Source organism: Agrococcus sp. KRD186, from assembly GCF_017168255.1.
Lineage (GTDB): Bacteria > Actinomycetota > Actinomycetes > Actinomycetales > Microbacteriaceae > Agrococcus.
Genome location: NZ_JABFAP010000001.1, coordinates 2,494,341 through 2,550,264, shown reverse-complemented (window position 1 = coordinate 2,550,264; position 55,924 = coordinate 2,494,341). Strand labels below are relative to the sequence as shown.

56 protein-coding genes (2 of these 56 only partly in view) are annotated in these 55,924 nt (G+C 69.9%); 34 read left to right on the top strand and 22 right to left on the bottom strand.

The window, feature by feature from the left end; translation table 11 throughout:
• The 3 genes from J1M46_RS12515 to J1M46_RS12505 all read right to left on the bottom strand — a co-directional run.
• Positions 1-1,255 carry the 5' portion of an AAA family ATPase gene (locus J1M46_RS12515; RefSeq protein WP_342384375.1) on the bottom strand. It extends 272 nt beyond the left edge of the window, so the window shows 1,255 of its 1,527 coding nt (coding positions 1-1,255); it begins with the start codon at positions 1,253-1,255; its stop codon lies off the left edge, out of view.
• Positions 1,256-1,257: 2 nt separating this feature from the next.
• Entirely contained in the window at positions 1,258-3,990 is a 2,733-nt protein-coding gene (locus J1M46_RS12510) for a hypothetical protein (RefSeq protein ID WP_206448101.1), read from the bottom strand.
• Positions 3,991-4,138: 148 nt separating this feature from the next.
• Entirely contained in the window at positions 4,139-5,968 is a 1,830-nt protein-coding gene (locus J1M46_RS12505) for a DNA/RNA helicase domain-containing protein (RefSeq protein WP_206448100.1), read from the bottom strand.
• A gap of 366 nt (positions 5,969-6,334) precedes the next feature.
• Here J1M46_RS12505 and J1M46_RS12500 point away from each other — a divergent pair, with 366 nt between their 5' ends.
• From J1M46_RS12500 to J1M46_RS12490, 3 genes are read left to right on the top strand one after another with little or no spacing between them, the layout of a single operon-like run.
• Entirely contained in the window at positions 6,335-7,537 is a 1,203-nt protein-coding gene (locus tag J1M46_RS12500; RefSeq protein ID WP_206448099.1) for a DUF6361 family protein, read from the top strand.
• On the top strand, positions 7,530-9,323 hold the full coding sequence (locus J1M46_RS12495) for a phospholipase D family protein (protein WP_206448098.1): 1,794 nt from the start codon (positions 7,530-7,532) through the stop codon (positions 9,321-9,323). The genes J1M46_RS12500 and J1M46_RS12495 overlap by 8 nt, the downstream gene beginning before the upstream one ends.
• Complete coding sequence (locus J1M46_RS12490; RefSeq protein ID WP_206448097.1) at positions 9,320-12,436, top strand: helicase-related protein; 3,117 nt, start codon at positions 9,320-9,322, stop codon at positions 12,434-12,436. The genes J1M46_RS12495 and J1M46_RS12490 overlap by 4 nt, the downstream gene beginning before the upstream one ends.
• 47 nt (positions 12,437-12,483) lie before the next feature.
• Here J1M46_RS12490 and J1M46_RS12485 read toward each other — a convergent pair whose 3' ends face one another.
• The gene (locus tag J1M46_RS12485; RefSeq protein ID WP_241249665.1) at positions 12,484-13,374 is read right to left on the bottom strand and encodes a DUF429 domain-containing protein; all 891 of its coding nucleotides are present in this window, start codon (positions 13,372-13,374) and stop codon (positions 12,484-12,486) included.
• Between the two features lie 174 nt (positions 13,375-13,548).
• Here J1M46_RS12485 and J1M46_RS12480 point away from each other — a divergent pair, with 174 nt between their 5' ends.
• Positions 13,549-14,718: a TM2 domain-containing protein gene (locus J1M46_RS12480; protein WP_206448096.1), complete on the top strand. Its 1,170-nt coding sequence runs from the start codon at positions 13,549-13,551 to the stop codon at positions 14,716-14,718.
• 50 nt (positions 14,719-14,768) lie between these two features.
• Here J1M46_RS12480 and J1M46_RS12475 read toward each other — a convergent pair whose 3' ends face one another.
• Positions 14,769-15,218, bottom strand: coding sequence for a YbhB/YbcL family Raf kinase inhibitor-like protein (locus J1M46_RS12475; RefSeq protein WP_206448095.1), 450 nt, complete (start codon positions 15,216-15,218; stop codon positions 14,769-14,771).
• Positions 15,219-15,415: 197 nt separating this feature from the next.
• Here J1M46_RS12475 and J1M46_RS12470 point away from each other — a divergent pair, with 197 nt between their 5' ends.
• From J1M46_RS12470 to J1M46_RS12440, 7 genes are all read left to right on the top strand, one after another.
• The gene (locus J1M46_RS12470) at positions 15,416-15,934 is read left to right on the top strand and encodes a DUF1877 family protein (protein ID WP_206448094.1); all 519 of its coding nucleotides are present in this window, start codon (positions 15,416-15,418) and stop codon (positions 15,932-15,934) included.
• A 90-nt stretch (positions 15,935-16,024) separates the two neighbouring features.
• Complete coding sequence (locus J1M46_RS12465; RefSeq protein WP_206448093.1) at positions 16,025-16,222, top strand: type II toxin-antitoxin system VapB family antitoxin; 198 nt, start codon at positions 16,025-16,027, stop codon at positions 16,220-16,222.
• Positions 16,219-16,599: a PIN domain-containing protein gene (locus J1M46_RS12460; protein ID WP_206448092.1), complete on the top strand. Its 381-nt coding sequence runs from the start codon at positions 16,219-16,221 to the stop codon at positions 16,597-16,599. Before J1M46_RS12465 ends, J1M46_RS12460 begins: the two co-directional genes overlap by 4 nt.
• Before the next feature lie 89 nt (positions 16,600-16,688).
• Complete coding sequence (locus J1M46_RS12455; protein ID WP_206448091.1) at positions 16,689-17,888, top strand: cytochrome P450; 1,200 nt, start codon at positions 16,689-16,691, stop codon at positions 17,886-17,888.
• Positions 17,797-19,116 (top strand): hypothetical protein, encoded by a 1,320-nt coding sequence (locus J1M46_RS12450; protein WP_206448090.1) that lies wholly within the window; start codon positions 17,797-17,799, stop codon positions 19,114-19,116. The genes J1M46_RS12455 and J1M46_RS12450 overlap by 92 nt, the downstream gene beginning before the upstream one ends.
• Positions 19,104-19,931, top strand: coding sequence for a GSU2403 family nucleotidyltransferase fold protein (locus J1M46_RS12445; protein ID WP_206448089.1), 828 nt, complete (start codon positions 19,104-19,106; stop codon positions 19,929-19,931). The genes J1M46_RS12450 and J1M46_RS12445 overlap by 13 nt, the downstream gene beginning before the upstream one ends.
• A gap of 74 nt (positions 19,932-20,005) precedes the next feature.
• Entirely contained in the window at positions 20,006-20,281 is a 276-nt protein-coding gene (locus J1M46_RS12440; protein WP_206448088.1) for a hypothetical protein, read from the top strand.
• A gap of 356 nt (positions 20,282-20,637) precedes the next feature.
• On the opposite strand, the gene J1M46_RS15500 is transcribed toward J1M46_RS12440, so the two are convergent.
• Entirely contained in the window at positions 20,638-20,874 is a 237-nt protein-coding gene (locus tag J1M46_RS15500) for a hypothetical protein (RefSeq protein WP_241249757.1), read from the bottom strand.
• Here J1M46_RS15500 and J1M46_RS12435 point away from each other — a divergent pair.
• A complete protein-coding gene (locus J1M46_RS12435) occupies positions 20,767-21,702 on the top strand; it encodes a Fic family protein (RefSeq protein WP_241249663.1) in 936 nt (311 codons plus the stop codon). The genes J1M46_RS15500 and J1M46_RS12435 overlap by 108 nt on opposite strands.
• A gap of 6 nt (positions 21,703-21,708) precedes the next feature.
• Here the strand turns inward: J1M46_RS12435 and J1M46_RS12430 are convergent, their stop codons facing one another.
• Complete coding sequence (locus J1M46_RS12430) at positions 21,709-22,311, bottom strand: hypothetical protein (protein ID WP_206448086.1); 603 nt, start codon at positions 22,309-22,311, stop codon at positions 21,709-21,711.
• Between the two features lie 130 nt (positions 22,312-22,441).
• Between J1M46_RS12430 and J1M46_RS12425 the strand changes: the two genes are divergently transcribed.
• The 4 genes from J1M46_RS12425 to J1M46_RS12410 all read left to right on the top strand — a co-directional run bounded on the left by J1M46_RS12425 (position 22,442) and on the right by J1M46_RS12410 (position 26,912).
• Positions 22,442-23,023, top strand: coding sequence for a hypothetical protein (locus tag J1M46_RS12425; RefSeq protein ID WP_241249116.1), 582 nt, complete (start codon positions 22,442-22,444; stop codon positions 23,021-23,023).
• Between the two features lie 89 nt (positions 23,024-23,112).
• Positions 23,113-24,504, top strand: coding sequence for an SIR2 family protein (locus J1M46_RS12420; protein ID WP_206448085.1), 1,392 nt, complete (start codon positions 23,113-23,115; stop codon positions 24,502-24,504).
• A 297-nt stretch (positions 24,505-24,801) separates the two neighbouring features.
• The gene (locus J1M46_RS12415; protein WP_206448084.1) at positions 24,802-26,247 is read left to right on the top strand and encodes a phytoene desaturase family protein; all 1,446 of its coding nucleotides are present in this window, start codon (positions 24,802-24,804) and stop codon (positions 26,245-26,247) included.
• 278 nt (positions 26,248-26,525) lie between these two features.
• Positions 26,526-26,912, top strand: coding sequence for a hypothetical protein (locus J1M46_RS12410; protein ID WP_206448083.1), 387 nt, complete (start codon positions 26,526-26,528; stop codon positions 26,910-26,912).
• A gap of 82 nt (positions 26,913-26,994) precedes the next feature.
• On the opposite strand, the gene J1M46_RS12405 is transcribed toward J1M46_RS12410, so the two are convergent.
• Positions 26,995-27,942, bottom strand: a complete 948-nt coding sequence (locus J1M46_RS12405; RefSeq protein WP_241249115.1) for an EamA family transporter — start codon at positions 27,940-27,942, stop codon at positions 26,995-26,997.
• Positions 27,943-28,010: 68 nt separating this feature from the next.
• Between J1M46_RS12405 and J1M46_RS12400 the strand changes: the two genes are divergently transcribed.
• The 4 genes from J1M46_RS12400 (at position 28,011) to J1M46_RS12385 (ending at position 31,301) form a co-directional block, all read left to right on the top strand.
• Positions 28,011-28,883 (top strand): LysR family transcriptional regulator, encoded by an 873-nt coding sequence (locus tag J1M46_RS12400; protein ID WP_206448082.1) that lies wholly within the window; start codon positions 28,011-28,013, stop codon positions 28,881-28,883.
• Between the two features lie 107 nt (positions 28,884-28,990).
• On the top strand, positions 28,991-29,251 hold the full coding sequence (locus tag J1M46_RS12395; RefSeq protein WP_206448081.1) for a hypothetical protein: 261 nt from the start codon (positions 28,991-28,993) through the stop codon (positions 29,249-29,251).
• Positions 29,248-29,625: a PIN domain-containing protein gene (locus J1M46_RS12390; RefSeq protein WP_206448080.1), complete on the top strand. Its 378-nt coding sequence runs from the start codon at positions 29,248-29,250 to the stop codon at positions 29,623-29,625. The genes J1M46_RS12395 and J1M46_RS12390 overlap by 4 nt, the downstream gene beginning before the upstream one ends.
• Positions 29,626-29,678: 53 nt before the next feature.
• Entirely contained in the window at positions 29,679-31,301 is a 1,623-nt protein-coding gene (locus tag J1M46_RS12385; protein ID WP_206448079.1) for a lipase maturation factor family protein, read from the top strand.
• A 128-nt stretch (positions 31,302-31,429) separates the two neighbouring features.
• On the opposite strand, the gene J1M46_RS12380 is transcribed toward J1M46_RS12385, so the two are convergent.
• Positions 31,430-32,704: an FUSC family protein gene (locus J1M46_RS12380; protein WP_206448078.1), complete on the bottom strand. Its 1,275-nt coding sequence runs from the start codon at positions 32,702-32,704 to the stop codon at positions 31,430-31,432.
• Between the two features lie 102 nt (positions 32,705-32,806).
• On the opposite strand from J1M46_RS12380, the gene J1M46_RS12375 reads away from it, so the two are divergent.
• Positions 32,807-33,700 (top strand): serine hydrolase, encoded by an 894-nt coding sequence (locus J1M46_RS12375; protein ID WP_206448077.1) that lies wholly within the window; start codon positions 32,807-32,809, stop codon positions 33,698-33,700.
• Between the two features lie 26 nt (positions 33,701-33,726).
• On the top strand, positions 33,727-34,371 hold the full coding sequence (locus J1M46_RS12370) for a hypothetical protein (protein WP_206448076.1): 645 nt from the start codon (positions 33,727-33,729) through the stop codon (positions 34,369-34,371).
• A 55-nt stretch (positions 34,372-34,426) separates the two neighbouring features.
• On the opposite strand, the gene J1M46_RS12365 is transcribed toward J1M46_RS12370, so the two are convergent.
• Positions 34,427-34,618 (bottom strand): hypothetical protein, encoded by a 192-nt coding sequence (locus tag J1M46_RS12365; RefSeq protein WP_206448075.1) that lies wholly within the window; start codon positions 34,616-34,618, stop codon positions 34,427-34,429.
• A gap of 555 nt (positions 34,619-35,173) precedes the next feature.
• On the opposite strand from J1M46_RS12365, the gene J1M46_RS12360 reads away from it, so the two are divergent.
• The 5 genes from J1M46_RS12360 to J1M46_RS12340 all read left to right on the top strand — a co-directional run bounded on the left by J1M46_RS12360 (position 35,174) and on the right by J1M46_RS12340 (position 38,570).
• The gene (locus J1M46_RS12360) at positions 35,174-35,665 is read left to right on the top strand and encodes a hypothetical protein (protein ID WP_206448074.1); all 492 of its coding nucleotides are present in this window, start codon (positions 35,174-35,176) and stop codon (positions 35,663-35,665) included.
• 50 nt (positions 35,666-35,715) lie between these two features.
• On the top strand, positions 35,716-36,501 hold the full coding sequence (locus tag J1M46_RS12355; protein ID WP_206448073.1) for a hypothetical protein: 786 nt from the start codon (positions 35,716-35,718) through the stop codon (positions 36,499-36,501).
• 114 nt (positions 36,502-36,615) lie between these two features.
• The gene (locus J1M46_RS12350) at positions 36,616-37,593 is read left to right on the top strand and encodes a Gfo/Idh/MocA family protein (protein ID WP_206448072.1); all 978 of its coding nucleotides are present in this window, start codon (positions 36,616-36,618) and stop codon (positions 37,591-37,593) included.
• Positions 37,594-37,680: 87 nt separating this feature from the next.
• Positions 37,681-38,343, top strand: coding sequence for a hypothetical protein (locus tag J1M46_RS12345; RefSeq protein WP_206448071.1), 663 nt, complete (start codon positions 37,681-37,683; stop codon positions 38,341-38,343).
• Positions 38,343-38,570 carry a helix-turn-helix domain-containing protein gene (locus J1M46_RS12340; protein ID WP_206448070.1) on the top strand — a complete coding sequence of 76 codons (228 nt, stop codon included), beginning with the start codon at positions 38,343-38,345 and terminating at the stop codon, positions 38,568-38,570. The genes J1M46_RS12345 and J1M46_RS12340 overlap by 1 nt, the downstream gene beginning before the upstream one ends.
• 56 nt (positions 38,571-38,626) lie before the next feature.
• Here the strand turns inward: J1M46_RS12340 and J1M46_RS12335 are convergent, their stop codons facing one another.
• Positions 38,627-38,908, bottom strand: coding sequence for a DUF2277 domain-containing protein (locus J1M46_RS12335; RefSeq protein WP_206448069.1), 282 nt, complete (start codon positions 38,906-38,908; stop codon positions 38,627-38,629).
• Between the two features lie 188 nt (positions 38,909-39,096).
• On the opposite strand from J1M46_RS12335, the gene J1M46_RS12330 reads away from it, so the two are divergent.
• Positions 39,097-40,887, top strand: a complete 1,791-nt coding sequence (locus tag J1M46_RS12330) for an HNH endonuclease signature motif containing protein (protein WP_206448068.1) — start codon at positions 39,097-39,099, stop codon at positions 40,885-40,887.
• A gap of 93 nt (positions 40,888-40,980) precedes the next feature.
• Here the strand turns inward: J1M46_RS12330 and J1M46_RS12325 are convergent, their stop codons facing one another.
• The 3 genes from J1M46_RS12325 to J1M46_RS12315 are packed head-to-tail and all read right to left on the bottom strand — an operon-like array spanning position 40,981 to position 44,434.
• Entirely contained in the window at positions 40,981-41,826 is an 846-nt protein-coding gene (locus J1M46_RS12325) for a transglutaminase N-terminal domain-containing protein (protein ID WP_206448067.1), read from the bottom strand.
• Positions 41,823-42,752: an alpha-E domain-containing protein gene (locus J1M46_RS12320; RefSeq protein ID WP_206448721.1), complete on the bottom strand. Its 930-nt coding sequence runs from the start codon at positions 42,750-42,752 to the stop codon at positions 41,823-41,825. The genes J1M46_RS12325 and J1M46_RS12320 overlap by 4 nt, the downstream gene beginning before the upstream one ends.
• Positions 42,752-44,434: a circularly permuted type 2 ATP-grasp protein gene (locus J1M46_RS12315; protein ID WP_206448066.1), complete on the bottom strand. Its 1,683-nt coding sequence runs from the start codon at positions 44,432-44,434 to the stop codon at positions 42,752-42,754. Before J1M46_RS12315 ends, J1M46_RS12320 begins: the two co-directional genes overlap by 1 nt.
• Positions 44,435-44,643: 209 nt before the next feature.
• Between J1M46_RS12315 and J1M46_RS12310 the strand changes: the two genes are divergently transcribed.
• Positions 44,644-45,186: an adenine phosphoribosyltransferase gene (locus J1M46_RS12310; RefSeq protein ID WP_206448065.1), complete on the top strand. Its 543-nt coding sequence runs from the start codon at positions 44,644-44,646 to the stop codon at positions 45,184-45,186.
• A 92-nt stretch (positions 45,187-45,278) separates the two neighbouring features.
• Here the strand turns inward: J1M46_RS12310 and J1M46_RS12305 are convergent, their stop codons facing one another.
• Complete coding sequence (locus J1M46_RS12305) at positions 45,279-45,767, bottom strand: MerR family transcriptional regulator (protein WP_206448064.1); 489 nt, start codon at positions 45,765-45,767, stop codon at positions 45,279-45,281.
• Positions 45,768-45,849: 82 nt separating this feature from the next.
• On the opposite strand from J1M46_RS12305, the gene J1M46_RS12300 reads away from it, so the two are divergent.
• Positions 45,850-46,815 (top strand): NAD(P)/FAD-dependent oxidoreductase, encoded by a 966-nt coding sequence (locus tag J1M46_RS12300; protein WP_206448063.1) that lies wholly within the window; start codon positions 45,850-45,852, stop codon positions 46,813-46,815.
• A 119-nt stretch (positions 46,816-46,934) separates the two neighbouring features.
• Positions 46,935-47,690, top strand: a complete 756-nt coding sequence (locus tag J1M46_RS12295) for an SDR family NAD(P)-dependent oxidoreductase (RefSeq protein WP_206448062.1) — start codon at positions 46,935-46,937, stop codon at positions 47,688-47,690.
• Positions 47,691-47,796: 106 nt separating this feature from the next.
• Here the strand turns inward: J1M46_RS12295 and J1M46_RS12290 are convergent, their stop codons facing one another.
• Together J1M46_RS12290 and relB are read right to left on the bottom strand one after the other, a co-directional pair.
• A complete protein-coding gene (locus J1M46_RS12290) occupies positions 47,797-48,060 on the bottom strand; it encodes a type II toxin-antitoxin system RelE/ParE family toxin (protein WP_206448061.1) in 264 nt (87 codons plus the stop codon).
• A complete protein-coding gene (relB, locus tag J1M46_RS12285; RefSeq protein WP_206448060.1) occupies positions 48,057-48,278 on the bottom strand; it encodes a type II toxin-antitoxin system RelB family antitoxin in 222 nt (73 codons plus the stop codon). The genes J1M46_RS12290 and relB overlap by 4 nt, the downstream gene beginning before the upstream one ends.
• A 95-nt stretch (positions 48,279-48,373) precedes the next feature.
• Here relB and J1M46_RS12280 point away from each other — a divergent pair, with 95 nt between their 5' ends.
• Positions 48,374-49,339, top strand: coding sequence for a ribokinase (locus J1M46_RS12280; protein ID WP_206448059.1), 966 nt, complete (start codon positions 48,374-48,376; stop codon positions 49,337-49,339).
• Here the strand turns inward: J1M46_RS12280 and J1M46_RS12275 are convergent.
• Positions 49,336-50,979: a stealth family protein gene (locus J1M46_RS12275; protein WP_342384374.1), complete on the bottom strand. Its 1,644-nt coding sequence runs from the start codon at positions 50,977-50,979 to the stop codon at positions 49,336-49,338. The two genes, J1M46_RS12280 and J1M46_RS12275, sit on opposite strands and share 4 nt — an antisense overlap.
• Positions 50,980-51,212: 233 nt before the next feature.
• Between J1M46_RS12275 and J1M46_RS12270 the strand changes: the two genes are divergently transcribed.
• Positions 51,213-52,118 (top strand): metallophosphoesterase, encoded by a 906-nt coding sequence (locus J1M46_RS12270; protein ID WP_206448057.1) that lies wholly within the window; start codon positions 51,213-51,215, stop codon positions 52,116-52,118.
• 69 nt (positions 52,119-52,187) lie between these two features.
• Here J1M46_RS12270 and J1M46_RS12265 read toward each other — a convergent pair whose 3' ends face one another.
• Both J1M46_RS12265 and J1M46_RS12260 read right to left on the bottom strand, forming a co-directional pair.
• The gene (locus J1M46_RS12265) at positions 52,188-53,027 is read right to left on the bottom strand and encodes a hypothetical protein (RefSeq protein WP_206448056.1); all 840 of its coding nucleotides are present in this window, start codon (positions 53,025-53,027) and stop codon (positions 52,188-52,190) included.
• 80 nt (positions 53,028-53,107) lie between these two features.
• Positions 53,108-53,554, bottom strand: coding sequence for an SRPBCC family protein (locus J1M46_RS12260; RefSeq protein WP_206448055.1), 447 nt, complete (start codon positions 53,552-53,554; stop codon positions 53,108-53,110).
• A gap of 81 nt (positions 53,555-53,635) precedes the next feature.
• Here J1M46_RS12260 and J1M46_RS12255 point away from each other — a divergent pair, with 81 nt between their 5' ends.
• Positions 53,636-54,091: a VOC family protein gene (locus J1M46_RS12255; protein WP_206448054.1), complete on the top strand. Its 456-nt coding sequence runs from the start codon at positions 53,636-53,638 to the stop codon at positions 54,089-54,091.
• 162 nt (positions 54,092-54,253) lie between these two features.
• Here the strand turns inward: J1M46_RS12255 and rocD are convergent, their stop codons facing one another.
• Positions 54,254-55,576 (bottom strand): ornithine--oxo-acid transaminase, encoded by a 1,323-nt coding sequence (gene rocD / locus J1M46_RS12250; protein WP_241249114.1) that lies wholly within the window; start codon positions 55,574-55,576, stop codon positions 54,254-54,256.
• Positions 55,573-55,924, bottom strand: partial view of a dimethylargininase gene (ddaH, locus tag J1M46_RS12245; protein WP_206448053.1) — the final stretch only. Its footprint extends 476 nt past the window's final position; 352 of the gene's 828 nt are visible here — the last part of the coding sequence; its start codon lies beyond the right edge, outside the window — the gene reads right to left on this strand; it ends in the stop codon at positions 55,573-55,575. Before ddaH ends, rocD begins: the two co-directional genes overlap by 4 nt.

The window sequence follows — 55,924 nt, the reverse complement described above, 5'->3', positions numbered from 1 at the left end:
CGTTCGTCTGCCCCTGCCAGGAGTCGACGGTCGAGGCGACGATGTCGCGGTCGGTCAGCTCGTACTTCTGCTGCAGACGTTCGACCACCTCGATCGCGTCGTCGACGGACTGGTTGCGCGTTGCGAGGATCGCGACGATCGGGTCGCTCTGCTCGCCTCCCGGCGCCGTCGTGTGCCACGCTCCGGTCGGCCGACCGGGGACATCCGCTTCGTACTCAGCCGAAACCAGCGACGCTCCTGCCGCGAAGAACTCGTCGAGCAGTCCCTCGACGAACTGCATCAGCGGAAGGTCGATGTCGGCTGCCTCAGCCTCTGGCAGCCCGTCGACCTCAAGCAACGTCGGTACGCCTGAGCCGACTTGCCTCCACACCTCCGCGGCCCCCTCGGCCATGCCAGCGATGTTGATCGAGCGATCGCCCGGAGCCGCGACGCAGTGCAGCGACGACCACTCGGGGTAGAAGGCTCGCCAGAGTGCCAGATGCCCCGCGGCCGGCCGCCACACGGCAGGCAACTCACGCGCCCAGGTGCGCGGGTCATCTTCGTAGTCGGTCGGCCAGGCCCGGTATGGGTTGTAGCCGGGATCGCCGCGCCACGGGTTGTCACCGACCTCGAGCGGCGGCAATTGACCCACGTCGCCCACGCCCACCCACAGCGGGGCATGCCGCGTGACCTTGTCGAAGAGATGATGAGCGATCTGCCACGCCTCGTCGACGAACAGCACATCGAACGGCGCCATACCGTTGGCGCCCGGCCCGAGGTGGTTGCTCAGACGCTTGAGCTCGCCGATGCCGCCCAGCCGGTGCACCGTGCCGATGACGACCTTGACTTCGAGCGGCAGGTCTTTCGTCGACGTCACCACCGTCGCGACATCAAGCACCTCGGGTGGCATCTCCGCGAACGCAGCCTTGCTTGCCAGGATCGCGACTTCACTCTTGCCCAACGCAGTGCCGAGCGACATTGCGAGCGGCCGCACCTGCTTGTTTGTGAACGCCGTGATCGCCACCCGTCGCCCGTGGGAATGCTGCACGGCTTCTGCGACCAGACGCTTGAGCGCAAACGACTTTCCGGCACCGGCTGCGGCCTTCAGCAGGATGCGCTCCAGCGGTGACGCGCCAGACAGCATCTCCGCCAACTCTGCGCTCGCCTCTTGGGCGACGGCGGTGTTGAGCTCGGCCGCAGCCTCGTGGTACTCCTCACCAAGCGCGGCCCGCTGCGGTGGCCAGAAGGGGCCGGTCTCGGTCTGCTCCTCGCGCACGCTCACTCCAGGTCGTCGATCGTCTGGTCATCCGGCACCGGCACGGCGACGGCCGCAAACGCGTCGCCGACAGGCGAGCCCGCCGCCGACACCTCGAACGAGTCACCGTCGCGCACAGGCGGCCACGTGTTGGGATTCAGCTGACCCCTCGCACGACGCTCGGCGAGCTGGTCGGCGAACTCGGCCTCGCGGCTCTCGTGCGAGCGACAGCACCACTGATGCGATGCAGGATCGTCTCCGAAGGACTCAGGAACGCAGTCGGCCTTCGGGGCAGACGTGTCGTCTGCCTTCGGCTTCGGGATCGACAGCTGCTTGATGCCCTTGAGCTCTGAGAACCAGGAGAAGTCGGCAACGACGACCTCGTCGCCCACCTCGACCATCGGGGCATGGAATGGCTCCCAGAGCAGCAGCTTCGGTCGTTCCTCGTCGATCAGCGCAAGCGGCCCGATCGAAAGACCGTCGATGCTAAACGAGCCCTTCTTGGAGGTGTCCACGGCGACGTCTGACTCTTCAGCGCAGGGCTCGCCATTGATCGCCACCGCCACGATCCGCGACCCGTCACCGATGCGACGAGAGTCGATCTCGAGCACGAGTGGAAACACCCGCACCACCCTTGCGAACGCGACATGCCTGTTGCCTGCGTCGGCTGCGAGGTCGCGCGCTGCAAGCGGGTTGGACAGCGCCAGCAGCTGGGACGCGCATGCGCCGTCGCTCTCGGTCATCGGCACGAGCGCATTGCGCCACGGCCGGTACGTGCGGCCGAAGCGGACAAGATCGGACGCGTGGAGCGTCAGCCGACGGCGCCAGACCTGCTGCGCATCCGACTCGATCGCCCGGTAGGCCGGCCGCAGGTTCGACGACGGCACACGGTCGAGCACGTCGAGTGCCCGCTCGAGCACCGCCGCCTTGTACTGCAGTTCTTCGGTCACCAGCCGCGCGTAGCCCTCGGGGTCGGTCACCGGGACGTCGCTCGGCTTGCGACGCCGACCAACGAGTGCCTCGTGGATCGCGTCGGACGCGTCGCTCGTCAGACGCGCGCCGGGTGTGTGCTTCGCGGCTTCGATCGCGTCGGCGAACGCCCGGTGCTCGAGCGGAGCGGCCTCGTGCGACTCGGCCCAGCCGACGAGATAGTCGAGGCGATAGGCATCGGCGGCGGGACCGCCCGCGACGACGTGACGAGCCAGCACGTCGCGAACGTCGATGATCGGGCAGCGCAGCTGGAATGCGCGAGACCGATCGTCTTCGAGCAGCAGTGCGATCGCGGTGCGCTCGACCTCCTTGATCCCCGGGGGGATCACCGCTGGCTCGCCATCGTAGGTGAGGGCAGGGCGCCCCTCCTCCTTGTCGCGCAGCCAGCGCAGGCGACTCAGTTCCACGCCTGCGAGGTTGTCGGCGATCGACACGAGCAGGTCGGCAGTGGCGCCGTCCGGCACGACCAAGTGCACTGCATGCGGGACACCACCGCCTGCAGCCTGGCGCTGGTCGCGCATCGCGCGGGTCAGCGCATCTCCGAGCAGGCGCATGACACGGCGGCGGGTGTCAGAAGACTGCGGGTCATCGAATGTCGTGAACGCCCACGCCCCACGACCATCCGCCGTGACGCGCTGGACGCCGATCCCGTGCATGCCCAGCGCGGCAGCATCCGACTTCGCGACCACGACGTTCACGCTGCCCGGAGCACCGGCCTGATCGACACGGCGCTGACCCGTCCACTCTGCAACGCCACTCAGCGTCGCGCGAATGTTCGCGGCAGTGGACGCCGGCACCCGCCCCACCTCGGTCACGCCGTCGACCAGTCCGAGCGCGTGGCGACGTGTTGCACGGGCGACGCCGAGCTCGATGAGCAGATCGGAGGGCTCGACCGATCGACGAAGTTCCGCGCGACAGTAGGAGAACAGTGTGCAGGTCTTGCACGCAGACGGGTCGAACGTCGCCTCGAGGTGCTGCACGATCGACGTCACCGGCTGATCCGGCAGATAGACCGACTGTTCGGCCTCTCGCCGCCGCTCGGCGATGCGCAGCGCCACCTCTTCCTGGTAGTCGAAGAGGTCCTCCACAATCGGCGCTGGCTGGAGGAACGCATTCCGGGGCACCGCGAGCACGCCCTTGCGATGCACAGCCATTCCGGTAGGAAGCTTCGACCAGGCAGCAGCCGATGCCGCACCGATCGCGACCTGCAGGAAGCCCTTCAGCAATCGTGCATCGTCGATTCGCGACCTCACACGCTCGTAATCCTTCGCATCGCCCATGACGAGCCAAGACGCGCGCTGTGCCTCCACAGCCGGCGCGACGACCGCGAAGTCGGGCTTCACATCTGTGGCGCGCGTGTCTTCGAAGCCGACGAATGGCACGGCGAGCTGGAAGATCAGCGTGGCGACTCCGCGCTCGACTGCACGCGCATGTGCTGCTTCGAGAGCCTGAGCCGTCGCAGCGACGCCCGCATGCGCATCGACCGTGACGACTTCCTCAGGCCGCGCAAGGCCGAGCGCACCGATCGTTCGAGTCGCTACCTCTCCCGCGAAGCTCTCATTGCGCACGAGCCGCTCGAACACCATCGCGCGCATCCATCGTGCCTGTGGGATCGCGCCCGAGCTGTCGGCGAAACCGACTGCCTTGGCGAGGTTGCGGCGGGTCATGCCGGTGATCAGCGGATCCGTGCCTCGGAACCGCGCGCACGCTGCATGCGACGACGCCGCGACAGCGCTGGAACCACCACCGACGACCTCAAGTGCCATGACGCACCTCGACTTAGCCCAGCCCACGCGCACCGATGCGCAGCCGCACTCCTGGGGAAAGTGTGACTATCACTCAGCGTAACCGCGGCGAGTGACACGCACCGTTGCCCCACAGGATCGGCGCGTCAGCCTGGCCGCTTCCGACCGTTCACGCCTCGACGGGCTGCTCGAACAGCTGCTGAGTCTCCGCATCAGTGGAGAACAGCGTCGCACCCCGCATGCCCCGGGTCAGCAGCACCTTGTAGGTGTTGCGCACCGCCCGGTCGAACTGCGCTGGGGACCCGCGCTTGACCTGGCTGTCGTGACTTCTCGCCGGCTGTGCGACCCAGCGGTCGGTGCGCCAGACGAGGTCCTCTCCAAAGATCACGCCCGCGTAGTCGTACTCGAAGCCCTGAGCCGTGTAGACGCATCCGACTTGCCCGAATCCGCGAGGATCGCTCGCCCAGAAGGGTGTGCCCGGGGCATCGCCGTGGCTGGTGTCCTTCTTGTTGTTCCAGGGCCTCGACCAGTCACCGATCACGACGTCGGACGGCAACGTGCCGTCGGCCTGCGGGTCACCCCACGGCCAGCTGTACCCGGCCGCGATGCGGGCACCGAAGCCCTCGACGAGCTTCGCGCGCAACGAATCCTCGATCGCGCTCGGAGCGGCCGCTACCCGCAGGTCGAAGCGATCATCGCCCTGCCAAGCGACGGGCCCGCCGGGCTCGAGACCGAGCAGGCGAAGCACCCAGTGCTCGTAAGCCCGGCTGCCGCCAGCGCGGAACTGGCCGTCGAGCTCTACGACGCGATGGCCAATGCCGGCACTCGCTGCTGCCGCCTTGATGTCGGCGACCGTTCCCAGCTCACCGGGGCGCACCACCTGGTGCTCGTCAAGCAGGAAGACGGGCACGCGTGCAGCGTCGATCAGTTCTGCGACCTGCGCCCGTCCCGTGCGCTTCGCAGCCGGCGTATAACGGTTGCTGGAGTTCTCCCGAATCCGGTGCGCCTCGTCAGCGATCAGCACGTCGAGCCCGTTCTTCTCGGCATCGATGAAGTCGTTGAAGAACTTGAACAGCTTCTGCACGCGCGGAGCCCTGGCACCGGCGACCTTGCGGAGCGTCTTCGTGACCGCGGCCGAGCCAGTCGCATGCACGACGCTCCGGCCCTGACGCGCAAGCTCTCCCATAAGGGCGAGTGCGATGACGCTCTTGCCGGATCCGGGGCCGCCGGTGACGATGATCGCTTCCTTCGCGTTCGCCGTACGGGCGCGCTCGACTGCCCGGAGCACCAGTGAGTAGGCGAGACGCTGCTCGTCCAGGAGCACGAACTGCTCCTGTCGCTGCACCTCTTCGGCAGCCACCGCGAGCAATTGACGACTGGGTCTGATCGCCGAGCCGAGCAGCGCGTCCGCAGTCTCCGCCCCCGGCGCGGGCGCGAGCGTGCTCTTCAGGAAGTCGATGAACTCACCCCGCCTCTGAGCCGTGAACATGCGAACGTCGCTCGCTGGCTGCAGGTTCCAGAGATCACGAATACTGTCGTCGTCCGCGTTGTGGAGGTAGGCGACGCCAGTGAGGTCGATGTGCTGATGCTCCAAGACAGCGGTGAAGTCCCTCAGGTACTCGCAGTAGCCGTGCACCTGGGCGAGCGGATGCAGACGCTCACCCATGCCGTCGAGCACGCAGGCATCGTCGGCCGAATCGAGCATTCGCGCCTTGGACCATTGCTTGAGCTCGACGACGAGCACCTGTGGCTTCGCAGACCTCGGGTGCACGCCGCAGAGAATGACGTCGGCACGCTTGCTGGTCAACGGCGGTCGATGCTCGAGCAGCACCTCCACGTCGCCCAGACCTGCGTCGACGAGGTCTCCGGTCAGCACGTCGAGACTGCTCGCCCACGACCCACGCTCGCCAGCGCTCGGTCTGTGGCCGACCTCGTGGAAGAACGACTTCGCCATCTCGTCCACCAGCGTGCCAGCCTCGATGCGGGCGCGCAGGTGCACAGCTGATCCGCGGTAGAGCGGCACGACAGAACCCCTGGAAGCACGAGTACTTCCCGTGCGGGTGGAGGCTTGTCAGGTGACGCGCCTGTCGGGCCGGACGGATGTACTTCGAGCGTATAGGCCGACGAGGACGGGCTGCGGAAGGTCGGCCTGTCTAAGAAGCGGCCCGTGGGTCCGCAGATCGTGGTCGGGCTACTAGTCGACGCCGCCGGTAAGGGCGCCATCACCTGCTCCCCAGGTCGGAACCGCACTCAATCGACATTCCCTCACCGATGCGAACCGCGTGCGTCCTTCCGGACGCGAGCAATCCACACCTTACGCTGGCTGCATGTCCAGCACCGATGCAGGTCGCCATGCAGGGTCCCCGTGGCCTCACTGATCGCATGGCTCGACAGCTCGGCCGACGAACAGCGACGGATGCGCGAGATCGTCGCACTGTTCGGCGCCTCTGAGGGGCGCGACGAGTTGGGCCTCGGACAGATTCGCGATGCCGTGTCGGACGCGCTCTTCCCGGGCACATCGACGCTGCACACCCGCGCACGGTATGCGCTCTTTGTTCCATGGTGCTTCGAACTTGCAGCTGGTGCCAGAGACCCGAAGCGTCGACTTGACGAGCTCGAGCGAGGTCTCATCGGCGCGCTCGGCCGGTCCCGAGACGCCGACGGCCTCATGGGCGCCACCGTCGGCCGCGCGCTGAAGAACCTGCCGTCGACCGTCTACTGGGGCGCGCTCGAGCGCTGGGGGATCCTGTCCCACGCTGCGAGCCGCACCGAGGCGCTGGAGCTGTCGCGCCCGCAGCGGGTGGTCGTCCACGAGGAGGACGAGTCCATCAGCCGCACCATCTGGACCACCCCGCCGGCACCGCACGGCTTTCCCGATGACGTCGATGAAGGATTCGCGCTGAGCTTCGCGGAAGCGCGGTGGTTACAGGAGCGGCTGCTGGAGTCGTCGCCCGGGTCCCTGCTCGCGCACTTCGCGAACCAGCGCCCAACGGCTGAGTCTGGAACTGCTTGGGAAGAGCCCACCTCGGCCACGGCCCCTGACAGGGCTCGATCGCTGCTGACGCATGCCGAGCGCTTCTCCACGGTCATGCACGGTGCACAACTGCTCTACAACCTGCTGCTCGCCGAGGACTGCGAGCACCACGGCGTCGGTCCACAGGAGCTCGGCGGCACACCGATCAGTGACGCGTACCGCAATGATTTCGCCGAATGGTCCCAGCGCATCCGCGAACTGGCTCTCCCACCTACCTGGCGGCTCGAGGAGCTGCTCACCGCAGTTGAGGCCGAGCCAGGCCGACCACCGAACGTCGCCACGTCGACCAGACGGTTCGTCGCCGACTGGCTGCGTGTCATTGCGTCGGTGACACCCGAGCAGATTCCAGACAGCGCGAATGCGCGAGCGGTCGTCGCGCGCCGCGAACGCATCAAGGGTCCGAAGGCGCGCCTCGGCAACCCCGCCCGGCTCGCCACGTGGGGTGGTGCAGCAGGTCGCGATCGACTGCGCTATCGGTGGCCGGTCGTGCGCCGCATACTGACGGACATCCACGACGGACTCGATCGTGCTTGAGCCCGATGTCCGAGCGCTGCTCTCCGACCTGCTGCAACCGCCGCCGGGTTTCGCGCTTGCTCATGCGGTCGGCACCACGTTCACGCTCAACCTCGAGAGCGCGCTGAAGGTGCCACTTGCATTCGCAGGATCCCGCGCGAACGCCGATGACGCCGTCGGCGTGCTCGATGCGTTGCGCCGGGCGGCGGATCGCGTCGACATCTTCGCGCAAGCGGGGTGCGTCTCATTGCCGAAGATGCATGACCTCGTCGCGCTCCTCGAGCCGATGGTGCACCCGGTCGGCATGCGCGGACGACTGTTCCACCCCAAGGTGTGGTTCCTCGAGTTCGAGGCCGACGGGGAGCGGGCCTACCGATTCGTCTGCGGCAGCCGAAACCTGACGACCGACCAGACCTGGGATGCGGTGGTGTCGATCGATGGGACGCCGTCAGCAAGTGTCGACACGATGACGGCGCGCTCCAACGACTCCATGTCCGCGCTGCTGCGCTGGCTGCCTCGGCACCTCGTGCAACCGATGCCGGCTGCGCGCCGCAAACGCATCGATGACCTCGCCGACCGCTGGCAGTCGATCGCGTGGGAGGCACCGGCCGAGGCGAAGACGCTCGAGGTGCATGTGCTGGGCATCGAACGCGACCCGATCGAGCTGCCGCAACAGCGGCAGTCACTCATCGTCTCGCCATTCATCACGTCCGACGCGCTCGAAAGGCTTCGTGCGCGGCCGGGCGGAGCAACGCACGTCGTCGCGAGGCCGGAGCAGCTCGACCGGCTCGACCCGACTGCGCTCCAGAATGGGCGGTTGTCGCTCAAAGTTCTTGACGAAACCGCAGACCCGTCGGTCACTCACGATGGCGTCGACCTCGGCCTCGGCATCCTCTCTGGACTCCACGCCAAGCTTGTCGTGCACGACGGCCCCCACATGTCCCGCCTGCTCATCGGCTCGGCGAACGCGACCGATGCCGCGTGGTCCTCGAACGTCGAGGTCATGCTCGACGTCGTCGGATCCACGGCGCGCATCGGTGTCGACGCGACATTGCAGTCCCTCGCTCCGATTCTCGAGTCGTACACGACGACCGGAGGCACCGACGTGCCACCGGAGGAGGAAGCCCGCTGGCGGTTGGAGAGCGCTCTTCGAGAACTGGCTACTGCCGAGGTCACCATCGCCATCTGCACCGGGGAGCCGTATGCGTTCGAACTCTGGCGAGAGGGCCATTCTTCGGATGAACTCGGAGGGCACGACGAAGCGGATGCGGAAGTCACGGTCAGATGGCATCTCGCGACCCGTCCCGACCTGGCGGGCACCACGCTTCCGCGGCGCGACAACGCATTCCGGTCGGGCTCGATCGCGTTGCACGAGATCACGCCGTTCGTCGTGCTCACGGCCTCGGACGCACAAGGTCATCGTGCCTCCAGCATCCTCGTCGCGAGACTGATCGACGACGTCGCGGATCGCAGGGATGCGATCGTCGCTCGGCAATTGATCGACCCACGGTCGTTTGCCAGGTTCCTGCAGTTGCTGCTTCAGGCGGGTGGCACCGTCCCGCTGCTCGAGTCTTCGGGCGCGGGGGCGTGGTCAGCCTTCGGCGGATCGGTGGCCGAGGACGGCAGTGGCCTGCTCGAGCTGCTCGTACGATCGACCGGCGCCGACCATGACGGGCTGGAAGTGATCGAGCGGGTGCTGCGGCAACTCTCCGCCGAAGAGCGTGGACGCGCCCTGCCCACAGGGTTTCTCGAGGTGTGGTCCGCGGTGGCTGAAGCGCGTCGTCTCGACCAAGGGGATCCGAGATGAGCTCCTTCGACGCGGATGCCGTCGTCGCGGGCCTCAAGGGCTTCCAGCGCGATGCGGTCGAGCACGTGATCGATCGGTACTACGGCGCAGGCGCGATCAACGGCACCGGCCGCTTCCTCGTCGCGGACGAAACGGGACTCGGCAAGAGCATCGTCGCCCGCGGCGTCATCGCTCGCACGATCGAACGATTGCAACACGACGCATCCGTCGACCGAATCGACATCGTCTACATCTGCAGCAACGCTGACCTGGCGAAGCAGAACCTCCAGCGGCTCAACGTGACTGGCGACCGTCACATCAGCATGGCGACGCGTCTGACGCTGCTGGCACGGGACACCACACGGTTGAACGAGCCATCGCTCGACGGCACCAAGAAGGTGAACCTCGTCTCGTTCACGCCCGGGACCTCGTTCAAAGACGGCGGTTGGCGGTCAGGCTCTGCCGACGAACGAGCCATGCTCGCGGTGCTGCTCGACCGACTCGTGAACGCGACCGCTCTCGAGCGCCACGCGACCCGAATCCTGCTGCAGGGCACGGTCAAGACGGTCGAGCGGTTCACCGACCACGTCACCTGGTTCGCGTGGGACCTTGAGCGGCGAGTTGGCCCCGACGAGCGCATCGTGACGAGCTTCGACGCAATGGTTCGCGAGCGCGGCACGCTGACCGAGTTCGTGACGCTGCGAGAACGCGCTGCAGCCGGCGAACCCGTGGAAGGTGAGCTGTGGCACCGGACGATGGCGCTGATCGGCAGCCTGCGTCAGGATCTCGCGAAGGCCAGTGTCGACGCGCTCGAACCGGACCTCGTGATCCTCGACGAGTTCCAACGGTTCCGTACGCTCCTCGACCCCTCGCACGGCGAGGCCTCGGAGCTCGCCGACAGCCTCTTCAGCCACGAGAACGCGAAGGTGCTGTTGCTGTCCGCGACTCCCTACAAGCCGTTCACCGCCCGGGGCGAGTCAGGCGAAGACCATGCGCGCGACTTCCTTGAAACCGTGCGCTTCCTCGCGGCGCGCGACGAGTGCGTCGTGGAATCGGTCGCGGACGCCCTTCGTGCCCATCGGGAAGCACTCGTAGCAGGATCCGACGGCGGGGTCACCGCGCAGCGTGTGCGCGCAGCGCTGCTCCCTCTCATGTCGCGAAGCGAGCGTCCTCCGCTCGGCACAGACACCGACATGGTGATCGAGCGCCCGCTCGACGGCGGCGCACCCACAGCATCCGAAGTCTCCGACTGGATCGCGTTGCAGCGGCTCGGCGACCACATCGGTGTCCGCATCGAGATGGACCACTGGAAGTCGATCCCCTACTTCTCCACCTTCATGGAGACCTACAAGTCCGGAAGTCGCACGCGCGAACTCCTCGAAGCAGACGGGGGCCAGAGCGTTGCTCCGCTGCTCGCGAGAACCGCAAGCGTCACCAAGGAGGCCATCGCCGAGAAGGCGCCGATCGAGCTCGGCAACGGCATGCTGCGCGCTCTCGCGCGAGACACGCTCGATCGCGGATGGTGGAAGCTGCTCTGGGTACCTGCCACGATGCGCTACCTCAAGGATGGCCCGATCTACTCCTCGGTCGACCGTGACATGACGAAACACGTCGTGTTCTCGGCATGGTCCGGCGTCCCGACCGCGATCAGCAGCCTGCTCAGCCACGAGGCCGAGCGGCTCGCGACGCGCGGGACCTCGGCAGCAGATGCCCTCGACTCGCCTGACGCTGTCGCGCGGCGCCTGAGCTGGCGCCTCGTCGACGGGCGTCCCGCCCAGATGAACCTGCTTGCACTGTTCTGGCCCCATCCTGAACTTGCCAAGCGCGGCGACGTGCTCGCGATGGTCCGCCAGCACGGGAGGCGCTTGGATGCCGGCGAAGTCGCAGCGGCAGCCGTGCGGAACATCCGAGGTGAAGAGGCCAAGGAAGCGTGGGAGGCATTCTTCTCGGTTGCAGGCGCGGTACCGGACGGGATCCGTAGAGCGGATAGGACGGTATCTGACGCTGCACAGGCGCTCGACGAGGAGGAGGGGCGTGGTGCAGCGCGCAACCTGGTTACCTATGTGCGCACCGTCGTTGACACCCGTCACGCGACGACCTCGACGCATCCGGATCTTGGTCACCTCGCGGCCCATTCGCCGGGCTCGATCGCCTACCGAGCTGTGCGCTCCGTCGCCGGAGAGGGGGCGACCGCCGAAGGCATCTGGGCAGCGGCTTGGCGGCTCTCGCTCGCTCTCAGATCACTGTTCGACCGGCCGATCAGCACCGCACTCCTCGACACCTTGGCTGGTGGCGACCTGCCCTATTGGCGGCGCGTCATCGACTACTGTGCCGACGGCAACCTGCAGGCGGTGCTGGACGAGTACATGTACCAGCTGCGGAGCGAGCTCGGTGGCGAGCTGCTCGACGACGACGAGCTTGCACGGGCAGCAGAAATGGCGTCGCGGGCGCTGCGCATGACGTCGGCTTCATTGCGCGGACACGACAACACCGCGGAGCGCAACGCCCTCGTATTCCGCACGCGCTTCGCCGTGCGATACGGCGGTCAGCACACCGACGCCGATGCAAAGGTCGCTGCGCGCCAGGCCGACGTGCGCGCCGCGTTCAACAGTCCATTCGCGCCCTTCGTGCTTGCCTCGACAAGCGTCGGGCAAGAGGGAATCGACTTCCATTGGTGGAGTCACGCAGTCGTGCATTGGAACCTGCCGTCGAACCCGGTGGACTTCGAGCAGCGAGAAGGTCGCGTCCACCGGTTCATGGGGCACGCCGTGCGGAAGAACGTCGCGATGGCACATTGGGAAGACGTTTTGCATGCAGACTCCCCCGCCTGGGAGGCCGCCATTGCCGCCGCAGAAGGTAGCGCCGAGGACCTCGGTGAGTTCGCGCCTTGGTGGATCTACCCCGGCCCCGCGCGCATCCACCGTCGTGTGGCAACGTTGACCCTTGCGAGGGAGCACGAGCGCTACGACCGATTGGTGGAGGCCTTGGCGCTGTACCGCCTCACACTTGGCCAGCCGCGGCAGGAAGACATGCTGCGCTTGTTGCAGATGAAGGGCCGCGACAGCACCCGGGCCGTGTCGATCAACCTTCGGCCGCCGCGAGCTTTCGTCTCGCAACCGTCCCAGCCCGAATGACCACCGGGGGCCGACGGTATGCGGAACGCCGCCGGTGACGCAGCCGTCTATTGCGCCTGGCCGCGGATCTCGCGCAACGCCTGCTCGAGGGCTTGTGCCTCGTCGACCGAGAGCGTCCATCGCCGAGATGGGCCGTCGAGTGCGAATTCGGGCGCGACGGCGATCCGTCGACGCGGCTGTGTGTCGTCCTCGAAGCGAACCGCTCGAGCAGGTGCGACCCGGTCGCCGCGCGGTTTCGATGGGTGCAATGGCGGAGACGGAGCGATGATGTAGCCGTCGGTGACGTCGCCGTAGATCTGCAGGTGCGAGTCTTTGGATGCCCATAGCCAGGCCAGCCACGCACACACGATGCCGTCGACCTCGTCCTCGATGCGGTTCAGGTCGATGTGCTTGGTCGCAGTTGCGGCGATGGTGCGCAGCTCGCCCCAGCGCGGCAACTCGGTCACGCGGAGGGTGGGCTCGCGCTTGAGCAGGTCGAGCAGGCGGCTGAACTCGCGCTTGCGGAAGCCGAAGGGGTACTTCGTCTTGTGCTTGTACTTCAAGATCAGGTCGAGCTCCCATAGGCCCACCATCGCGGGATGCGGGTACACCTCGATCGCGACGCCCGAGCGCGGGCCGTCCGGGTCGAGCGGCAGGCCCAGACGCTCGGCCAGCACTGCGCCGCGCGGTGGGTTGAACTCGGGCTTGCCGAGGTTGGTCGAGTGGGCGTACGCGTCGTAACGGCCGAAGTGCTCCTGGATGAGTGACTCACAGCGCCGGCGACCGCTCGCGTTGGTGACGACTAGCGGTGCGTCGATCGCGACGACACCCAACGCATCCGCGTGGTCGGAGATCCAGGCGAGGATTTCGTCGTCACTAAGCGCACTGCCCGAAGCGAGGAGCCTGCCATCAGAGGACACCGCGGCGAGGCCGGTGCGGTTCTTCGGGCCCCACGCCAGGTCGATGCCGGTGGACTGAGGGCGCGGTCATTCCCTCACCCTAGGAGGCGCTGCCCGATGCCCCGTGTCAGAGGGTGCCAATAGGTTCACCACAGGTCGAGACGCCCGCAGCCGATCGGCCCCCTCTCCCCCGACCCCCAGGCCGGTGGGTTCACCCTGTCAAGAGAGACCTCCATGTCCCACACCAACCCCTCGCAGGGCTACGGCCCCGCACAGGCTGGCGGCGCAGCGCCGCAGCAGCCCGCTCCGCAGTACGCCGCGCCGGGCTACGTACCCGCACCCGGCACCGCACCCAACGCCGGCTTCGCGCCCGTGCCCGGGCACGCATCCGCCCCCAATTTTGGCGGGCCGCAGGTGCCGCTGAAGAGCTTCGTCGCGACGTGGCTGTTCGCCATGCTGCTCGGCGTACTCGGCGTCGACCGCTTCTACCTCGGGAAGGTCGGCACGGGCATCGTGAAGCTGCTCACGTTCGGCGGCCTCGGCATCTGGGCGCTCGTCGACCTGATCATCACGCTCGTCGGGAAGCGGACCGACAAGCTCGGACGGCCGCTCGAGGGCTACGAGCAGCACAAGAAGCTGGCGTGGATCATCACCGGGGTCTGGATGCTGCTCGGCGTGATCATCGGGGCCGTCAACGGAGCTACTGCTGGCAACCGCGTGCCCGCCGCGATGCCCGAGGTGTCACAGCCGGCAGCCGAGCCTGCTGCAGAGGTTGAGGAAGAGCCCGCGGCGGAGGCGCCTGCGGAAGAGCCTGCCGAGGAGCCCGCGGCGCCTGTCGAGGAGCCGGCGGACGACGCGGCTTCGTGGGCGGCGGACACCTACGGCACGTTCGAGCCGGTGACGCAGCAGGGTTCGGGCGACTCGATCGTCGAGCTTCCGGCGGGCGCAGGCATCGTCACGTCGTCGCACAACGGGTCGGCGAACTTCATCGTGCAGGTGCTCGACGCGAGCAACGGCTCGACCGGCGACCTGCTGGTGAACACGATCGGCGCGTACAGCGGCACGGCCGTCTACGGCGTCAGCGCCTTCGGCGAGGGCGTGCGCCTGCAGGTGACCGCTGACGGTGCTTGGGAGCTGACGATCGCTCCGGTCGCGAGCGCGCCCGAGCTGGCCGCTTCGGGCTCCGGCGATGGCGTCTTCCTCTACGGGGGCGACGCCGGTGCCGCCGCGCTGACGCACGACGGTGCAGCCAACTTCATCGTGCAGCAGCACAGCGACGACTTCCTCGCCATGGGACTGCTCGTCAACGACATCGGTGCCTACACGGGCACGGTGCCGATCGGTGCGGGACCGTCGGTCGTGACGGTCATGGCCGATGGGAACTGGACGATCGCGGTGCAGTAGCGCAAGGACTGGCGGGCAGCGGCCGCTCTTGCAGTCGCTGCCCGCCTGCTTCAGCGCGAGAAGGTGCCGACGACGCGGTTCTGCTCGAGGATCGCGTCGGCGTACGCGTCGAGGAACTCCTCGCGGCTGGGCTCGCCCTCCACCGCGCGCGAGAGCGCGTAGACCCAGAAGTAGTAGCGGTGGTCACCGTGGCCGACCGGGGGCTGCGGCCCCATCCACGCGGCATCTCCCGCCGAGTTCTTCGCCTGCCTGCCCGCGCCCGCGTCGACATCGCCGCTCTGCGCCGGCAGCCCGTAGACCGCCCAGTGGGTGTAGCCGCGCGGCAGCGGCGCATCCGGGTCATGCACGACGACGGCGAGCTCCACCGCATCCGCCGGCACGCCGTGCACCGCCAGCCTTGGCTGCTCATTGCCGCCGTCGACGGTGAAGCGGTCGGGGATGCGGCCGTTCGGCTCGAAGGCGTCGGTCGTGATCGTCAGGTCGCCGATGTTCAGGCCCATAGGGTGCTCCTTCGTGTCGTCCTGCCTCGACGCTGGCATCGACCGGCCGCGGATACAAGTGGGGCGGCGGATCTCAACGCCAGTGCCCCCGCCACCGGTCGCGCAAGCGCCGGGAGCAGCGCCCGAAGGCGCCCCGCTCTCCACAGAGGCGGCGCGCACCCGCGCGCGGCTCCGTCACTTCGGACGACACTCCCGGCATGGGAATCAGGTATTACGCATACTCCTTCGACCGCGCGATGACCGAGCAGGCGCTCCTCGACCCCCGAAGCTTCATCTCGAGCGATCCACTCGCCGACGCCTGGGGCTTCGAACCGGGCGCGACAGTGGCGGTCACGAACTTCGAGCAGTCCGTCGCGAAGCGCGACATGCTATATCTCGACAAAGCGTGGTCGATGCTGCAGCGGCTCACTGAACCCGGCTCGCTCGATGACCAGCCTCGAGCCGCCTTCCGGATGTTCGAGGGCCGCGTGACCGGCCGCGAGTGGGGCTGGGATGCGTGGGTGCGAGCGCTCACGCCTGAGGAAGTCGTGGCGATTGCGCACGATCTGGCGGGCATCGACGATGCCGAAGCCCGAGCTCGCTTCGTCGAGATCGGATGCTTCGGGCGCCACTCGGACGCCGAGGCCGACTACGGCATGCAGTACCTCCGCGCGGCTCGCATGTTCGTCACGGGACTTGCCGCGGAGGATCGCGGGATGGCCTACCTCATCGGCTGATCGATGACTCGCTCCCCCGCAGACTTCCGTGCTCTTGCTGCGCCAATTCGGGCATCATATGATGCGAGTACTGATGCAAAAGGGGCCTCGATGCGCACCACCGTGACGATCGATGACGAGCTGATCGCACGCGCGATCGAGTTGACCGGCGTGACCGAACGATCGGCACTGCTGCGTGCAGGACTGGAAGCGCTGATCCGGGTGGAGAGCGCCCGACGGCTCGCGGCGCTCGGCGGCACCGACCCGCACGCCGCGGCAGCACCGCGCCGGCGGAGCGGCGCAGCGTGATCCTGGTCGACACCTCTGTCTGGATCGATCACCTGCGCGCCCCGGAGCCGCAGCTCATCGAGTTCCTGACCGAGGACGCGGTCGGATGCCATCCGCTCGTCATCGAAGAGCTCGCATTGGGTTCAATGCACGACCGCGCAGCCTTCCTCGGGCTGCTCGCCAATCTGGTTGCGCTGCCGGCGCTCTCGCATCTCGAGCTGCTCACGCTCGTCGACAAGCGTCGGCTCTGGGGACAAGGGCTCAGCACCGTCGATGCCCATCTGCTGGGAGCAGTGGCGCTCACGCCCGGGGCGCGGCTCTGGACACGCGACAAGCGACTGGCAGCGGCGTGCCGAAGGGCGGCCATCGCTACGTACGACGAGACCGACAGCAGCTGAGAAGCGCTGGACGTCGACGCCAAGCGCGCCTGATTGGCCGGTCAGCGTGAAACCGTCTCCGCAACCTGCCCGGCGGCTTAGGCTCAGGCATGGCCGCTCCCGCACCCCGCTTCCTCGACCTCGCCGATCCCGCCTTCGACGTCACCGCATCCGCTGTGCATGATGCACGCGATGAGGGCTGGTACGCCGAGACGCCGTACGGCTGGGCGGTGCTGCGCTACGAGGAGGGCACGGCGCTGCTGAAGGATCGCCGCTTCCAGCAGGGCAACGCCAAGTGGCCCGACCAGAACGGCATCCACGACGGGCCCTGGCGCGAGTGGTGGCAGCAGACGCTGCTGAGCATCGAGGGCGACGACCACCTGCGGCTGCGGCGGCTGCTCGGGCCGGCGTTCCGCATGAAGACGATCGAGTCGATGCGGCCGCGCTTCCAGGCGCTCGCCAATGAGCTCATCGACGGCTTCGCCGGGCGCGGCGAGGTGGAGTTCGTCAGCGAGTTCGCCGAACCGTACTCCTCGCGCATCCTCTGCATGCTGCTGGGGCTGCCCGACGACGAGTGGCCGCAGGTGGCGCACTGGGCCGACGACCTCGGCAAGTCGTTCGGCATCAACGTGCGGGCCGATCTGCCGCGCATCGAGGCGGCCCTCGAGGGCCTCAGCGGCTACATCGAGCAGGTCATCGCCGACCGCCAGGCGCAGCCGCAGGACGACCTCGTCTCGACCCTGATCGCCGCACATGAAGGGTCGGATGCGCTCAGTCGCCACGAGCTGTCGGTCGCGCTGGTCTTCCTCGCGTTCGCGGGCATGGAGACGACCCGCAACCAGCTGGGCCTCGCCCTGCAGACGTTCCTCGCGCATCCGGACCAATGGGCCCTGCTCGCCGAGCAGCCCGAGCTCGGCGCGCGCGCCGTCGAGGAGGTCATGCGCGTCGCGCCGACCGTCACCTGGGTGACGCGCGAGGCGATCGAGGATGTCGACCTGCACGGCCTGCGCATCCCCGCCGGCGGCATCGTGCAGGTGCTCTCGCACTCGATCGGCACCGACGAGCGGGCCATGGCCGAGCACGCGCCCTTCGACATCCGCATCGACGACCGGCCGCTGCACTCGGGCTTCGGCGGCGGCGTGCACCACTGCCTCGGCCACTTCGTCGCCCGCACCGACATGGCCGTCGCGCTGCCCCTGCTCGCGCAGCGGATGCCGGATGTCGCTGCCGACGGCCCGGGCGAGTGGCTCCCGGTCTCGGGCAACACCGGCCCCGTGCGCTTCCCGCTGCGGTTCACGCCGGCGGGGTGACCGCAGCAGTCTGCGTTGCCTGCGACTCGTTCGTCGGCAGTTCGTCCTCTCGTATCCATCGCGAACCCATGCTAGATTCGGGAAACTCCATGATTCCACCGCCGGTGGAGGATACATGTTTTCGGAGGTCGGGCGCACAATGGACGAGGCACGGCCCGTATCGACGCAGCAGGTGCTCCGTCGGATCGTGCGACTCCTGCGCGCGCCGCTGCCCACCGGCTGGACCCTCACCCAGAAGGATGACCTTCCTGCTGATACGAGCAGCCCGGACGCGATCCTGACGATCAGCGACCCGACAGGGACGTCGGCTGACCTCGTCGTCGAAGCGAAGCAAACGGTCGAGCGACGCGATCTGGGGCGCGTCAGCCAGCAGCTTGATACATACCGATCGGCACGCGGCGGCAGTGCGCGAGGAGTGCTCGTCGCGCGCTATCTTCCACCGCTGGTGCGCGCAGACCTGGAGCAGCTCGGCATCAACTACGCCGACGCCACAGGCAATGTGCGCATCTCGATCGACCGGCCAGCGATCTTCCTCTCGGATCGGGTGACCGACAAGGATCCTTGGCGTCAGCCCGGTAGGCCTCGAGGCAGCTTGAAGGGTGAGCCGGCCGCACGAGTCGTGCGCACGCTACTCGATTGCGCGAACCCGCTTTCGATCTCCGAGGTCATCAAGAGATCCGGTGCGTCGACCGGTGCGACATACCGGGTGCGCGACTACCTGCTTGAGGAGGGCCTCCTGGAGCAGACCGGTGCGACCTATCGCGTGCCGGACTGGCCGAAGCTCCTGCGCGAGTGGGCCACCGAGCACTCGGGGCTCGAGGCCGGCATCAGCCGCCGCTACCTCGAGCCTCGTGGGCTGCCAGCAATGCGCTCCCGCGCGACACGAGATCCGGGATTTCGCTACGCATTCACCGGCAGCGTCGCCGCTGGCGAGTGGGCACCGTACGCTCCCGCAAGGGCCGCCTTCGCGTACGTCGAAGACCTCGAGGGTGCCGCCGAATGGCTGCAGCTCCGACCGACGGAGACCGCACCGAACGTGATCCTGATCGAGCCGACGGTGAAGGAAAGCGCGGTGTTCTTGAATACCCGGCTGGCGCGCGACGGCATCACGCTCGCTTCGCCGTCCCAGGTGGCGGCCGATCTGCTCAACGGCCCCGGACGCAACCCGGGCGAGGCTGAAGAGCTCATCGCCTGGATGCTGCAGAACGAAGGAGCATGGCGACAGTGATCGATCCGGAGGTCGTGCGCGCCCGTCGCGCTCTGCTCGACGCACTGGAGGCGTTGGGCACGCACCGCGACGCGGTGATCCTTGTCGGTGCCCAGGCGATCTACATCCACACGGGCAGCGCAGAAGTGGCGCTTGCGGAGTTCACGAGCGACGCGGACCTCGCGGTCGACCCGAGCCGGCTCGGTGCGGACCCGCTGATCCAAGAGGCGATGACGGCGGCTGGGTTCGTCCCTGATCCCGACCAGGATGCGCTCGGCACCTGGCGCTCACGTGACTGGGTTCCCGTCGATCTGCTGATCCCTGCCACGGTGGCGGGACGCGGTCGGCGCTCGGTCGAGGTGCCACCGCACGACAAGCGTGCGATGCGCCGTGCGGTGGGTCTCGAGGCAGTGCTCGTCGACAACGTGCCGTCGGAGATTCGCTCCTTTGAAGAGGCCGACTCACGAGCGTTCGCCGTCAGCGTGGCCGGCCCAGCAGCGCTATTGGTGGCGAAGTTGCACAAGCTTTACGAGCGCCTGGACGCGCCGAAGCGGATCGATGCAAAGGATGCGCACGACGTCTATCGGCTACTCGTTGCCGTGAGCACAGACGCGCTGGCCGAGTCTTTGACGGCCTTGAGCGGCGACGCGATCTCGATGCGCGCCACCCGCGACGCCATCGGCTATCTGACGGAGCTCTTCGCGGCCGGAGTGGAAGCTCGAGGGTCGCAGCTCGCGGGTCAAGCCGAGGCGCTCGTCGGCGACCCGGCTCAGGTTGCCCTCGCATCGAGTCTGCTGGCGCAGGATCTGATAGTGGCCCTCGAGACGAGGGTGTAGGCCCACCGGGTCGCCGTGCCAGAGAGGACGTCGACCTGCACGGCCTGCGCATCGCCGCCGGCGGCATCGTGCAGGTGCTCTCGCACTCGATCGGCACCGACGAGCGCGCCATGGCCGAGCACGCGGCCTTCGACATCCGCATCCACGACCGGCCGCTGCACTCGGGCTTCGGCGGCGGCGTGCACCACTGCCTCGGCCACTTCGTCGCCCGCACCGACATGGCCGTCGCCCTGCCCCGGCTCGCACAGCGGATGCCGGATGTCGCTGCCGACGGCCCGGGCGAGTGGCTGCCGGTCTCCGGCAACACCGGCCCGATCCGCTGCCCGCTGCGGTTCACGCCGGAGGGATGAGGCCGCGGGCCTGGGTAGTGTCATCCGCCGGCGTCTAAATGGTGGCCAACCCTGGGCTTGTCACACTTTAGAGATATAAAGTGTGGCTAACGGGGCACGAAGCAACGGATAGGGGTCAACTGATGGCGGGTTGGACCGGGCGCGACTGGACAGCGCGCGATGACCCAGGTCTCGCTCGCGATGCTCGGCGCGGAGGCGCATTCCGCTCCTACGAGCCTGACCTTCTCGTGGGGATGGCCGTCACCACCACACCCGAGCTCGATGCGCTGCTCGCGCAGGCCGAGCGTGCCGTCGCAGCACTCGATCATGGGGCCGGCGGCGCCGACCTCGCCGGCATCGCCCGATTCCTGCTTCGGTCAGAGGCGATCGCCTCCTCGCGCATCGAGGGCATCGCTCCCTCCGCGGGCCAGATCGCGCTCGCCGAGCTGGCTGAACATGAGGAGATCCGCACGTTCGGCGAGCAAGCGCGACTCGTTGCGCGGAACATGACCATCGTGCGCGAAGCGACGACGCGACTGGCGGACGAGACGACCGTCGACGCTGCGACCATCGACCGCCTGCATCGCGCACTGCTCGCCGACGAACCGCGCCACCACGGCATCCGCACAGTGCAGAACTGGATCGGAGGATCGGCCTGGCACCCGCTTGACGCGGCGTTCGTGCCACCGCAGCCCGAGCACGTGCCTGCCTTGCTCGACGACCTGGCGGCATACCTCTCGGGCGCAACACACGCGCCGATCGTGCAGGCTGCGCTCGTGCATGCGCAGTTCGAGACGATCCACCCGTTCACGGACGGCAACGGGCGCGTCGGCCGCGCGCTCATCCACACCGTGCTCACCCGCCGCGGGCTCACCGTCAACGCGGTCGTGCCCGTGAGTCTTGTGCTCGCGACGTTCCGCGATAAATACATCGATGGTCTGACCTCCTACCGATACGACGCACCCCCCACGAGCGCCGCTGCTCACGAAGCCCGAGCGAGCTGGTTGACGTTCTTCGCGACCTCGATGTTGCAGGCCGCTGAACGAGCCGAGATCCTGCGCGATGAGATCGCCGCCTTGCGTGAGCGCTGGGCTGCTCAGGTGGAAGCACACCGTTCGGACACTGGTCGACAGCGTCAATTGCGCAGCGACTCCGCTCTCGTGCAGATCCTCGCCGACCTTCCCTCGACACCCGTGCTCACCGCGACGACCGTGACGCGCATCCACGGCGTCTCCGAGAACGCCGCGCTTCGGGCCCTCGGGGACCTGCGCGATGCCGGAATCCTCGAGACCCGCTCGACGGGCACCCGGGCGCGCGCATTCGTCTCCCGCGAGATCCTGGATCTGATCACGGTCACGGAACGACAGCTGGCGTCGACGCGATTCGACACAAGCGCCAGCCCGCCGCACTCTGGAGTTCCAGCATCGCCCGAGTCGCGCTGAATGCGATCAGGCCGGCAGCGGATCGCCGCAGTCGCGGCAGGTGGCGGCGACCGGGACGACCATGAAGCAGTTGAGGCAGGTGGTCTCGCGGAGCGCCGGCGCCGGTGGTGCCGCGGCCGTCGACGCGCGGCTGCGGGTGGCCCCGCCGGAGGCCGTGCGGCGCGGCTGCCGCTGCGCGCGCTCGGGCAGCGGTGCCAGCACGACCGGGTTCCCGCCGTCGGCGGGCATCGTCGCGCCGAAGTGGCGGTAGCAGGCGAGCCGGTCCTCGGCGGCGACCCGCTCGCGGGTGCGCTCGTCGGTGCCGGCCGGCACACCGGGATAGTCGCTGCCGATGCGGCGCTCGGCCGTGACGCACAGGGACGTGAGCTGCGGCTCCCCGCGCTCCACCGCATCCGCCCCCACCCTGCCGAGCACGCGGTCGATCCACTCCTCGACCGGCTGCCGGGTTGTGATGCCGGTGCTCGACTGGATGCGCTCGCTCAGGTCTTGATAGGTGATCCAGGCGCCGTAGTCGCGCGCCGTCTCCAGCAGCACCTCGCGGGCGGCCGGCCACCATTGGCGCACGGCGTCGGCCTGCGAGACGTACTGGCCGTTCGCGAGCTCGGGCATGGGTTCCTCCTCACAGGTGCTGCGTCAACGGTATCGACCCAGCCGTGTGGTGCGAGACTCGTGCAGGACCGGCTTGCGGCGACGCATCCGCCGCGCAAGGCTGGGGGACACATCCGGTCGGGAGGCCAGCATGACCGAGCAGCAGCGCAGTGCGGAGGACGACCGTGCTGATCACCACCGCGCCGATCACCACCGCACTGATCACCACAGCGCCGACGACGACGCCCACGACCACCTCGCCGCCTACCTGAACGAGCACCTGCTCGCCTCGGAGGGCGGGCTGAAGGCGTTCGACGCCGCCGCCGGCACCTGGGCCGGCACCCGCCACGAGCAGACGCTGCGCGCGCTCGCCGACGAGATCGCCCGCGACCGCAAGGATCTGGCGCTGCTGATCGAGCGGCTCGGCTACCGGCCCGCGGGCTGGAAGCGCCTGCTCACCCTCGCCTTCCGCACCGGCGGCAGCGCGAACCCGGTCAACGTCCTGCGCATGCGCGGCGGCTCGATGGCGCAGCTCGAGCTCGACGTGCTCACCGGCATGGTGCGGGCGAAGGTGTCGATGTGGGATGCGTTGCTGACGCTCGCAGAGGACGACCCGCGGTTCGAGGTGCGGATGCTCGAGGCGCTGCGACGCCGTGCCGAGCAGCAGATCACCGAGCTGCAGTTCGTCGCGCACGAGACGGTGCGTGAGCGCTTCCTGCCGGGACGGCATTGATTACTGGCGTTGGACCAGCAGTCCGAAAGCGCTCCACAGGTGCTTGCTCGTAGACAGCGAAAGCGGACGCGCACCGTTAGCCTCGCAACATGAGCGCTCCCGACATCGATGCAGAAGCTGTCGATCGCTTCGCGGCTCTCGGCGGCGACGCACATCTGACCATTGTGCTCGGCGCAGGTGCATCTGCGCCATCTGGCTTGCCTCAATGGGATGAATTCGCGACCCGGCTCGCGACCCTGAGCGGTCTCGTCACCACAGAGGAGAACGCTCGTATCCTGCTCAGCAAACAAGACCACACGATCGTCCTGGAAGCCGCCCGCGTCTTCGCCGGGGACCGGTGGCCACAGCTTCTCGGCACTGCGCTCTTCGGCGACGGCACGTCGGACCCAGTGCCGTCGCCGCTTCACCTCGCCGCCGCTGGCCATCACGCGCAACTTCCCGACTCCACGACGCTTGCGACGTTGAACTTCGACACGCTGCTTGAAGACGCGGTACTGACTTCCGGTGATGGCGTTGTTGTGGGCTGCGACGGAGTGGACGAACCAGGGGTTCCGACCGTGCACCATCTGCACGGGGTTGTCTTCGACGACGACGCTATTTCTCCGATCGTCGGCTATCGCGACTATGCCGAACTCGTGTCCGATGAGCATGCCTGGCAACGCCGTTTCCTGTCAGCCGCCCTGCAGCGGGGACCGATCCTGCTCGCTGGCACCTCTTATCGGGATCCTGACATCCGTCACTGGTTGCATGTCATTCTGCGCGACGAACGACCGCCTCACACGGCATTGGTCACGATCGCACGCGAAGGCCTCGGGCTCGACCGCGAAACTTTCAATGCCATCGAACAGGCACTCACCGCGGAGTGGCAGTCGATCGGATTGTCCGCGCTCACCATGCAAGATCTTGCCGACGTCGCCATAGTGATCCGCGAACTCCAATTCGCCGGCTCTCCCGGCTACCGAGCGCCACGCGAGCGTGCCAGACAGGTGTGGTCAAGTCATGAGCAGCAGTTTCTTGAAGTGCAACTCCAGTACTCTCAAGCGCTCGCGGAGGACACCAAAAGAATCGCGAGCGCGTTGCATGTCGATGTCCATCGCGCCACGCTCTGGCTCGCGGATGGTCATGGCAAGCTCGCGCGATGGTCGACGGAGGGCCATCAGTACATGACGGCTGAGAATCTCAAGCGAATCCCCACAGGTCATGACAGCTTGTGGATCGCGGGCGAGGCCATTGCGGCAGAGGAAGTCAAACTCAAGGGCGTACATAGGCAAACGGGTGTCAGTCCCACCTGGCAGTCGGTCCTCGCCATCCCAATCTTCGTCGGCGACGGTCGCCTGCCCGAGATCGCCGCGGCGGTCGCAACCTTCGGGCTCGATGGAGACGCTGCGCCGTTGCTCGACGTCGAAGACGATTGGTCGAGCGTGGTGGAACAACTGAGCGGCGAGTGGGGAACACGACTGAATCGTGTCTCGTTCACATAAAAGAGGGCTATCGTTGGCCGCACGTCAGGAGGACCGATGACCACGAAGAGCAGTTCGAACCCGCGCAACTCGAAGACCGGCTCGTACACGGTTCGAGTGCAGAAGAGTGCTGTGACTGGCAAATTCGTGTCCGGGTCTAAGCCGCAGGGCCGCATGATCGTTCGCAGCCAGCCCAAGAAGGCGTCATAGAGCGCGAGCGATGCCCGATCTCGTGCGACGCAAGCGAAGGTTGCACTGGCATCGCCAACGCGAAAGATCATCAGGGATGATGGCTACAGCCAACTGCCCGGGAGCTGCATGATCACCGCGACCATCGTCGGCGCCGGACCGAACGGGCTCACCGCCGCCGCCGTGCTCGCCCGCGCCGGCGTCGACGTCACCGTCGTCGAGCGGCTGCCGACCATCGGCGGCGCCACCTCCTCCGCCGCCACCCTCGGCGAGGGCACGATCGTCGACCTCGGCTCGGCCGCCCACCCCTTCGGCGTCACCAGCGCCGCCTTCCGTGCGCTCGGGCTCGAGGAGCCGGAACTGGGTGAGCACCGGCTCGAGTGGGTGCACGCCGACTACCCGCTCGCCCACCCATTGCCCGGCGGCCGCGCCGCCCTGCTGCACCGCGACGCCGAGCAGACCGCCCGCCAGCTCGGCGTCGACCGCGACGCCTGGCTGCGGCTGCACGCGCCCGCGACCGAGCGCCCCTACGACATCGCCGAGGCGATCCTCTCGCCGCTCGTGCGCATCCCCGAGCACCCGCTGCTGCTGGCGCGCCTCGGCCTGCGCGGCGCGTGGCCGGCGACGATGCTCGCGCCCGCGATCTTCCGCTCCGGCGCCGCTCGGGCGCTGTTCGCCGGCGCTGCCACGCACGCGACCCTGCCCCTCGAGCATCCGCTCACGAGCGCCTTCGGCATCGCCTTCGGCGGCGTCGGCCACTCCACCGGCTGGCCGTTCGCGAAGGGCGGTTCACAGGGGATCTCGGATGCGCTGGCTCGCGTCGCGGTCGCCGCCGGCGCCCGCATCGAGACCGGCGTCGAGGTGACCGACCTGCGTGAGCTGCCTCCGTCGGATCTCACCCTGCTCGACCTCACCCCGCACCAGCTGCTGCGGCTGGGCGGGCTGGAGCTCGAGCCCGGCTACACGCGGCGGCTCGCAGGCTGGAAGTACGGCCCGGCGGTGTCGAAGGTCGACTGGCTGCTCGACGGGCCGGTGCCGTGGGAGGACGAGCGGGTCACCGGCGCCGGCACCATCCACCTGGGCGGCACCATCGGCGAGATCGCCGCGGCCGAGCGCGACGTCGCCGCCGGCCGCATGCCAGCGCGACCCTTCGTGCTCGCCTGCCAGCCGACCGCCGCCGACCCGACGCGCGCGCCCGCGGGCAAGCACATCCTGTGGGCGTACGCGCACGTGCCGAACGGCTATCCCGGCGACGCCGTGCCCGCGATCGAGGCGCAGATCGAGCGCTTCGCGCCCGGCTTCCGCGAGCGCATCCTGAAGCGCATCGCCACCCCGCCCGCGGCCCTCGAGTCGTGGAACCCCAACCTGGTCGGCGGCGCCATCGGCGGCGGCTCCCTCGCCGGCACGCAGCAGCTGATGCGACCCACCCTTGTGTCGCCCTACCGGGTGCCGACGACGGGGCGCGGCGACGCATCCGCTATATATCTGTGCTCGTCGTCGGCTCCGCCCGGCGGCGGCGCGCACGGCATGAGCGGCTGGCACGCGGCGCACGCGGCGCTGCGGGATCTGGACTGAGCCCTACCGAGTTCTCCACAGGTTCCAGACCGGGCTGCACTTGCATGTCTAGACCGGCCTACCTTACCCTCATGAAGGAAGCGAGGCGGCGGGACGTGGAGCAGTTTTTGCGCCAGCAGGGGTACTCGGTGCAGCGCGATCGGGGCAATCACACGCTCTGGTCGAGAGCTGCGTCACGGTCGATTCCGATTCCCCGTCATAGCCGGATCTCGCCGAAAGTGCTGCGGGATATCGAGCGAGCGGTCGGGTTCGTCCCCGACGCATGGAGGTGAGCGGCGATGAAGCGCAAGACGTACCGGTTGGACGTCACTCGAGAGGGCCGCTGGTGGATCATCGCCATCCCAGAGCTCGAACTGCACACCCAGGCCCATCGCCTCACCGAAGTAGAGGTCATGGGCCGCGACGTCATCGCACTCTGGCTCGACATCGAACCCGCCGATTTCGACGTCGACGTGCACGTCACGACACCTGAAGTCGCCATAGCGCGATGGACCGAAGCCGAGCGCCTCGATGCGGCTGCGCGCCAGCAGGCGCGAATGGCCGCGAGCACACGGAGAAGCGCCGTGCAGACGCTTCGCGACGCGCACATCAGCGCCGACGACACGGCTCGACTGTTGGGCATCAGTCGTGCGCGCGTCTACCAACTGCGAGAGAAGACGCGCTGAACCGAGGGCCGCGCAGGACGCCGCACGTCATGCGCTACTGCTGCGCGAGCAGCCAGGCATCGGCCGAGCTCCTGCGGCTGACCTACCAGCGACGCTTCGCGACGGCTGCGGTCGGCGTGCGGCCCCGCACCGAGACCGCCACGTTGCTCAGCACGATCAGCGCGATGCCGATCCATTGCCCGAGCCCGAGCGCCTGCTGCAGCAGCAGCCAGCCGGCGATCGCCGCCAGCACCGGGTTGACGCTCGCGAAGGTGCCGTACACGTGCGCGGGCACGCGGCGCAGCGCCAGCAGGTCGGCGATGTACGGCACGACGGAGGCGAGCGCCGCGCAGCCGATGGCGAGCGCGATCGCCGCCGGCGTCGGCGGGTGCAGCACGAACCAGACCGCCCCGATCGGCACCCACACGACCGCCGACACGAGCCCCGCAGCGGCCGTGCCCCGCAGCCCCGGCAGCCGCTGCCCGAGCGTGCGGTTGAGCAGGATGTAGCAAGCCCAGGACGCCGCGGCCAGCAGCGCGAGCGCGATGCCGAGCACATCGGTGGTCGGTCCGGGCTGCGTCAGCACGACGACGCCGGCGCCCGCCAGCACCGCCGCGCCGATGTCGAGCACCCGCCGCGAGGTCACCACCGCGACCGCGAGCGGGCCGAGGAACTCGAGCGTCACCGCGAGCCCGAGCCCGATGCGCTCGATCGCCGCGTACAGGCTGAGGTTCATCACGCCGAACACCAGCGCGAGCCCGAGGATCGGCCGCCACTGCTGCCCGCTCATGCCCCGCAGCGCCGGCCGCACGATCGCCGTGAGCATGATCGCCGTCGCGACCTGCCGCACGGCCACGACTCCCACGGGCCCGAGCACCGGGAACGCCATCGCGCCCAGTGCGGCACCCGACTGGTTCGAAGCGGCGGCGGTGAGCATGAGCGCGATGGCACCGCGGCGCTGCTGCGGGCGGGCGGATGCGTCGGGTCGCGCGGGCGCGCGGCCGCCGGTGTCGCCGGTGGCGCCCGCGCCGCCCGTGCCGATGGTCTCCATGCCCTGACCGTACGAACGCATCCGCCAAACACCTAGTGCATGTCGTGCGGCTGCCATACGCTCGCGATATGGATTGGAGCCTGCGCGAGCTGCGCGTGTTCGTGACCGCGGTCGAGGCGGGCTCGTTCACCGATGCGGCGGCCGAGCTCTTCACCTCGCAGGCGGCCGTCTCGCGCACGATCGCGAGCCTCGAGCGCACCGTCGGTGAGCGCCTGCTGCGCCGGGTGCCCCGCGGCTGCGAGCCCACCGGCACCGGGCAGCAGCTGCTGCCGCATGCCCGGCGGGTGATCGCGGAGGCCGACCGCTTCACCGAGTTCCTGCGCTCGCGGCAGGGCGCGCTGAAGCTCGGCTACGCGTGGGTGGCGCTCGGGCAGCACACGGCCCGCGTGCAGCGCGAGTGGGCGCAGCAGCACCCGCAGCTCGAGCTGGAGCTCGTGCGGCACAACTCCCCCACCGCTGGGCTCGCCGAGGGCCGCTGCGACGTCGCGATCGTGCGGCGGCCCGTCGACGAGCAGCGGTTCGAGTCGGTGGTCGTCGGGCTCGAGCGCCGGCTGGTCGCCTTCCCCGCCGACGACCCCGAATGGGCACGACGGCGATCGCTCAGCCTTGCCGAGATCGCCGAGCGCACGGTGCTCATCGACCCGCGCGCCGGAACAACCAACCTCGAGCTCTGGAGCGACGCACCGCATCCGCCCCGCACCATCGAGTCGACCGACGTCGACAGCTGGCTCGATGCGATCGCGGCGAACCGCGGCGTCGGCACCACCGCCGAGGCGACCGCGCACCACCACGCCCGCCCCGGCATCCGCTTCCGCTCGGTGAAGGACGGCCCGCGCATCGCCGTGCGCCTCGCCTGGTGGCGTGACGAGGCGCCAGCCGGGCTGACGCAGCTGATCGATGCGGTCACCGCCGCGTACGGCAGCGGCGGGCGACGCGGCTGACGCGTCGGGCGGCACCAGCGAATCCGCGCCCCTGTGGACGACTGCACCGCGCAGGCGGCGCGATCTGGTAGGTGTACCACCTCGAATCGCGGAGGTACTCTATGACCATGCCGACCACCCGCCCGCGCTACCAGGTCACCGAGACCGATGCGCTGGCGCGCGCCCTCGCGCTCGCCGAACAGGAGTGGCCCGGCGAGCCGCGCTCCCGACTGATCGAGCGGCTCGCGACCGTCGGCGCGACGCGGCTCGAAGCCGATCGGGCGGAGAGCCAGAGGAGACGTATCGCTGCGCTCGACGCGATGGCCGACCTCTATCGCGGCATCCCAACGGACTACCTCGAGGAGCTGCGCAAGGGCTGGCCGGAGTGATCGTCCTGGATGCCGGGATCCTGATCGCCGCCTGGAACCGCAGCGATGTCCACTACGACCTCGCGTACACCGTGCTCGAGGCGAATGCGTCCGCAGTGATGCACTCGGTCAACCTGGGCGAGGCGCTCGTCTACTCCGTGCGGCAGGGCGAGGAGGCGAGGGCGCGAGCGGCGCTGGAGGAGCTCCGGATCCGCGCCGCAGAGCCCTCGCCCGACGAGGCGTTCTCACTCGCGCGCGTGCGGGCGGTCACCGGTCTGCGGATGCCCGACTGCTGTGCGCTCGTGATCGCCGAGCACCTCGGCCTGCCGCTCGCGACGTTCGACCGCCGGCTCGCCGAGGTCGCCCGCTCACGCGGCGTCACCGTTCTGCCCTGACGGGGGTTGCCCGCGCCGCGCCGGGGCGTGACGCTTGCTGCAGGAGGTGACGCATGGACTGGGCAGCGACGATCGCCTGGCTCGACGCCCCGCACGCCGAGCTCGCCCGGCAGGTCCTGCAGCGCGGCACCGCCGCGATCTTCGCCGTCGCGTTCCTCTCGACGCTGCTGCAGTTCCCGGCGCTGCTGGGCGAGCGCGGCCTGCTGCCCGCCCCGCGATACATCCAGGCGGGCGGCCTCGACGGCGTACCCAGCATCTTCCGCTGGCACTACTCCGACCGGGCCCTGCGCATCCTCTGCCTGATCTGCATCGCGATCGCGCTCACCCTGGTCGCCGGCCTGCCGCAGCTCGGCCCGCCGTGGCTGCCGATGCTCGCGTTCCTCGCGCTCTGGATCGTCTACCTCTCCATCCTCCCGATCGGCCAGGTCTTCTACGGCTTCGGCTGGGAGCTGCTGCTGTGCGAGGCGGGGTTCCTCGTGGCGTTCCTGGGGTCGGATGCGTCGGCGCCCCCGACCCTGACGCTCCTGCTGGTCGTGTGGCTGGTGTTCCGCCTCGAGTTCGGCGCCGGCATGATCAAGATCCGCAGCGGGCGCGAGTGGCGCGACCTCACCGCGCTCACCTACCACCACGAGACGCAGCCGATGCCGGGGCCGCTCAGCCGCACCGCGCACCTGCTGCCGCGCTGGTTCCACCAGGGCGAGGTGCTCGGCAACCACGTGGCGCAGCTGGTCGCGCCGTGGGTGCTGCTCGTCGCGGCGGTCGCGGCGACCGGCGCGGTGCCCGGCGACGACGGCGCGGCGGTGGGCGCAGCTGGCTCAGCCGCCGCCATCAGCGCCGCCTTCGGCGCCATCGCGACGGTCGCCGCCGCGATCGTCATCCTCACGCAGCTCTGGCTCGTCATCACCGGCAACTTCGCCTGGCTCAACTGGATCACGATCGCGCTCGCCTTCGCCGCCGTCGACGACCGCGCGGTGGCCTGGCTGCTGCCCGGCTGGCGCGCTGCCGACGGGCCACCGACGCATGCCTACGAGCCGACGCCCGTGTGGTTCAGCATCCTCGTCGTGCTCGTCTTCGTCTGGTACCTGTGGCTGTCGATCCCCTCGGTGCGCAACCTCTTCTCGCGCCGCCAGCTCATGAACGCCTCGTTCAACCGGCTGCGGCTCGCGAACGCCTACGGCGCCTTCGGCACGGTCACGAAGCACCGCGACGAGATCGTCATCGAGGGGCTCCCGGCGGCGACAGCCGGGGCGGCAGCCGACCAGGCAGTCGGGGCGGATGCGTCGGGTGACGCCGCAGACGACGACCACGACGACGGATGGGTGGAGTACGGCTTCAAGGGCAAGCCCGGTGACGTGCGGCGCGTGCCCGGCTGGTTCGCGCCCTACCACCTGCGGCTCGACTGGCTGATGTGGTTCCTGGCACTGGGCTCGCACGGGCCGTGGTTCCGCGAGCTGCTCGTGAAGCTGCTCGAGGCCGACCCGGCGACCCTGCGGCTGCTCGGCCACGACCCCTTCGACGGCGAACGGCCCGCGGCGGTGCGGGCGCGCATCTACCGCTACCGCTTCGCGACGCACGCCGAGCACCGTGCGACCGGCCAGGTCTGGATGCGCGAGGATCGCGGGCTGCTGGTGCCGCCGATTGCCAGCGGACCCCTCCGAGATCGTGGGACCCGCTAGAACGGGACCCCGAATCTCGAACAGGTCCCAGAGGCTCGAACGGGACCCCGAATCTCGAACAGGTCCCAGAGGCTCGAACGGGTCCCCGAATCTCGAACGGGTCCCGCCTGCGAGCCGCTGCCACCCGCTCAGGCTTCCGGCTGCTCGCTCGCCGCCCAGTCGATCCGCTCCCGGATCGCCCGCAGCGCGAAGATCACCGAGGCGAGGCCCGACTGGGGCTCGTCGACGCTGATCACGCGCCGGTAGAGGGCGTCGATCGCATCCTGCGAAGCAGCGGATGCGGCGGGCACGTCACCCAGGTCGTGCCAGGCGTGGATGTGCGCGGCGAGCGCCGCCACCGCATCCGCTGCCAGCTGCCGCTCGTCCTGCTCGATGTCGATGCCCATCGGGTGCTCCCACGCGGTGCTCGCGACCGCGTCGAGCACATCCCCCATCCGGTGCACCACCGCGCGCAGCGCCGCCAGTGCGCGCTCGTCGACGCTGAGGTCGTGACGGTTCCACAGCATCCGCACATTGAATCGTCGTGCCTCGCGCGCCTCGCTCACCTGCTGATCGAGCTGCTCGACCACCGCGCGCAGCTCCGACCCCCACCCGGCCCAGTCCCGCCGCTCCGGCGGCCACGGGCCGTGCATGGTCTCGGCCAGCACGTCGACGCGCTGCGCGAGGTCGTCGACGGCCTCCCGGATTTGCGTGCGCGTCTCCTTGTCGTAGAGCGCCGGCAGCACGAGCGCGTTGACGATCACGCCGACCGCCATGCCGAGCGCGAACTGGCCGACGTACCCGATCGCATACCGGTCGGGATTGGCGCCGCCGAAGAGGATCACGAGCACCGCCACCACCGGCACCACCATCGCGCCCTGGCTGAAGCGCGGCACGCCCTGCAGCAGCACGGCGACCAGGCCGATCAGGCCGATCTCGAGGATGCCGTTCCAGTCGAGCCGGATCATGAGCAGGCCCAGCACGGCGCCGCCGGCCATGCCGATCGCCTGCTGCAGCGCGGTGCGGCCGATCGTGAAGACGGTCGTGCCGACCGCCACGAAGGCGCCCAGCGGAGCCGCGTAGGCATAGTTGTCGAAGTCGCCGCCCGTCTGGGAGCCGATCAGCCAGGCGACCATCGCGGCGATCGCCGTGCGCACCGCGATCGCGAGGCGGAACAGCGGCACCGCCCGCTGCACGCTCCGCTTCGCGACGCGCGCGCCCTCCCTCGCCTGCGGTGTGATCGAGCCGATCACCTGCTCGGCGCCGTGCAGCAGCTCGCCGGCGTCGGCCGGCGGGTCACCATCGACCCGCGAGGGGGCGTCGACCCGCTCGGGGCCGTCGGCCCGATCGGCGTCGTCGGCGGATGCGTCGCGGCGCCCGGCAGGTTCGGCAGGGTGCTGCGGCGGTTCCTTTGGTCGGGCCACGGCCCCAACCTAGCCCCGGGCGGCCGCGCGCGGCAGTGGCATCGCCTCCGTAGACTTCCCGCACGCCTCGTCACCACCCGCCCTCGCATCGACGGAGACGCCATGAGCCCGACGCATCCGCCCCTCACCGGCGCCGCCGCCTGGTCGGTGCTCGTGCGCGATGCGGCGACCGGCGAGACCGTGCTGGAGCACCAGGCCGACGCGGTGCGCTCGGCCGCATCGGTGCCGAAGCTGCTGCTGCTGGCGACCTGCGCGGCGCTCATCGAGGCGGGCGAGCTCGCCGCCGACGAGCCGCTCGACCGCGCGAGCGTGGCGCCCGTGGGCGACTCGGGCATCTGGCAGCACCTCGCGCAGCGCACGCTGACCGTCGACGACGCCGCGACGCTGGTCGGCGCCGCGAGCGACAACCTCGCCACCAATGTGCTGCTCGAGCGGGTGGGGACGGATGCGGTGGCCCGCGAAAGCGCGCGGCTCAGGGTCGGTGACGTGGTGCTGCACGATGCCGTGCGCGACGAGCGGCTGCCGGAGCATCCGCCGCGGCTCGGCAGCGCCTCGGCCGCCGGGCTGGTGGCGCTGCTGTCGCGCCTGGAGGCGGGCACGCTCGGCTCGCCGGCGGTGAGCGAGCGGGTGCGCGGGTGGCTGCGGCACTCGCTCGACCTGAGCATGGTGGCGTCGGCGTTCGCGCTCGATCCGCTCGCGCACGGCGCTGAGGCCAGCCCGATCTCGCTGGTCAACAAGACCGGCACGGACTCCGGCGTGCGGGCAGACGCCGGCATCGTCCGCGGGCGATCGCGCACGCTCGTCTACGCGGCGATCGCGAACTGGCCGGCCGCCGCTGCGGGGCCTGCCGGTGGCGGGACGGCTGCGGGCGCGACGGCTGCCGGCGGGGCCACTGCCGGCGGATCCACTGTCGGCGACGCGCGCTTCGCCGTGCTGGCATCGATGCGCGCGATCGGCGAGCTGCTGCGGGAGGCTGTGGAGAGCGATCGCGGGTGAGCACCGCGGGCACCTATCTTGCCCGCATGCTCCGACGCCGATCCCCTTCCTCCGCTCTCGCCTTTGCCGCCCTCACCGGCATCGGCCTGCTCGCCGGCTGCGTGGCACTGCCGCCTGCGGTGCCGCCAGTCGAGCCGCCCACCCAGTCACCCACCGTGCCGCCGACCCAATCACCTGCCGTGCCATCTGCCGGACCGCCGGCCGGGTCGGCTGCCGAGCCGACGCATCCGCCGTCGTCCGAGGCGCTCGATGACGAGGCCTGGGCGGTGCTGGAGCCACGGGCGTTCGGCGCCTACGACATCTATCTCGAGCTGGTCGCGGGGCTGACGGGCGACGCTGCGATCGACCGCGCGCTGCTCGAGCAGGCAGCGACGCCCGAGCAGGTGACGTGGGAGCTCGATCAGCGGCAGCAGATCGCTGAGACGGGCGGTCGCGTCGAGGGCCGACCGCGCGTCGAGTCGTTCGCGATGCTGCGCGACCTCGATGCGATGGTCGCGCACGTCTGCCACGACGTCAGCGACCTGCGGCTCGTGCTCGCCGAGACCGGCGAGGTCGTCGCCGATGGCGCGCACATGCGCGAGCTGCTCGTCGGCTTCGCGATGGCCGAGGACGGGCGCATGCTCGTCTCGGAGGTGCGGCAGGTCGCCGAGGGCGAGCGCACCTGCCCCTGAAACGCCGAAGCGGGGCCGCCCCGGTGATGGGGCGGCCCCGCGCGTGCGGCACGCATCACGCCAGCAGCTGGCGTGCGAGGGCGTCGAGGTTGCGCTGCTCGCGCGCTTCGAGGGCGTCCTCGTAGGCGCGGGATTCGCGGTTCCGCTGCTCATCGGCGTCGGCCCCGAGGGCCCAGCGGGCGAGCAGCTGCGATGCGCTCAGCGCTGCTCTGCGCGATGCAGGCAGCTGGTGGGTCGAATATGACATGAGTGTTCTGCTTTCTGGCACGGCGATATCGCCCCTCCAATGGGCAGCGAATATCGCACAATGAATTGCGAAGGAATGACGCAACGAATAGCACCGTGCATTCGAGCGGATGCGCGAATGGCGCTGGTGCAGATGCGCGAATGGCGACGGATGTGTCAACGACCGACCGAGAGGTCGGCGCGGCACGTGTCGCCCGTGGGCGATCAGTGATGAAGCGAGACGCAGGGGTAGCAAGCCTGCTGTGGCCTGGCAGAAGCGGTGCCGGTGAGGCGCCGTCTTCGTTCAGCCGCTGCGTCCTCCGCTAGGAGACCCCGCCCGGAAGAAGGGCTCCAGCGGTCAGGATGATCGTGTCAAACATCGCGAGCTCCTCCTTTCTCGTGGGCGTAGAAGTTCACAATGACGAAGGTATAACGACGGCACGGCGAATTGCAAGCCCATTCACAAACTTTCTCGAACTTTCTTTGCCGCCGTGAATGGTGTCCCCCAAAGGCTGTGGTTCTGCTCGCCTGTGGATAGTGCCGGTGCGCATCCGGCCCGGTCGCGTAACCTGCCCGCATGCTCGCTCGGCTCACGTCAGGTATCGCGCTCGCCTCGATCGCGGCGCTGGTGCTCGTCGGCTGCACGCCGCCCGAGCCGAGCGATGACGAGGTACTCGCTGAAGCGCGGGAGTCGTTTGACAGTTTTTACCAAACGGTGGACGAGCAGATGGCGGCGGGGTCCGCGAGTGCAACCGACTTCGAGGAGTACGCAACGCGCGAGCTCGCAGCGCAGTGGGCACAAGATGTGCAGGCGGTTATCGATGACGGAACGACCAGCCGCGGCGTCCTGGAGGTAGTAGACCTCGCACTCGTCGACCGGTCCGACGACCGGATCTCAACGCATCTTTGCACCGATGGTCGCAACATCACGACTACGCACCCAGACGGTTCGATGCAGGAGCCCAGCGGCCTGGTGGCCTGGTCTGCGACGTTCGTGCCGCGCGACGATAGTTCAAGGTTGCTGCTGGCATCGCTCGATCCGATCCAGGACCAAGCGATATGCGAGTAGCAGTCGCACTCGCCCTGGTTGCTCTCGTTTCAGCCCTCGCGCCGATCCCCATGAACAGTGACGCCTCATGTTCTCCGATCGAGATCGCGATGGGGACGTGCGTTCTCGACCCGGAAACGGGCGAACTCGTCGTTGGCGGCGTGATCGCCTACCCGGCACCGCCAGTCGACGAAGACGGGGGCGGTAACTCTGGCGGCTACGCCGGCCCGGCACCGGGCGGCTCAGATCCCAACCTCTACGACCCGTGCCCGACGTGGCGAGACCCGACGGCGTGTGCCCGCTACTACGACACTCCGCCGATCGTCGGCGAGGCCGATCCCGCTCCTCCCGACCCCGTCGCCGCAGACCCGGTTCGAGCGGTCACGATGGCCGACATCGCGCGGTTCACCCCGCTCGTCGGTGAGCTGGTCGTCGAGCCCGAAGGCTGGGGCGTCGTGGGCACGCCGACGAACTTCTACGCGACCGCCGAGACGCACACGATGGACGGCGAGCTGTTCGACACCCCGATCCAGGTGCGCTGGACGCCCAGCTCCTACCGCTTCGACTACGGCGACGGCGCCGTCGAGGAGACCGAGGCAGCCGGCTCCGCGTGGCGTGGCGCCGAAGAGTCGTGGACGGAGACGGCCACGAGCCACACGTACTCGACTCGGGACGACGTGACCGCATCCGTCACCGTCATCTTCACCGCGGAGGTCGATGCCGGTAGCGGCTGGTTCGCGGTTCCCGGCACCCTGCCCGTCGACGCGCCGGCCGCCAGCGTGAAGGTGTTCGAGGTCGACACCGTGCTGACCGACGGCGACTGCCTGGCCAATCCGTCGGCCGCGGGCTGCGGCTGATCGCGCTCGGCGACGGCCGGCGCCAGCAGCGACAGCGGTCAGCGCGTGGGGTCGTCCGCCGCGTCATCGGGCGGGGGAGATCCGCCCACGCCGGCCGGGTCGTAGAGTCGCCGCATGCACTCGACACTCGGCTGGGGCATCCTCGGCGCCGGCCGCATCGCCCACATGTTCGCGCGCGACCTCGCCACCGGCGGCCACCGCATCGCCGCGGTCGGCAGCCGTGACGCGGCCCGCGCCAGCGCCTTCGCGACCGAGCACCGCATCCGCAACGTACACACCGGCTATGAGGCGCTCGTCGCCGATCCCGACGTCGACATCGTCTACGTCGCCACCCCGCACTCGCACCACCTCGAGCACGCGCTGCTGGCGATCGAGGCGGGCAAGCACCTGCTGATCGAGAAGGCATTCACGACCACCGGCGACGACGCGCAGACGCTCGTCGATGCCGCCCGCGCGAAGGGCGTGTTCGTGATGGAGGCGATGTGGACGCGCTTCCTGCCGACCATGCTCGCGGTGCGCGAGCGCATCTCCGCCGGCGATCTCGGCGACGTGATCAGCGTGACGGCCGACCACTCGCAGATGCTCGACCTCTCCCCCGGCAGCCGCCTCATCGAGCCCTCGCTCGGCGGCGGTGCGCTGCTCGACCTCGGCGTCTACTGCGTCTCGCTCGCACACGACCTGCTCGGGCCGGTCACGCGCATCCAGGCGGCGGGCGTCGTCGACGGCGCAGGTGTCGACCACCGGGGCGCCGCCATCCTCGAGCATGAAGGCGGGCGGATGTCGTCCCTCACGTTCTCGATGGAGACGCTCGGCTCCAACCGCGCCACCATCGCGGGCACCCGCGGCGTCATCGAGCTCGACCCGTCGTTCTACTCGTGGACCGCGTACTCGCGACGCAGCGCATCCGATCACACTGGCGTCGCGGAGTCGTTCGAGCCCGAGCTGAGCGGACGCGGCATGCAGTTCCAGGCAGCGGAGGTCGAGCGCTGCGTGGCTGCCGGGCTGCTCGAGAGCCCGCTGATGTCGCTCGACGAGACCGTCGCCATCATGCGGGTGATGGACGAGATCGCCGCGCAGCTGCGCGCTGCCTGAGACCAATCTCGTCGAATCGCTTGCGGCGGTGCCGCCTGACGCTTACTATCTCGCTTATCGATATACCGATGAACGATAGGGGTTGTCATGAGCAAGGTTGACTTCGGCCGCACCACCGGCCGCTTCCTCGGCCGCGGCGGCCTCATCGCCGTCATCGCCGTCACCGTCTTCGCGATGGCCTGGACGCTCGTGATCGCGCTGCTGCACATCCAGTACTCGATCATGGTGAGCGCCTCCTACGAGGTGGGCGTCGCGCTGCCGCTCGACGTGCGGCCCGACATCGCGGGCGCCGCCGAGATCCAATACTCGATGGCGACCGTGGTGCCGCTCGACGCGGACCCGACCGCCGTGCTGCTCGAGTCGATCGGTGTCGGTTCGCGCTACGCCGTCGGCATGCTGGCGGGGCTCGTGCTCATCTGGCTGGCCGTGCAGCTGCTGCGCAAGCGCAGCTTCGGCATCGGCACGGCGGTGCTGCTGGGCGTGCTCTCGGTCAGCATGCTCGCGGTCGCGATCGGCGCACCGCAGCTCGAGGCGCAGGCCGGCATGATCGCCATCGAAGCTGCGGGGGTGCCGACCGAGCCGTCGACGCCGGTCTACGGCGAGTCGGACGAGAGCTGGGTGATCCCGCAGCCGCCGCACTGGCAGAACATCGAGTTCTCGCTGCTCGCGCTCGGCGTCGTGACCGGCTTCAGCGCGCTGCTGCTCGGCCGCGCGTCCCGCCTGCAGGACGACACCACGGGGCTCATCTGATGGCGCGGAAGGTCGAGCAGTCGACCGGGGTGCACTGCCGGCTCGACGAGCTGCTGGAGGAGCGCGGCATGACCCTCACCGAGCTCAGCCGCACCGTCGACATCACCTTCGCGAACCTGTCGGCGCTGAAGAACGACCGCGGGCGCGCGATTCGCTTCTCGACGTTGACCGCCATCTGCAAGGCGCTCGACTGCGAGATCGGCGAGCTGCTGGTGCTGGCGGAGTAGCCCGCTTCGGCTGGCGCTGGCTTGCGACGGCTCGCGGTCGCTCGCGCCAGCGCAGATCAGCTCGCGGCGGCCTCGCGCGCGGCGATGCGCGCCTGCACCTCGGGCCGGCGCAGCGGCGGCACCGTCTTCGGCGGCTGCTTACGATCGGGCAGGTCATCGAGCAGGTGCTGCGTGATATGCGCGATCTCAGCGACCGCGCGATCGAAGGCTTCGCGGGTGCGTTCGGTCGGATGTGTGATGCCGGTCACCTTGCGGAGGTACTGGATGGCGGCGGCCTCGACCTCGTCGTCGTTGGCGGCCGGCTCCAGGCCGCGGAGGATGGTGATGTTCCTGCACATAGCAATCACGGTAGGCCCGGGCGGAGGCGCACGCCAGAGCTGCTCTGCGGATGGGACACAGGCTCGATAGCCGCTTGGAACTCGCACCTGGCAGGTTATCCACAGGCGGCGGCACTGCAGGGATGCATGTGGGTGGGTGCACATAGGCTGTTCTCGAACAGACATTCGAGCAGCACATGGAGTCGATGATGACGAGGACCGAGCAAGCCGCAGCCGCGGTGGCAGCGGCGCGCTCGATGTTCGCCGATGCTTCTGCGCTCTCGACCGCCACGCACCAGGAGGTCACAGACCTGCTCACGCAGACGGCCGAGCTGGCGCGCATCGTGCAGGCTCAGCAGGTGCGGCTCGCGCACGAGGTCGCCAAGCGCTCCGAGGGCTCGGCCGACGAGGCGATGTGCCGCAAGCTCGGCAAGCCGAGCGCGAAGGGCGCCATCGCGTCTGCGTTCGGCATGCGCGCGCGGGATGCGGCGGCGCTGCTGTCGATGGCGCGCGCCACGACTGCGGGCGTGAGCCTCACCGGCGGCGACATCGCGGTGAAGTACCCGCGCGTGGCCGCCGCGCTGGATGACGGGTCGCTGTCGTTGGAGCAGGCCCGCGCGATCGTGAACACGCTGGAGCCGGCGGCACCGAGGGCCGATCTGGAGCAGCTGGCGTGGGCAGAGGGTGCGCTCGTGGACGCCGCCATCCAGCCAGACGGGCCGCTGGTGCCGGAGCTGCTGGTCGACCAGGCTCGCCTCTTCGTCGCCGTGATCGATCCTGACGGCGTGCTGCCCAACGCGGAGCGGGAGCGGGCGATGCGATCCGCGCGCCTCTGGCAGCGCACCGACGGGATGTGGCAGCTGGAGCTGGTGAGCCCGCCCGAGGAGGGCTCGGCGCTCAAGCTGCTGCTGGATGCGTACATGGGCCCGCGCGTGAAGGTCAGCTTCCGGGACGACCCGTGCAACGGCTGCGACCACGACGACCACGACAGCGACGCGGACGGCGATCGCGAGTTCGACGCCGATGCTGAAGACCACTGCCCGCACGCGGATGAGCTCCGCCCCGACGAGCCCTGCGGCTGCCAGCGAGATCCGAAGGGCCGACATGCGGCTGACGGCAGCAGCGTCGTCGATAGTCGAACACTCGAGCAGAAGCGGCACGACGTGGTGATGGGCATCTTCCATGCGCAAGCCGCGTCCGGTGGCGCTCCTCGTGCCGGCGGCGAGGCACCAAGGCTCGTGTTCACCGGCACGATCGACGCGTACGACGCGTACCTGCACGGCACCGAGCATCGTGACCGAGCGCTGAAGATCGAGCACACCGGCAGCATCGTGCCGATCGAGTCCGTCGACCGACTGCTGTGCGACGCGATCGTGCAGCGCGCCGTGGTCGACGAGCGCGGGCACGTGCTCGACCTCGGCCGCGAGCAGCGCCTCTTCACCAACATGCAGAAGCGGGCCCTCGCCGCCCACTACGGCGGCTGCGCCACCCCCGGCTGCGGCGCGCCCGTCAGCTGGACCGAGGCGCACCACGTGATCTGGTGGGAGCGCGACGGGAAGACCGACACTGCCAGCGGCGTGCTGCTCTGCAGCTTCTGCCACCACGAGGTCCACGCCGGCCGGCTGCTCGTCGTCGGCACTCCCGGCAACTGGCGGATCGTCCCGCAGCTGCGGCCCTCCGACCGCTACGCCCGCACCTCCCGCACCTCAGGCACCTCGGGCTCAAGCATCACGGCAGCGCACACCGCGGCCGCACCGCTCGCGATGAAGCTTCCCGATACCGATACCTCGCCTGCGGCAACGCTCGCCGACCCGGACCCGCAGCACCCGTCGCGTGATGTCGAGCTGCCCGGCACACCGACGGTGCCCACCGTGCGGCAGCCGCGCCGTTCGGCACCGATCGAAGCGCGCGTGCGGCGCCGCCTGACCGCCCTGCGCCGGTCACCTCGTCGGTGCCCGGTCGACCTCTGGCCACCGGCGCGCATCGTGATGCGCACCTGAGCATGCCGGTCGGCCAACTGTCGGCCGCGCGGGCGCGGTTGCGCACGCCGGTCACTGATCTGCCAGTCGCACGCATGCCGTCGCGGTCGACGGTCAGGACTCCTTCGTGATCTCCACCGAGACGAACAGCTGGCTCTTCGCGGCGCCCGCGTAGACGCCGCGCAGCGGCGGCACGTCGTTGTAGTCGCGGCCGAGGCCCACCTTCACGTGGCGCTCACCGATGTCGATCAGGTTCGTCGGATCCCACGCGTTCCACTCGCCCGTGAACCACTCCACCCAGGCGTGCGACTCCCCGCGGATCGTCTCGCCGATCTGCGCGTCGGGCTTCGGGTGCAGGTAGCCGGAGACGTAGCGCGCCGGGATCCCGACCGCCCGCAGCGCGCCGATCGTGATGTGCGCGATGTCCTGGCAGACACCCTTGCGGCTCGGCCAGGCCTCGGAGGCGAGCGTGTGGACGTGCGTGACGCCCGACATGTACTCCATCTCCTCGCCGACCATGCGGGCGATGGCCGCGGCGGCGGTGCCCGGCGTCTCCGACGCATCCTTGATCTCCTGCGCCGCACGGACGAGATCGGCGGTCGGGCGGGTGCGCACCGTCTGGCCGAGCTGCTCGACGTACTGCGTCGCGCGCTGCGACACCTTCTCGAGCTGCTCCCACGACAGATCGCGGCCGCCGGTGAGCTTCGGCCGCACCTCGACGAGGCTCGTCGCCGTCAGCTGCAGCTCGGTGTGCGGGGCGAGCACGTCGAACGAGACGACCGTCGTGCCCCAGTAGTCCTCGTAGGTGTTCACCGAGGTGTTGGGGCGGATGTCGAGGTTCGAGTAGATGACGAACTGGCCGTCGCTCGTCGACGGCAGCATGCGCGACTCGTTGTAGCTCGCGACCGCCGGCTGCTCGTAGCGGTAGCCGGTGGTGTGACGGATGCGGATGCGGCTCACGATGCCTCCCTCGTCCAGGCCGGCATGTTGTGGGTCGGGAAGTAGCGCTCCCGCACCGCGTTCGAGACGGCGGTGGTGGTGGTCTGCACCTTGTCCATCACGACCGGCAGGTCGTCGATGATCTCCTGGATGGGGCGGAACTCGAGCTCCGCGCGGATCTGCCCGAGCATCCGCTCTGCAGCCCCGATGTAGCCGACCCGCTCGCGCCGGGGCTCGATGTCCTCCAGGCACTGCTCCGCGCCCCGCACCGAGAACAGGATCGATCTCGGAAACAGCCGGTCGAGAAGCAGGAACTCGGCCGCGTTCGTGCTCGAGGGCACCCCGCGATAGGTGCGCAGGTACGCCTCGTAGGCGCCCACCGAGCGCAGGATGGTCGTCCACGACGGGCCCGACGCCTCCGTCAGCGCCCTGGTGGCGAGCAGCCTCGCGACCATGTCGGCGCGCTCGATGTAGCGGCCGAGCGTGAAGAAGCTCCAGGCGTCATCACGGCTCGAGGTGGCGTCGGCCATGCCGCTCGCGAGCGCCATCCGCTCGCGCACCCAGCCGAACATCTGGTGCACCTGCTCGTTGTTCACGCGCCGCGGCATGCTCGCGTAGGTGGCGTTCAGCACCTCCCACAGCTCGGTCGAGATGGTCTCGCGCGCACGCCGGGCGTTCTCGCGCGCCGCGTTGACCGAGTAGGCGATCGATGCCGTGTTCGCGCGGTCGATCGCGAGGATGTTGACGACATCGGTGCGCGTGAGGTTGCGCTCGGGCGGGGCGTCGTGCCCCATGACGCCGAGCATGGCGCGGCAGGCGGTGTCCTCGTCGACCGCGACATCCTCGAGCAGCAGCTGCAGGTAGACGTCGAGGATGCGGGCGGTGCCGTCGGCGCGCTCGATGTAGCGGCCGATCCAGAACAGGCTCTCGGCGATGCGGCTGAGCATCATGCTGCGCCCTCCTTCGACTCGCTGGCTGGTCGAGCTGCGCGCGAGTCAGGCGCATCGCGGCCCTGCTGCTGCTCCTCGGCCTGCCCGTTGCGGCGCGGGGCGTCCTGCGGCGACTGGTCCTGCGGATGCTCGTGGCCCGTGATCACGGAGATGGGCCTGGTCATCGGCTCACCCGAGGCGCCGAACTCGGCGTCGTGATCGATCACCGGGATCTGCTCGCGGGCACCGGCGATCACCCAGGTGTCCTTCGAGCCGCCGCCCTGCGAGGAGTTGACGACCAGCTGCCCCTCCGGCAGCGCGACGCGGGTCAGCCCGCCCGGCAGCACCCAGACATCCTTCCCGTCGTTGACCGCGAAGGGTCGCAGGTCGACGTGGCGGGGGCGCACGCCATCCTCCACGAGCGTCGGGATGGTGCTCAGCTGCACGACGGGCTGCGCGATCCAGCCGCGCGGGTCGGCGAGCAGCCGCTCCTTGAGCGCCTCGAGCTCCTCCGGTGTCGCGTCGGGCCCGACCACGAGCCCCTTGCCGCCCGAGCCGTCGACGGGCTTCACGACCAGCTCGTGCAGCCGGTCGATGACCTCTTCCAGCGCGCCCGGATCCTCGAGGCGCCAGGTGTCGACGTTCTTGAGGATGGGCTCCTCGCTCAAGTAGTAGCGGATGAGCTCTGGCACGTAGGTGTAGACGAGCTTGTCGTCGGCGATGCCGTTGCCGACCGCGTTCGCGATCGTCACGTTGCCGAGCCGCGCGGCGAGCATGAGGCCGGGGCTGCCGAGCATCGAGTCGCCGCGGAACTGCAGCGGGTCGAGGTAGTCGTCGTCGACGCGGCGGTAGATCACGTCGACGCGCGACGGCCCCTCGGTGGTGCGCATGTAGACGCGGCCGCCGGAGGTGAACAGGTCGCGGCCCTCGACCAGCTCGACGCCCATCAGGCGCGCGAGCAGCGTGTGCTCGAAGTAGGCCGAGTTGTAGACGCCGGGGGTGAGCACCACGACGCGCGGGTCGTCGACACCGGCGGGCGCCGCGGCGCGCAGCGCCTGCAGCAGCTTGTCGCAGTAGTCGCCGACCGGGCGCACCCGCATCGACGAGAACATCTCGGGCAGCGTCTGCGCGATCACGCGCCGGTTCGACATCACGTACGAGACGCCGGAGGGCACCCGCACGTTGTCCTCCAGCACCCGCCACTCGCCGTCCTGATCGCGGATCAGGTCGATGCCCGAGACGTGGATGCGCACGCCGTTCGCGCCCACCACACCCGCCGCCTGGCGGTGGAAGTGGATGGATGTGCTGATCAGCTTGGCGGGGATGATGCCGTCCTCGACGGCGCGCTGCGGGCCGTACATGTCGGCCAGGAACGCCTCCAGCGCGCGCACCCGCTGCTGCACGCCGGCCTCGACGTGCTTCCAGTCGGCCGCGGTGATGATGCGCGGGATGGCGTCGAGCGGGAACGGCCGTTCCTCCCCCGCGAAGTCGAAGGTGACGCCCTGCGCGAGGTACGAGGAGGCGAGCGCATCGGCGCGCTCCCGCAGCTCGTCCTTCGTCAGCTCGGAGAGCGCGGAGTGCAGCGGCGTGTACGAGCTGCGCGGCTCACCCGAGTCCTCGAACATCTCATCCCACGCCTTGCCCTCGCGCTTCCGAGGATTCGCGAAGGGCTTGTCGTAGTCGTCGAACAGATCGCCCATGGGGGCGAGCCTAGTGTCATGCGCCTGGTGCCCCGTCGAGCGGACGACGACTCAGGCAGCGGATGCGCCACCCATGCGGGTGCGCGCCGTCCGGTTGCGCGCGGTGACCGGAATCACGCCGAGCGCCTTCGCGACCTTCGGCCACGACCCGGCCTGACGCATCCGTCGCCGGGCGCCGCGTCAGCGCTGTCGACGGCTAGCGTTGGCGCATGCCGACGCCCAGCCCAGCGCCGTTCACCGACTCAGCGCGGCTCGCGCGCGCCGAGTCGCTCATCGCCCTGACTCCCGACTTCCCGCAACCCGGCATCCTCTTTCGCGACATCGGGCCGATGCTGACCGACGCGGATGCGCTGGCGGCCGTCACGCAGGCGCTGGCCGCGCCGTTCGAGGGCGGCTTCGACCTCGTCGCGGGCGTCGAGGCGCGCGGGTTCCTGCTCGCCGGTACGGTGGCTGCGACGACGCGGACCGGACTGCTGCCCATCCGCAAGGCCGGCAAGACGCCGCGGCCCTCCGCATCCGTCGACTACGCCCTCGAGTACGGCATCGCGACGATCGAGGCGGCGGGCGACCTGACCGGCAGTCGCGTGCTGCTCGTCGACGACGTGCTCGCCACCGGCGGCACGCTGCGCGCGGCCATCTCGCTCGTCGAGCAGCTCGGCGGCACGGTCGCGGGCGTCGCCGTGGTGCTCGAGCTCACCGAGCTCGGCGGCCGCGCGGCGGTGCCGTCGACGCACGCGGTGTTCGCGACGTAGCTGCCGCCGCGCCCACAGCGCACCATGCGGTTGCTCGGCGTCGCCTCGCTCGAGGAACTGGCCCGCACCGCGTCACGCAGCTCGACCGGCTCTCACCCCGCCGGCAGCGCGTGCCCGACGGGGTGCTGACCGGGCGGATGCGCGTCCGCCTGCTGCGGGAAGCCGCGGCGCTCGCCCGCGACGATGTCGGCGACGTGGCTGCGGAAGCCCGGGCAGGTGGCGATGTCGTGCGCCCGGCACTCGAGCGCGTGCAGCGCCATCGCCCGTGAGCGCTCGAGCGCCGCGATGCGCTCGTCGATGTCGGCCAGGTGCGCGTCGAGGATGCGATGGCGGTCGGCATTCTCACCGCCGAGCATCGCGCCGATCTGGTCGAGCCGCATGCCCGCCGCCTTGCTCGCGATGATCGTCGCCACCCGGTAGGCGTCCGGCTCGCGGTAGCGGCGCCGCCCGCCCGCGTCCCGCTCCGGCGCGAGCAGCCCCTCCGACTCCCAGTGCCGCAGCACATGCGTCTCCAGCCCGAAGCGCTCGGCCAGCTCGCCGATGGTCCAGACGACCTCCTTCGCCGCAGCGCTTGACTTCATGTCGACATGAAGTCACACCATGGGCACATCACGCAAGCCCTAGCCCGGCCGGAAGACCGGAGCAGCACCACCAGGAGGACTCATGGACACCCAGGACGTCATCGTCATCGGCGGCGGCCCCGCAGGCCTGCAGGCCGCGCTTACCCTCGGCCGCATGCGCCGTCGCGTGACGCTCATCGACGGCGGCAGCTACCGCAACGACCCCGCCCACGCGATGCAGAACCTCATCGGCCACGACGGGAAGCCGCCCGCGCAGCTGCGCGAAGCCGCGCGCGCCGAGCTCGCCCACTACGCCACCGTGACGGTGCTCGACCGCGCCGTCGCGCACGTGGCGGCGACCGGCAGCACCGGTGACCGGGCGGATGCGTTCAGCGTCGCGCTCGAGGACGGCGGCGGGTCAAGGGGCGGCCAGACGCTCACCGCCCGTCGGATCCTGCTCGCCACCGGCGCCGCCGACACGCTGCCCGCGATCCCGGGCTTGGCCGAGCGCTTCGGCGACCGCGTCGCGCACTGCCCCTACTGCCACGGCTTCGAGCTCGCCGACGGCCCGATCGCCATCCTCGGCTCGGGCGCGCACGCGACGATGATGGCCGCGCTCATCGGCCGGCTCGCGACCCGCGTGGTCGTGCTGCTCGACGGCGCCGAGCCTGACCTCGCCACGCTCGAGCACCTGACGCGCATGGGCGCCGACGTCGTGCCGCAGCGCGTGCTGGCGGTGCGCGACGACGCGGCGGGGATCGCCGTCGAGCTCGAGGGGGCGGATGCGGTGCCGCTGTCGGGCATGTTCGTCGCCCCCGCGTGGTCTCCGGCCTCGCCGCTGGCAGAGCAGCTCGGCCTCGACCGCTCCGAGGCAGGCGCGATCCTCGTCGACGGCTTCGGCCGCACGAGCCTCGCCGGCGTCTCAGCGGCCGGCGACATCGCGCAGGCACCGGGCATGCCGGGCCCGCTCTCCGCGGTGGCGGCGGCGATCGCGTCCGGGCAGCTGGCCGCCGCCACCCTCGACCGCGAGCTCGCGATGAGCGACGCTGGCCTGCCGATGCCGATGTGACCGCAGCGCGACCTCTGCAGGATGGTGTTGAGGCGGATGCCGGCGCCCGGCGGGAATGCCGGCACGCCCGACGGGTTGCACCAAGGACACATCTCTTCAAATCTAAAGGAGTGAGAACGATGGCACGGTTCGATGGCAAGGTTGCACTGGTCACGGGCGGCGGCTCGGGCATCGGCGAGGCGATCGCGAAGCGCCTGGCATCCGAGGGCGCGAAGGTCGTCATCACCGACATCAAGCTCGACGCCGCGCAGCGCGTGGTCGACGAGATCGGCGCTGCAGGCGGCACGGCCTCCTCGATCGAGGCGGACTCGTCCAAGCCCGCAGACGCCAAGAAGGTCGTCGACTTCGCCAAGGAGACCTACGGTGCCCTGCACTACGCGGTGAACAACGCCGGCATGGGCGGCGCCCCGCACCGCACGGCCGACGTCCCCGTGGAGGAGTGGGACGCGGTCGTCGCGCTCAACCTCAACGGCGTCATGTACGGCATGCGCGAGCAGATCACCGCCATGCTCGACGCCCCCAAGGAGTCGGCGATCGTCAACATCGCGTCGATCCACGGCATGGTCGCGGCGCCGAACAACAGCGCCTACACCGCCACCAAGCACGGCGTGGTGGGCCTGACGAAGAACGCCGCGGTCGAGTACGGCCCCGAGGGCCTGCGCATCAACGCGCTCGGCCCGGGCTACATCCTCACGCCGCTGCTCGAGGCGAACCTCGACCAGGAGGCGCGCGACGCCATGGCCGCCAAGCAGGCGCTGGGCCGCCTGGGCGAGCCCGACGAGGTCGCTGCGGTCGTCGCGTTCCTGCTCTCGGACGACGCCTCGTTCGTCACCGGCAGCTACCTGATCGCCGACGGCGGCTACACGGCCGTCTGACGCATCTGCTCCCGGGCCCGTCGCGCATCGCCGCGGCGGGCCCGCTGCATGCCGCGACGCACCGCTTCTGCGGCCGCGATGCGCGCCCGTCGATGCCGCTGGGAGGTCAGTAGATGTCGGAGCGGTGGCCCAACCCGATGGCGACGACGACGAGCGTGCTGTCTCTGATCTCGACGATCACCCGGTAGTCACCGACGCGATAGCGCCAGTAGCCCGCGAGTGCAGCGGTGAGAGCCTTGCCGCGCTGCCGCGGATCCTCGAGCTTGCAGACGTCGTCGAGGTAGCGCTTGATCCGAAGGAGAGCGGTTCGATCGAGTTTGCGCGCCGCCTTGTCGAATGCCGCGGACGTCTCGAGATGCCAGCGGCTCACACGCCGAGCTCGTCCCACAGCTCGCTTGCGGATCGCGACTGCTTGCCAGCCGCCTCGTAGTCGCGAACCACCTCGTCGGCCCAGTAGCGCTCCTCGAGCTCGTCGAGATGTGCCTGGATCGCTTCCCGCACGTAGAACGTCTTCGACCGGCCCGTCCGAGACGCGAGCGCATCGAGTCGGGATTCTTCCTCTGGCGTCAACCGAACGGAGAGCGGCATACAGGACCTCCTTGCGATACACGTATCCTACCACCGGCGGCCAACTGGGCCAGGGGTCTTCGCGTCCCGTTGCGCAGGGGCATTAGCCTCGAGCCATGCCAGAACTTCGCCGCGACGGCGTGCTGATCGTCGGATCGATCAACATCGACGTCACCGCCTACTCCAGCCGACTGCCGCAGCCCGGCGAGACCTTCACGGGCGACGCCTTCGCGCTCGGCCTCGGCGGCAAGGGCGCCAACCAGGCGGTGGCCGTGGCGAAGGCGGGCGCCGCGGCGCACATGGTCGGATGCGTCGGCGACGACCAGTTCGGATCGCTCGTGACGTCGAGCCTCGGTGCGCACGGGGTGCGGCTCGAGCACGTGCGCACCATCGCGGGCGACGGCGCCGATGGCGACGCCGCCCACACCAGCAGCGCCCACACCGGCATCGCGCACATCCGCGTCGCCGGGGGCGAGAACGACATCGTGATCGTGGCCGGTGCCAACGCCGCGCTCGACGAGGCGCAGTTGGACGAGGCCTTCGCTGCGCTCAGCGGCGAGGTCGCCGTCATGCTCACGCAGCTCGAGACGCCGCTGCCGATCACGTTCGCCGCGGTGCGGCGCGCGCACGAGGCCGGCATCACCGTGATCCTCGACCCGGCACCGGCGCGCGAGCTGCCGGAGGAGATCTGGCCGCTGGTCGACATCATCAAGCCGAACGAGACCGAGGCGGCGCTGCTGACCGGCATCGCGGTCGACTCCCCCGCGAGCGCCGCTCAGGCCGGTCGCTGGTTCCTGGAGCGCGGCGCGGGTGCGGCGATCATCACGATGGCGGGGGCCGGCAGCGTGCTGGTCACCGCCGATGGTGTCGGCGAGCACGCGCCCATCCGCGTCCACGTCACCGACACGACGGCCGCCGGAGACGCCTTCGCGGGGCACCTGGCCGCATCCATCGCCGCAGGCCTCGGGCTCGACGAGGCGATCGAGCGCGCCGGAGCGGCGGGCGCCGTCACCGTCACGCGCCGCGGCGCCTCCGGCAGCATCGCCACGGCGGCAGAGGTGGACGAGCTGCTGGCCCGCTAGACGCGGAGGCGCTCCCACGGTGCGGGGATCGGGAAGTACGCCTCGAGGAACGCGGTGACCGCGGCGTTGCGCTCCTGGGTGTCGAGCTCGGGCCGGCTGCCGTCGTTGAGGCAGAACATGTCCTGATCGCGCTTGCGCAGCAGCCGGTCCATCGCCGGCAGCGAGGCGCGCAGCGTGGTCTCGATGTACTGCACCTTCACCGCCCTCTGCTGCACCGCCCGACCGGTCATCAGCGCGTAGTAGTGGTAGAGCGAGTTCGTCACCGAGATGTCGGTCGCCGAGCGGAAGCGGGAGGCCGCGGTGCGGCGGAAGTCCTTCGGGAACGCCGCCTCCATCTCGGCCATCACGCTGCGCCGCAGCGGGGCAGCGCAGTGCTCGAGGTGGCGGGTGGTGACGGCGCCGAAGCGCTCGCGCAGCAGGCTGCGGTTGAAGCGCGCCGCGTTGTCGTGGCCGGAGCGCTGCGGGTCGGTCTCGCCGAGGCCGATGCGGGTGGTCGCCTCGACGAACTTCGTCACGCCGCCGGGCGAGAAGAAGAGGTCGGGCTCGAGCTGGCGGCCGAAGAACATGTCGTCGTTCGAGTAGAGGAAGTGCTCGCTGAGCCCCTCGATGTGGTGCAGCTGCGCCTCGACCGCGTGCGAGTTGTGGGTCGGCAGCACCGAGGGGTCGCTGAACATCTGCTCGGCGCGCACGATCGTCACCTTCGGGTGCGCCGCCAGCCAGGCGGGCGCGGGCGAGTCGGTGGCGATGAAGATGCGGCGCACCCACGGCGCGTACATGTGCACCGAGCGCAGGGCGTACTTCAGCTCGTCGATCTGGCGGAAGCGCGCCTCCGAGTCGTCGCCCTCCCCCACCACATAGCCCTGCATCTGCTGCGCCCGCTCGCGCTGGAACTCCGTGCTGGAGCCGTCCACCCAGGAGAAGACCATGTCGATCTCGAAGGTGACGTCGCTGGCGAGCGGCTCCCACATGTGCTGGATGGTCTGCCACTCGCGGCCGTAGCGGTGCACCGTCTCGCCGACCGCCTCGCGGCGCGGCATGGTCGCCCGCATCACCGCGTTCGGCAGCGGCGCCGCGAGCGTCTCCTCGCCGAAGCGCCACAGTTCGAGCTGCACGGCCGTGTCGGGCCCGTACCGCAGCCGGCCGGCGGGCTCGACGCGCGGCCAGTAGACGCGCATGGCGCTGACCTTCTTGTGCCCGGCGAGCCGGCCGTCGGCGAGCAGCGCGGGCCGGCGCCCGGCGAACTGCTGCGGCGCGACCGCCTCGGCGTAGAAGGGCTCCTCGGCGAAGGCGGTCGCGAGGGCCGCGGCGAGCTCCTTGCGGCGCGTGCGGTCGACCGCGATGATCGGCCGCCCCGCGTCGTCGCGCACCAGCAGGCACGGGATCTCGGCCGCGTCGAGGGCGGCGCCCAGGGCCAGCAGATCCTCCACCATCGACTCGCGCGGGGTCATGTGACCGTTGGTGAGCGCATAGCGGCCCTTGCGCAGCACCACGTCGGGGCGGTCGAAGCGCGTGAAGCGGTCGCCGGTCGCGACCAGCACCGGCTCGACCTCGTTCGCGACCCGGATGCCCGAGGGCTCCTCGCGCGGCGGCGAGAATGCGCTGTGCTGCCCGTCGATGCCGCGCTCTCGAAGGTCGCTCACGGCTCGATCGGCTCCTGTCTGCGGGGTGCTGGGTCTTCGGCTCATGCTAACCCTCGTGGGCTGGGACGGGACGGGTCCGTCTGCCCGCGCGGCCAGCGCATCCGCCGTTCGGACCGTGTACACGCCGCGTTCATGCCGCGTTCGCGCGCGGGTGCTGGGCTAGCGTGCGGGCAGTGCCCGACGCTGTGCATGCGTCATACCGCGCACACCCCGAGAGATCGGATGGACGAACCGTGACGAGCCGCTCGGCCGAGCACCCCCGGCCGGATCACTTCCTCCTCCACATCTCGGACACCCACCTGCTCGCCGGCGGCGGCCGGCTCTACGATCGCGTGCCGAGCGAGGCGCACCTGCGCCGGCTGTTCGCCGAGTTCGAGACCTCGGGCGCCAGGCCCGACGCGATCGTCTTCACCGGCGACCTCGCCGACAAGGGCGAGCCCGACGCCTACCGGCGGCTGCGCGCGATCGTCGACCCGATCGCGGCGGAGCTCTGCGCCCGCGTGGTGTGGGTGATGGGCAACCACGACGAGCGCCGCGCCTTCCGCGCCGGCCTGCTCGACGAGCCCGCCTCCGACGAGCCGGTCGACGCGGTGCTCGACCTCGACGGCCTGCGCATCATCACGCTCGACTCCAGCGTGCCCGGCCACCACCACGGCGAGGTCTCCGCGCAGCAGCACGACTGGCTGCGTGCGGTGCTGGCGACGCCGGCCCCGCATGGCACGATCCTGGCGATGCACCACCCGCCGGTGCCGAGCGTGCTCGACCTCGCCGTCAGCGTCGAGCTGCGCGACCAGGCGAGCCTCGCCGACGTGCTCGCCGGCAGCGACGTGCGCGCCATCCTGGCCGGGCATCTGCACTACTCGTCGACCGCGACCTTCGCGGGCATCCCTGTCTCGGTCGCCTCCGCCACCTGCTACACGCAGGACCTCAACGTGCCGGTCGGCGGCACCCGCGGCCGCGACGGCGCCCGCGCGTTCAACCTCGTGCACGTCTACCCCTCGACCGTGCTGCACTCGGTGGTGCCGCTGGGCGAGTCGATGCCGCTCGACTGGATCGACGCCGAGGAGTCGGCGCGCCGGCTCGCGTCGGCGGGCGTGCGCATCCCGGAGCGCGCTCGCGCGCGGCTCGTTCCCGTGTGAGCGGAGCGCGGGCGCAGCCGTGTCCGGTCTCGCGACGGTCGCGGCGCGACCCGCTCGACCCGCCGCGGCTCAGACCAGGCGCGCCTCGATCGTGACCTCGGTGCCGACCTCGACGTTCACGTCGGCGACCCGGATGCCCGGCGGCAGCTCGGAGGCGAGGTCGATGCGGCGGCCCTCGTAACGCGCAACCTTGCCGCGCACGGCGCTCAGCATCGCGGCGACCAGCGGGTTGCCGCTCTCGATCTCGATGCCGGAGAGCGTCAGCCCCATCCGGTCATCGATCTCGGCGTTCGCACCGCCCGTCACGTGCGCGCCCAGCAGCCCCTTGCGCACCTTCGCGTCGAAGGTGACGCGCAGGCTCTGCGGGCCGGACTCCTCGAGATCGAGATCGAAGCGCGAGACCGTGATGCCGCGCTCGAACAGCGCCGACTCGGCGAGCCCCAGCACGGCCTTGCCCAGCTGGTCCTTCGGCACCGCGACGCGCGCGCTGCCGTGCAGCGGGTGCTCGGTGTCGGGCGGCGAGAGCTCGACCGCCAGTTCGCGGTTGTCGGTCTCGATCCAGCGGAAGGGCACGTCCATCAGGTGCGCGTCCAGCCGCACCGTGGCGCCCGAGACCTGCATCGGGTCGGCCTTCACGCGCAGCTCGCGCAGCACCCCGTCCTCGCTCGAGACGGGCGCGCCCTGCGGCTCGAGCCGCGCGCGGTCGCGATCGTGCTCGCCGGCCAGCTGGAAGTCGGTGAGGTCGAGATGCAGGTGCTTGACGTCGGGACCGTCGAGCTCTGCGTCGATGATCGAGGTGCAGGCCACGCCAGCCGGCTCCGCCGCCACCACGAGGGTGCGGATGCGCTTCTCCAGCTGTGATCCGGAGGTCGGCCTGGGTGCGTGCCCGAGGAGGATGCTTTCAGCCACGCCGTGAGCCTACGCCGGATCGGCGCGGAGTCCACTTCCGGCCCGGCGACACGCGGCTGCAGTTGGCCCGGCTGCGCGGCTCAGGCCTCGTCGAGTGCGCGCCGCATGCCCCGCTCGGCCGCGCGCAGCAGCCGCTCGTGCTGGGCCGCCAGCTGATGGTGCAGCAGCGGGCTCGCGAGCCGCAGCAGCCGAGCCCGCGCCTCCGCCTCCTGCGCGAACACCACCCGGGTGCCGTCCCGGGCGGCGATGATGCGCCACGCGCACCAGCCCTCCAGATCGCCGCGGAGCAGCCCCCGCAGCTCGTCCTGCGCCGTGACCGACTCGGTGAGGGTGAAGCGGATGCGGTACCCGGCCGGGGCGCGCACCTCCAGCTCGGCCGCGCGGCGGCTCGGCGTCGAGCGGTCGCCCAGCACGCGCACGCCCGGCCACCACGCGCCGTAGCCGGGGACGTCCTCGAGCAGCGCGAGCACCGCATCCGGTCGTGCCTGCACCACCCACTCGTGACCGAATCGGTAGTGCGTGCGCATCAGGCCATTCTGCTCTGGCGGAGGGCGCGTCGCGCGCGTAGCCTCGCCGTCAGGCAGTCACCCGCGAGCAGAGGAGCCGGCATGAGCCTCGTCGTCCACTTCGAGATCCACGCGAGCGAGCCGCAGCGGCTGATCGACTTCTACTCCGGGCTGTTCGGCTGGACGTTCACGCAGGTCTCGGGCATGGACCACTGGACCATCGAGACCGGCGAGGGCTCGGTGCAGCTGGACACGCCGGGCTGGGGCATCAACGGCGGCCTCACGAAGCGCGAGGGGCCGGCGCCCGAGCCAGGCTCGCCCGTCACCGGCGCCAACCTGGTGATCGGCACCGACGTCGTCGACGAGCTCTTCGCGAAGGGGCTCGAGCTGGGCGCGACGTCGCAGATGGACCTCGAGGACGTGCCCGGCGTCGGCAGGCTCGGTTACCTGCACGACCCGGACGGCAACCTGCTCGGCCTCATCAGCCCCGACATGGGCGAGGTGCAGCAGGGGGCGACCGAGGCGGTCGATCCGATGCGGGTCACGCCCGAGCCGTAGGCGCGGCCGACGCCGTCGCGGCCGGCACGGTCGCGGTCCGTGCCGTCTCGCGACGGTGCAGCGCGCAGCCCCCGTCGGCGACCGATGGAGCGCGGTCAGCCCACTCCGCGCAGGGGGTGCCGGGCCGGCAACTGGCCGCGCAGCGGTGAGACCGTTGAGCCGCTACGCGCCGACGGCCGCGCGGAACTCGCGCACGAGCATGTCGAGATCGGCCTCGTCGATCACGATCGGCGGCGCCAGCCGCACGGTCTGCCCGTGCGTGTCCTTCGCGAGGATCCCGGCCTCGAGCAGCCGCAGGCAGACGTCGCGGGCGGTGCCGACCGCCGGATCGATGTCGATGCCGGCCCACAGCCCGACCCCGCGCACCGCGGTGACCCCGTTGCCGATCAGCTCGCGCAGGCCCTCGTGGAGGCGCGCGCCCAGCTCGCGGGCGCGCGCCTGCATCTCACCCTCGTCGAGCATCCGCACGACCTCGTGCCCGACCGCTGCCGCGAGCGGGTTGCCGCCGAAGGTCGAGCCGTGCGAGCCGGGCGTCAGCACGCCCAGCACGTCGCTGTTCGCGACCACGGCCGAGACCGGCACGACGCCGCCGCCGAGCGCCTTGCCCAGCAGGTACATGTCGGGCACGACGCCGTCGTTGTCGCACTGGAAGGTGGCGCCGGTGCGGCCGAGGCCCGACTGGATCTCGTCGGCGATGAACAGTACGTGCTCGCGCGTGGTCAGCTCGCGCACCGCCTGCAGGTAGCCGGCCGGCGGCACGTTGATGCCCGCCTCGCCCTGGATCGGCTCGAGCAGCACGGCCGCCGTGTTCGGCGTGATCGCGGCCTCGAGCGCTGCCACGTCGCCGAACGGCACCCGCACGAAACCGGGGGTGAACGGCGCGTAGCCCTCACGGGCATCCGGGTCGTCCGAGAACGACACGATGGTGGTGGTGCGGCCGTGGAAGTTGCCCTCCATCACGATGATCTCCGCCTGCCCGGCGGGCACGCCCTTCACCTGGTAGGCCCAGCGGCGGGCGACCTTGATGCCCGACTCGACCGCCTCGGCGCCGGTGTTCATCGGCAGCACCATGTCCTTCTTCGCCAGGCGGGCGAGCGCCTCGACGAAGGGGCCGAGCGCCGCCGAGTGGAACGCGCGGCTGGTGAGCGTGACGCGGTCGAGCTGCGCGTGCGCGGCGGCCAGCAGGCGCGGGTTGCCGTGCCCGAAGTTCATCGACGAGTAGGCGGCGAGGCAATCGAGGTAGCGGCGGCCGTCGACGTCGGTGACCCAGGCGCCCTCGGCTGTCTCGACGACCACCGGCAGCGGGTGGTAGTTGTGGGCGGCGTGCGCCTCGACCTGGTCGATCGCGGCGGCCGTGGTGGGGCTGACCGCCTGCCCGGCCACCGCATCCGTCGCCACGGTGGTCTCGTGCTCCGTCGCGACGGTGGTCTCGTGCTGTGTCGTCATGGTCGCCTCCGCGGTCGTGGTGGTCACTGTGTCAGTCATCGGCGCAGCTCGAGCGTGCAGCACTTGATGCCGCCGCCGCCGAGCAGCAGCTCCGACAGGTCGAGGCCGATGGTCTCGTAGCCGCGCGAGCGCAGCTGGCGCTCGAAGCCGGTGGCGCGCTGGGCGATGACCATGGTGCGGCCGTCGCCGAAGGAGTTCAGGCCCAGGACGGATGCGTCGGCCTCGTCCACGAGGATGGCGTCGGGGTAGCGGCGCTCGAGCTCCGCGCGGCTGGCGTCGTCGAACGCGGCCGGCAGGTAGGCGATGCTGTCGCCGTCGAGGATCGCCATCGCGGTGTCGAGGTGGTAGAACCGCGGGTCGACCAGGCGCAGGCTGACGACCTCGCGG

Bases quoted from the DNA above. Each gene is read 5' to 3' on its own strand.
- J1M46_RS12510 (WP_206448101.1), bottom strand. From the start codon at position 3,990: ATGGCACTTGAGGTCGTCGGTGGTGGTTCCAGCGCTGTCGCGGCGTCG.
- J1M46_RS12490 (WP_206448097.1), top strand. From the start codon at position 9,320: ATGAGCTCCTTCGACGCGGATGCCGTCGTCGCGGGCCTCAAGGGCTTC.
- J1M46_RS12480 (WP_206448096.1), top strand. From the start codon at position 13,549: ATGTCCCACACCAACCCCTCGCAGGGCTACGGCCCCGCACAGGCTGGC.
- J1M46_RS12475 (WP_206448095.1), bottom strand. From the start codon at position 15,218: ATGGGCCTGAACATCGGCGACCTGACGATCACGACCGACGCCTTCGAG.
- J1M46_RS12470 (WP_206448094.1), top strand. From the start codon at position 15,416: ATGGGAATCAGGTATTACGCATACTCCTTCGACCGCGCGATGACCGAG.
- J1M46_RS12465 (WP_206448093.1), top strand. From the start codon at position 16,025: ATGCGCACCACCGTGACGATCGATGACGAGCTGATCGCACGCGCGATC.
- J1M46_RS12455 (WP_206448091.1), top strand. From the start codon at position 16,689: ATGGCCGCTCCCGCACCCCGCTTCCTCGACCTCGCCGATCCCGCCTTC.
- J1M46_RS12450 (WP_206448090.1), top strand. From the start codon at position 17,797: ATGTCGCTGCCGACGGCCCGGGCGAGTGGCTCCCGGTCTCGGGCAACA.
- J1M46_RS12445 (WP_206448089.1), top strand. From the start codon at position 19,104: ATGGCGACAGTGATCGATCCGGAGGTCGTGCGCGCCCGTCGCGCTCTG.
- J1M46_RS12435 (WP_241249663.1), top strand. From the start codon at position 20,767: ATGACCATCGTGCGCGAAGCGACGACGCGACTGGCGGACGAGACGACC.
- J1M46_RS12430 (WP_206448086.1), bottom strand. From the start codon at position 22,311: ATGCCCGAGCTCGCGAACGGCCAGTACGTCTCGCAGGCCGACGCCGTG.
- J1M46_RS12425 (WP_241249116.1), top strand. From the start codon at position 22,442: ATGACCGAGCAGCAGCGCAGTGCGGAGGACGACCGTGCTGATCACCAC.
- J1M46_RS12420 (WP_206448085.1), top strand. From the start codon at position 23,113: ATGAGCGCTCCCGACATCGATGCAGAAGCTGTCGATCGCTTCGCGGCT.
- J1M46_RS12415 (WP_206448084.1), top strand. From the start codon at position 24,802: ATGATCACCGCGACCATCGTCGGCGCCGGACCGAACGGGCTCACCGCC.
- J1M46_RS12410 (WP_206448083.1), top strand. From the start codon at position 26,526: ATGAAGCGCAAGACGTACCGGTTGGACGTCACTCGAGAGGGCCGCTGG.
- J1M46_RS12405 (WP_241249115.1), bottom strand. From the start codon at position 27,942: ATGGAGACCATCGGCACGGGCGGCGCGGGCGCCACCGGCGACACCGGC.
- J1M46_RS12400 (WP_206448082.1), top strand. From the start codon at position 28,011: ATGGATTGGAGCCTGCGCGAGCTGCGCGTGTTCGTGACCGCGGTCGAG.
- J1M46_RS12395 (WP_206448081.1), top strand. From the start codon at position 28,991: ATGCCGACCACCCGCCCGCGCTACCAGGTCACCGAGACCGATGCGCTG.
- J1M46_RS12385 (WP_206448079.1), top strand. From the start codon at position 29,679: ATGGACTGGGCAGCGACGATCGCCTGGCTCGACGCCCCGCACGCCGAG.
- J1M46_RS12375 (WP_206448077.1), top strand. From the start codon at position 32,807: ATGAGCCCGACGCATCCGCCCCTCACCGGCGCCGCCGCCTGGTCGGTG.
- J1M46_RS12370 (WP_206448076.1), top strand. From the start codon at position 33,727: ATGCTCCGACGCCGATCCCCTTCCTCCGCTCTCGCCTTTGCCGCCCTC.
- J1M46_RS12365 (WP_206448075.1), bottom strand. From the start codon at position 34,618: ATGTCATATTCGACCCACCAGCTGCCTGCATCGCGCAGAGCAGCGCTG.
- J1M46_RS12360 (WP_206448074.1), top strand. From the start codon at position 35,174: ATGCTCGCTCGGCTCACGTCAGGTATCGCGCTCGCCTCGATCGCGGCG.
- J1M46_RS12355 (WP_206448073.1), top strand. From the start codon at position 35,716: ATGAACAGTGACGCCTCATGTTCTCCGATCGAGATCGCGATGGGGACG.
- J1M46_RS12350 (WP_206448072.1), top strand. From the start codon at position 36,616: ATGCACTCGACACTCGGCTGGGGCATCCTCGGCGCCGGCCGCATCGCC.
- J1M46_RS12345 (WP_206448071.1), top strand. From the start codon at position 37,681: ATGAGCAAGGTTGACTTCGGCCGCACCACCGGCCGCTTCCTCGGCCGC.
- J1M46_RS12340 (WP_206448070.1), top strand. From the start codon at position 38,343: ATGGCGCGGAAGGTCGAGCAGTCGACCGGGGTGCACTGCCGGCTCGAC.
- J1M46_RS12335 (WP_206448069.1), bottom strand. From the start codon at position 38,908: ATGTGCAGGAACATCACCATCCTCCGCGGCCTGGAGCCGGCCGCCAAC.
- J1M46_RS12330 (WP_206448068.1), top strand. From the start codon at position 39,097: ATGACGAGGACCGAGCAAGCCGCAGCCGCGGTGGCAGCGGCGCGCTCG.
- J1M46_RS12320 (WP_206448721.1), bottom strand. From the start codon at position 42,752: ATGCTCAGCCGCATCGCCGAGAGCCTGTTCTGGATCGGCCGCTACATC.
- J1M46_RS12315 (WP_206448066.1), bottom strand. From the start codon at position 44,434: ATGGGCGATCTGTTCGACGACTACGACAAGCCCTTCGCGAATCCTCGG.
- J1M46_RS12310 (WP_206448065.1), top strand. From the start codon at position 44,644: ATGCCGACGCCCAGCCCAGCGCCGTTCACCGACTCAGCGCGGCTCGCG.
- J1M46_RS12305 (WP_206448064.1), bottom strand. From the start codon at position 45,767: ATGAAGTCAAGCGCTGCGGCGAAGGAGGTCGTCTGGACCATCGGCGAG.
- J1M46_RS12300 (WP_206448063.1), top strand. From the start codon at position 45,850: ATGGACACCCAGGACGTCATCGTCATCGGCGGCGGCCCCGCAGGCCTG.
- J1M46_RS12295 (WP_206448062.1), top strand. From the start codon at position 46,935: ATGGCACGGTTCGATGGCAAGGTTGCACTGGTCACGGGCGGCGGCTCG.
- relB (WP_206448060.1), bottom strand. From the start codon at position 48,278: ATGCCGCTCTCCGTTCGGTTGACGCCAGAGGAAGAATCCCGACTCGAT.
- J1M46_RS12280 (WP_206448059.1), top strand. From the start codon at position 48,374: ATGCCAGAACTTCGCCGCGACGGCGTGCTGATCGTCGGATCGATCAAC.
- J1M46_RS12260 (WP_206448055.1), bottom strand. From the start codon at position 53,554: ATGCGCACGCACTACCGATTCGGTCACGAGTGGGTGGTGCAGGCACGA.
- J1M46_RS12255 (WP_206448054.1), top strand. From the start codon at position 53,636: ATGAGCCTCGTCGTCCACTTCGAGATCCACGCGAGCGAGCCGCAGCGG.
- rocD (WP_241249114.1), bottom strand. From the start codon at position 55,576: ATGACTGACACAGTGACCACCACGACCGCGGAGGCGACCATGACGACA.